Origin of the sequence: Shewanella sp. Isolate13 (genome assembly GCF_022398325.1) — a bacterium.
Classification (GTDB): domain Bacteria; phylum Pseudomonadota; class Gammaproteobacteria; order Enterobacterales; family Shewanellaceae; genus Shewanella.
On sequence record NZ_JAKEVD010000006.1, the window covers coordinates 115,344 to 168,165 of the forward strand.

The 52,822-nt window shown below is 45.2% G+C and carries 38 protein-coding genes and 1 tRNA gene (1 of these 39 running past the window's edge); 16 read left to right on the forward strand and 23 right to left on the reverse strand.

Annotated features, from left to right (window positions below; translation table 11 throughout):
• Together bioA and fusA are read left to right on the forward strand one after the other, a co-directional pair.
• A protein-coding gene (gene bioA, locus L1D44_RS06120; protein WP_239889323.1) for an adenosylmethionine--8-amino-7-oxononanoate transaminase crosses the window boundary here: on the forward strand, positions 1-424 show its 3' portion. It extends 917 nt beyond the left edge of the window; the window shows 424 of its 1,341 coding nt (coding positions 918-1,341); its start codon lies beyond the left edge, outside the window; the stop codon is at positions 422-424.
• 402 nt (positions 425-826) lie between these two features.
• Positions 827-2,911 carry an elongation factor G gene (fusA, locus tag L1D44_RS06125; RefSeq protein WP_239889324.1) on the forward strand — a complete coding sequence of 695 codons (2,085 nt, stop codon included), beginning with the start codon at positions 827-829 and terminating at the stop codon, positions 2,909-2,911.
• A gap of 124 nt (positions 2,912-3,035) precedes the next feature.
• On the opposite strand, the gene L1D44_RS06130 is transcribed toward fusA, so the two are convergent.
• Both L1D44_RS06130 and cobB read right to left on the reverse strand, forming a co-directional pair.
• Positions 3,036-3,455, reverse strand: coding sequence for an AAA family ATPase (locus tag L1D44_RS06130; protein WP_239889359.1), 420 nt, complete (start codon positions 3,453-3,455; stop codon positions 3,036-3,038).
• 61 nt (positions 3,456-3,516) lie between these two features.
• Positions 3,517-4,242 carry a Sir2 family NAD+-dependent deacetylase gene (cobB, locus tag L1D44_RS06135; RefSeq protein WP_239889325.1) on the reverse strand — a complete coding sequence of 242 codons (726 nt, stop codon included), beginning with the start codon at positions 4,240-4,242 and terminating at the stop codon, positions 3,517-3,519.
• Between the two features lie 268 nt (positions 4,243-4,510).
• On the opposite strand from cobB, the gene fur reads away from it, so the two are divergent.
• Positions 4,511-4,942 carry a ferric iron uptake transcriptional regulator gene (gene fur / locus L1D44_RS06140; RefSeq protein ID WP_239889326.1) on the forward strand — a complete coding sequence of 144 codons (432 nt, stop codon included), beginning with the start codon at positions 4,511-4,513 and terminating at the stop codon, positions 4,940-4,942.
• Positions 4,943-4,997: 55 nt separating this feature from the next.
• Here fur and L1D44_RS06145 read toward each other — a convergent pair whose 3' ends face one another.
• Positions 4,998-5,498, reverse strand: coding sequence for a GNAT family N-acetyltransferase (locus L1D44_RS06145; RefSeq protein ID WP_239889327.1), 501 nt, complete (start codon positions 5,496-5,498; stop codon positions 4,998-5,000).
• A gap of 153 nt (positions 5,499-5,651) precedes the next feature.
• Here L1D44_RS06145 and L1D44_RS06150 point away from each other — a divergent pair, with 153 nt between their 5' ends.
• The gene (locus L1D44_RS06150; protein ID WP_239889328.1) at positions 5,652-7,307 is read left to right on the forward strand and encodes an FMN-binding glutamate synthase family protein; all 1,656 of its coding nucleotides are present in this window, start codon (positions 5,652-5,654) and stop codon (positions 7,305-7,307) included.
• A gap of 3 nt (positions 7,308-7,310) precedes the next feature.
• Here L1D44_RS06150 and L1D44_RS06155 read toward each other — a convergent pair whose 3' ends face one another.
• From L1D44_RS06155 to sdhC, 10 genes are all read right to left on the reverse strand, one after another.
• A complete protein-coding gene (locus L1D44_RS06155; protein WP_239889329.1) occupies positions 7,311-8,237 on the reverse strand; it encodes an AEC family transporter in 927 nt (308 codons plus the stop codon).
• Between the two features lie 285 nt (positions 8,238-8,522).
• Positions 8,523-8,831 (reverse strand): hypothetical protein, encoded by a 309-nt coding sequence (locus L1D44_RS06160; protein WP_220767628.1) that lies wholly within the window; start codon positions 8,829-8,831, stop codon positions 8,523-8,525.
• 242 nt (positions 8,832-9,073) lie between these two features.
• Positions 9,074-9,946, reverse strand: coding sequence for a succinate--CoA ligase subunit alpha (gene sucD / locus L1D44_RS06165; protein WP_028766997.1), 873 nt, complete (start codon positions 9,944-9,946; stop codon positions 9,074-9,076).
• On the reverse strand, positions 9,946-11,112 hold the full coding sequence (sucC, locus tag L1D44_RS06170) for an ADP-forming succinate--CoA ligase subunit beta (RefSeq protein WP_202723403.1): 1,167 nt from the start codon (positions 11,110-11,112) through the stop codon (positions 9,946-9,948). Before sucC ends, sucD begins: the two co-directional genes overlap by 1 nt.
• 78 nt (positions 11,113-11,190) lie before the next feature.
• Entirely contained in the window at positions 11,191-12,387 is a 1,197-nt protein-coding gene (odhB, locus tag L1D44_RS06175) for a 2-oxoglutarate dehydrogenase complex dihydrolipoyllysine-residue succinyltransferase (protein WP_239889330.1), read from the reverse strand.
• Between the two features lie 32 nt (positions 12,388-12,419).
• Entirely contained in the window at positions 12,420-15,242 is a 2,823-nt protein-coding gene (gene sucA / locus L1D44_RS06180; protein ID WP_239889331.1) for a 2-oxoglutarate dehydrogenase E1 component, read from the reverse strand.
• A 207-nt stretch (positions 15,243-15,449) separates the two neighbouring features.
• A complete protein-coding gene (locus tag L1D44_RS06185) occupies positions 15,450-16,157 on the reverse strand; it encodes a succinate dehydrogenase iron-sulfur subunit (protein WP_239889332.1) in 708 nt (235 codons plus the stop codon).
• 12 nt (positions 16,158-16,169) lie between these two features.
• Positions 16,170-17,936 carry a succinate dehydrogenase flavoprotein subunit gene (gene sdhA, locus L1D44_RS06190; RefSeq protein ID WP_220767624.1) on the reverse strand — a complete coding sequence of 589 codons (1,767 nt, stop codon included), beginning with the start codon at positions 17,934-17,936 and terminating at the stop codon, positions 16,170-16,172.
• Complete coding sequence (sdhD, locus tag L1D44_RS06195; protein WP_239889333.1) at positions 17,937-18,284, reverse strand: succinate dehydrogenase, hydrophobic membrane anchor protein; 348 nt, start codon at positions 18,282-18,284, stop codon at positions 17,937-17,939.
• Positions 18,278-18,673: a succinate dehydrogenase cytochrome b556 subunit gene (gene sdhC, locus L1D44_RS06200; RefSeq protein WP_220767676.1), complete on the reverse strand. Its 396-nt coding sequence runs from the start codon at positions 18,671-18,673 to the stop codon at positions 18,278-18,280. Before sdhC ends, sdhD begins: the two co-directional genes overlap by 7 nt.
• A 410-nt stretch (positions 18,674-19,083) precedes the next feature.
• Here sdhC and L1D44_RS06205 point away from each other — a divergent pair, with 410 nt between their 5' ends.
• From L1D44_RS06205 to L1D44_RS06240, 8 genes are all read left to right on the forward strand, one after another.
• On the forward strand, positions 19,084-20,373 hold the full coding sequence (locus L1D44_RS06205; RefSeq protein WP_239889334.1) for a citrate synthase: 1,290 nt from the start codon (positions 19,084-19,086) through the stop codon (positions 20,371-20,373).
• 507 nt (positions 20,374-20,880) lie between these two features.
• Positions 20,881-21,942, forward strand: coding sequence for an efflux RND transporter periplasmic adaptor subunit (locus L1D44_RS06210; protein WP_239889335.1), 1,062 nt, complete (start codon positions 20,881-20,883; stop codon positions 21,940-21,942).
• A 15-nt stretch (positions 21,943-21,957) separates the two neighbouring features.
• On the forward strand, positions 21,958-25,233 hold the full coding sequence (locus L1D44_RS06215; protein WP_239889336.1) for an efflux RND transporter permease subunit: 3,276 nt from the start codon (positions 21,958-21,960) through the stop codon (positions 25,231-25,233).
• On the forward strand, positions 25,230-28,304 hold the full coding sequence (locus L1D44_RS06220) for an efflux RND transporter permease subunit (RefSeq protein WP_239889337.1): 3,075 nt from the start codon (positions 25,230-25,232) through the stop codon (positions 28,302-28,304). The genes L1D44_RS06215 and L1D44_RS06220 overlap by 4 nt, the downstream gene beginning before the upstream one ends.
• Before the next feature lie 473 nt (positions 28,305-28,777).
• Positions 28,778-31,018 (forward strand): hypothetical protein, encoded by a 2,241-nt coding sequence (locus tag L1D44_RS06225; protein WP_239889338.1) that lies wholly within the window; start codon positions 28,778-28,780, stop codon positions 31,016-31,018.
• Positions 31,019-31,245: 227 nt separating this feature from the next.
• Positions 31,246-32,616: a sigma-54 dependent transcriptional regulator gene (locus tag L1D44_RS06230; protein ID WP_239889339.1), complete on the forward strand. Its 1,371-nt coding sequence runs from the start codon at positions 31,246-31,248 to the stop codon at positions 32,614-32,616.
• Between the two features lie 43 nt (positions 32,617-32,659).
• A complete protein-coding gene (locus L1D44_RS06235; RefSeq protein WP_239889340.1) occupies positions 32,660-33,451 on the forward strand; it encodes a thioredoxin domain-containing protein in 792 nt (263 codons plus the stop codon).
• Between the two features lie 735 nt (positions 33,452-34,186).
• The gene (locus tag L1D44_RS06240; protein ID WP_239889341.1) at positions 34,187-36,529 is read left to right on the forward strand and encodes a hypothetical protein; all 2,343 of its coding nucleotides are present in this window, start codon (positions 34,187-34,189) and stop codon (positions 36,527-36,529) included.
• Positions 36,530-36,700: 171 nt separating this feature from the next.
• Here the strand turns inward: L1D44_RS06240 and L1D44_RS06245 are convergent, their stop codons facing one another.
• The 5 genes from L1D44_RS06245 to L1D44_RS06265 all read right to left on the reverse strand — a co-directional run bounded on the left by L1D44_RS06245 (position 36,701) and on the right by L1D44_RS06265 (position 45,670).
• Positions 36,701-39,802: an Ig-like domain-containing protein gene (locus L1D44_RS06245; RefSeq protein WP_239889342.1), complete on the reverse strand. Its 3,102-nt coding sequence runs from the start codon at positions 39,800-39,802 to the stop codon at positions 36,701-36,703.
• Positions 39,803-40,254: 452 nt separating this feature from the next.
• A complete protein-coding gene (locus L1D44_RS06250) occupies positions 40,255-40,428 on the reverse strand; it encodes a Trm112 family protein (protein ID WP_239889343.1) in 174 nt (57 codons plus the stop codon).
• 11 nt (positions 40,429-40,439) lie between these two features.
• On the reverse strand, positions 40,440-41,432 hold the full coding sequence (gene lpxK / locus L1D44_RS06255) for a tetraacyldisaccharide 4'-kinase (protein ID WP_239889344.1): 993 nt from the start codon (positions 41,430-41,432) through the stop codon (positions 40,440-40,442).
• The gene (msbA, locus tag L1D44_RS06260; RefSeq protein WP_239889345.1) at positions 41,433-43,256 is read right to left on the reverse strand and encodes a lipid A export permease/ATP-binding protein MsbA; all 1,824 of its coding nucleotides are present in this window, start codon (positions 43,254-43,256) and stop codon (positions 41,433-41,435) included.
• Positions 43,257-43,288: 32 nt separating this feature from the next.
• A complete protein-coding gene (locus L1D44_RS06265) occupies positions 43,289-45,670 on the reverse strand; it encodes a DNA internalization-related competence protein ComEC/Rec2 (protein ID WP_239889346.1) in 2,382 nt (793 codons plus the stop codon).
• A gap of 31 nt (positions 45,671-45,701) precedes the next feature.
• Here L1D44_RS06265 and L1D44_RS06270 point away from each other — a divergent pair, with 31 nt between their 5' ends.
• Positions 45,702-46,208, forward strand: coding sequence for a DUF2062 domain-containing protein (locus tag L1D44_RS06270; protein WP_239889347.1), 507 nt, complete (start codon positions 45,702-45,704; stop codon positions 46,206-46,208).
• An 88-nt stretch (positions 46,209-46,296) separates the two neighbouring features.
• Here L1D44_RS06270 and L1D44_RS06275 read toward each other — a convergent pair whose 3' ends face one another.
• From L1D44_RS06275 to yejK, 3 genes are all read right to left on the reverse strand, one after another.
• Positions 46,297-47,094: a M23 family metallopeptidase gene (locus L1D44_RS06275; protein ID WP_239889360.1), complete on the reverse strand. Its 798-nt coding sequence runs from the start codon at positions 47,092-47,094 to the stop codon at positions 46,297-46,299.
• Positions 47,095-47,157: 63 nt separating this feature from the next.
• Positions 47,158-48,051 (reverse strand): 6-carboxytetrahydropterin synthase, encoded by an 894-nt coding sequence (locus L1D44_RS06280; RefSeq protein WP_239889348.1) that lies wholly within the window; start codon positions 48,049-48,051, stop codon positions 47,158-47,160.
• A gap of 375 nt (positions 48,052-48,426) precedes the next feature.
• Positions 48,427-49,455, reverse strand: a complete 1,029-nt coding sequence (gene yejK / locus L1D44_RS06285) for a nucleoid-associated protein YejK (RefSeq protein WP_239889349.1) — start codon at positions 49,453-49,455, stop codon at positions 48,427-48,429.
• A 428-nt stretch (positions 49,456-49,883) separates the two neighbouring features.
• On the opposite strand from yejK, the gene L1D44_RS06290 reads away from it, so the two are divergent.
• From L1D44_RS06290 to L1D44_RS06300, 3 genes are all read left to right on the forward strand, one after another.
• A complete protein-coding gene (locus L1D44_RS06290; protein WP_202723423.1) occupies positions 49,884-50,102 on the forward strand; it encodes a YejL family protein in 219 nt (72 codons plus the stop codon).
• 82 nt (positions 50,103-50,184) lie between these two features.
• Positions 50,185-51,969 carry a DUF3413 domain-containing protein gene (locus L1D44_RS06295; protein WP_239889350.1) on the forward strand — a complete coding sequence of 595 codons (1,785 nt, stop codon included), beginning with the start codon at positions 50,185-50,187 and terminating at the stop codon, positions 51,967-51,969.
• Positions 51,970-52,097: 128 nt separating this feature from the next.
• Positions 52,098-52,174, forward strand: a tRNA-Pro gene (locus L1D44_RS06300).
• A gap of 120 nt (positions 52,175-52,294) precedes the next feature.
• Here L1D44_RS06300 and L1D44_RS06305 read toward each other — a convergent pair.
• Together L1D44_RS06305 and L1D44_RS06310 are read right to left on the reverse strand one after the other, a co-directional pair.
• Complete coding sequence (locus tag L1D44_RS06305; RefSeq protein ID WP_220767605.1) at positions 52,295-52,519, reverse strand: cytochrome c3 family protein; 225 nt, start codon at positions 52,517-52,519, stop codon at positions 52,295-52,297.
• Between the two features lie 72 nt (positions 52,520-52,591).
• Positions 52,592-52,822: hypothetical protein (locus tag L1D44_RS06310; protein WP_239889351.1), on the reverse strand; the 231-nt coding region annotated here is incomplete at its 5' end.

Consider the following 52,822-nt stretch of genomic DNA (forward strand, 5'->3'; position numbering starts at 1 on the left):
TGACTCACCTGCAGGGGTGTTTATGCATGGGCCTACCTTTATGGGTAATCCGCTTGCCTGCTCTGCGGCGATAGCAAGTTTGCAATTACTTCAAGAAAGTAACTGGCAGGAACAGATCTTAGCGATTGAGGCTCAGCTCAAGCATGAGTTAGCCGAAGCGGCAGACTACGCACATGTAAATGATGTACGTGTATTAGGTGGTGTCGGGGTGATAGAGATGAATACCACTCTCAACACCGCAGAACTACAGCAACAGTTTGTCGACTTAGGTGTTTGGATAAGGCCCTTCTCTAATCTCATCTATATTATGCCGCCCTACTGCATAACCTCATCACAGCTGAGCCAGTTGACCCATGCGATGAAAACAGTTGCGAAGCAGGTATCCTTACCTCGCGATGAAAGTGCCTTCATCAGTCACGGTTAGTGGCGTTCAGGACAGGTTAAATAAGTATAATACCGGCCGATACGAACTTGATTCGAATCGGTCGGACAATGACTCTCACGCTTTATCAGATTGAGTCCTTCCCCCCTTAAACCTACAAAGCGATACTTGAACTCGGCGCTCGCCCGCTTTTTGTCACAACAGAACTGTAAAAATAAATCGATAGTGACAACCATAAGGGTAAATTTAGACCAAATTAGCGACACCCCAGGAAACACCTCGCCCTAGCGCCTAATTAGCGACCTTAGATTTGGCTATAAAATGTGATTTTTTTATGATATTTCGTTTAATTTAGCCCTGAATGATAAAAATCGATAAAATAAATTGAAAAGTATTGCTATACTTGCGCGGAATTTTAGAACGTAACTCCAATAGAGTAGAAAAATGACTGATTTATCAAAGTACAGAAACATTGGTATCTTTGCTCACGTTGACGCGGGTAAGACTACTACAACTGAGCGTATCCTAAAGCTTACCGGTAAGATCCATAAGCTAGGTGAAGTGCATGACGGCGAATCAACAACTGACTTCATGGAACAGGAAGCTGAGCGTGGTATTACCATTCAGTCTGCTGCTGTTAGTTGTTTCTGGAAAGATCACCGTTTCAACGTTATCGACACCCCTGGTCACGTTGACTTTACAGTAGAAGTATATCGTTCTCTTAAAGTTCTTGATGGCGGTATCGGTGTATTCTGTGGTTCTGGTGGTGTTGAGCCACAATCAGAAACTAACTGGCGTTATGCGAACGAATCTGAAGTTGCTCGTATCATCTTCGTAAACAAGTTAGACCGTATGGGTGCTGACTTCTTACGCGTTGTTAAGCAAACTAAAGACGTTCTAGCTGCTAACCCACTAGTAATGGTACTTCCAATCGGTATCGAAGATGAGTTCAGTGGTGTTGTTGACCTACTAACTCGTAAAGCATACGTATGGGATGATACTGGCGAAGCTGAAAACTACACAGTAACAGACGTTCCAGCTGACATGGTTGACCAAGTTGAAGAATACCGTGAAATGCTAATCGAGTCTGCCGTTGAAATGGACGACGACCTAATGGAAGCTTACATGGAAGGCGAAGAGCCATCTATGGAAGACATTAAGCGTTGTATCCGTGCCGGTACTCGTGACATGACTTTCTTCCCAACATACTGTGGTTCTGCATTCAAGAACAAAGGTATGCAGCTTCTTCTTGACGCAGTTGTTGATTACCTACCAAACCCAGTTGAAGTTGATCCACAGCCTCTAACTGACGAAGAAGGTAACGAAACAGGTGAGCACGCTCTAGTTTCTATCGACGAGCCACTAAAAGCACTAGCATTCAAGATCATGGATGACCGTTTTGGTGCACTAACATTCGTACGTATCTACTCAGGTCAGCTACGTAAAGGCGACACGATTCTTAACAGTGCAACTGGTAAGACTGAGCGTATCGGCCGTATGTGTGAAATGCAAGCGGACGAGCGTAACGAACTAGACTACGCACAAGCTGGTGACATCATCGCGATCGTTGGTATGAAGAACGTACAAACTGGTCACACTCTATGTGATGTTAAGCACCCTTGTACTCTTGAAGCAATGGTATTCCCAGAGCCAGTAATCTCTATCGCTGTAGCACCAAAAGATAAAGGTGGTTCAGAGAAGATGGGTATCGCTATCGGTAAGATGATCGCAGAAGATCCATCATTCCGCGTAGAAACTGACGAAGACTCAGGCGAAACTATCCTTAAAGGTATGGGTGAACTTCACCTAGACATTAAGGTAGACATCCTTAAGCGTACTTATGGCGTTGAGCTAATCGTTGGTGAGCCACAAGTTGCATACCGTGAAACTATCACACGCGAAATCGCTGATAGCTACACACACAAGAAGCAATCTGGTGGTTCTGGTCAGTTCGGTAAGATCGACTACGTTATCCGTCCTGGCGAAGCAAACTCAGGCTTCACGTTCAAGTCTTCTGTTGTTGGTGGTAACGTTCCTAAGGAATTCTGGCCAGCAGTTGAGAAAGGCTTCGAAAGCATGATGAAGACTGGTACTGTTGCAGGCTTCCCAGTGCTAGACGTTGAGCTAGAACTAACTGACGGTGCTTTCCACGCAGTTGACTCATCAGCTATCGCGTTCGAAATCGCAGCTAAAGGCGCATTCCGTCAATCTATGCCAAAAGCTGGCGCACAACTTCTTGAGCCTATCATGAAAGTTGACGTATTCAGCCCAGAAGACAACGTTGGTGACGTTATTGGTGACCTTAACCGTCGTCGTGGTATGATCAAAGACCAAAACGCTGGTGTTACTGGTGTTCGTATTAAGGCTGACGTACCGCTTTCAGAAATGTTCGGTTACATCGGTTCACTACGTACTATGACTTCTGGTCGTGGCCAATTCTCTATGGAATTCGCACACTACAGCCAGTGTCCAAACAGTGTTTCTGAGAAAGTTATCGCTGAAGTTAAAGAAAGAAACGCTAAGAAGTAATTATTACTCCTAACCGTTAAATCTTTAATGAAAAGCCTATAGATGCAAATCTATAGGCTTTTTTTATTGCCTCATTCTAGACAAGGCATAATCTAAAAATACTAAGCCTTGCTAAAACGTGGCGTTATCCATGGGGTTCAAAAACATTAGCCATTCTGACGATACTCTTGAGTGGCACGCGATGCTTATTTCTATCCGCGCAAAGAAGTTGATGCTCCTTATCTTTTGGCTCGCCAATTTGCTGGATCTGCACACGATATCCTTGCGACTTAGCGGCGGCACAATAATCCTCAAACTCCCACTGAGCCATATTGGTATTGTCACAAATAACTAAGGGGATTTTATTTGCTATTGCATGAATAAATCGCGTTAGGTTTAACTGGTGATATTTAGATAACTCTTTCGCATCAAAACAATACTCACCATCTTGGTAGAAGAACTCATCGGTTGAGCAGACTTTATACTGAAGCGTATTTTTCTTAGGTAAACTATTTATAAATTCCTCTACCCAGTAGCTTTTTCCACTTCCGGGTAGACCGCGCATTATGATCGCAAGCCCCTTAAAACCGGTACCATTCACTAAATTATTCACTTAAAGAGTTCTCCTAAAGTAGATCACTTATCACCTTACCACTAAGAATATTATCGACTAACCTAGGCACGAGTTCGCTCGCCTTTCCCTCTAGGTGATATTGAAACTGACTGTGGCGCTCCACTGGCATAATATTGACTTCTACAGTCTGTGCGCCATGGTGGTTAGCAGTATCGACAAAACCTGCTGCGGGATAAACCGTACCCGATGTACCTATGGCAATAAATAAATCGCAAGTATCAAGAGCATGTTGAATTCTGTCTAGGCCAATTGGCATCTCGCCAAACCACACAACATGGGGCCTTAACCTTTGTGCAGGAATACAACACGTGCATGTATGCTCGGGCCCAAACGGCTCTCTCAGTACAAAGGTCTGCTTAGAGCGAGGGCAGCGCCCTTTCGATAATTCACCATGCATATGCAAAAGCCGTTTAGAGCCGCCCCTCTCATGCAGATCATCGATATTTTGTGTCACCACGAGCAGATCACCTTCAAACTCCTGTTCGAGTTTCGCTAAAGCTATGTGGCTGGCATTGGGCTCTATCGATCCATTATGAAACTGTTGCCAACGCTCATTATAAAAACGCTCGACCAACAACGGATTCTTGGCATAGCCTTCGGGTGTCGCGACCTCTTCAATATTATGTTGCTCCCATAGTCCATCTTGATCTCTAAAGGTACGTAAACCTGATTCTGCTGAGATCCCTGCTCCGGTCAATATTACAATCTGCTGGTACATCTAGGGTCCTTTTTGTTTGGCTTTATAATTATTCTGCCTATTTTTAGGCATAGATGACATTAGGCATTAGTATAAATGGACAATAACAATACAAAAGCCATGGTTAAATTGCTTGTTTTATATCTAGTTAATGGCTTTTATTTGTTAAAGGCGCTTTATTGCAAGATCAAAGGTTTAAGTTTTCAACTTGTACACATATAATGGCTTTAATACCCACAAATGAACGGATTAACTTATAGCTAATCGTTCTGCAATCAAGAGATCAATAATGACAGATGGAAATCAAGCGCTAAAAAAAGCGGGTTTGAAAGTGACCTTACCACGAGTCAAAATTTTAGAATTGATGCAAGAGCCCGAGAATCAACACATCAGTGCTGAGGACCTCTATAAGAAATTACTCGACATTGGGGAAGAGATTGGCCTTGCAACTGTCTACCGAGTACTAAACCAATTCGACGATGCAGGTATTGTGACTCGTCACCACTTCGAAAGCGGTAAAGCGGTTTTTGAGCTTTCAACCCAACAGCACCATGATCACTTAGTGTGCCTATCATGCGGTAAAGTTATCGAGTTCTCAGATGAAGTGATTGAGCGCCGTCAAGATGAGATTGCGATGAAGCACAACATCAAGCTGACCAACCATAGTTTATACCTCTATGGTATTTGCACGAACGACAAGTGCGATCATGCTGATAGCTAAAACAATATAAACCAAAAAAACCAGCGTTAGCTGGTTTTTTTATGGCGATTAAAAGCTATAAGACTTTATGAAACACATTCACCTTGTGACCCATAAACTTATCTCTATTGCGCTCAACCATTCCAAGCTTACGCGCTACACCTTCAGAGCCTTTGTTGCCCAATAAAATCAGTGCGATTGCTTCATGAATATCATAATCTTTAAACCGCGCCAAAGCCGCAGTCCCGGCCTCAAAACCGATCCCTTTTCCCCAATACTGAGGCAAGTAGCGGTAACCAAGCTCAACTTCATTAAATTCGGTGATAAGTTTTGGTCCACAAAAGCCGATCACTTTTCCATCGGCCTTATGCTCTACCGCCCATCGACCATAACCGAGCTCACGATAATTAGCTAAGATAACATTTTCCAATATATCACTGGCCTGCGATAAAGAGGTCATGGGAGCACCAGGAATATAAGTCAGAACCTCAGGTAGGCTGTTTAGCAAAAAGAGTGCCTGGGTATCTTTCTCGTCAAAATGACGTAAGATAAGCCTGTCAGTCTCAGCAATAATCACAATAAACTCCTTCTAAATCCGCTTCCTTACTAAACAACTAATATACCCATATTCTGTTTAGTTTAGAAACTATTAAAACATGTTTGCTTAACTCCCCTCAATAGCGTTCAATAAAGTGATACCGCACTGAAGTCTGCAACAAAGGAATGCTTTATGACTATTATGCAGAAGGTCTATTGGATTGTAGCGACCTTAGGTAACCTGCTCGCCATCAGTTTTGTGTTTAATAAAACCGGGATGCTCCCAAGCTTAGTACTGATACTAACCCTTTGCTACACCGCTATTGGGTATTTCGATATCTTCCATAGCCCTCACACACTTAATCGCCTCTACCCCGTAGTGGCCTATCTTCGCTACTTTTTAGAATCTTACCGTGTTGAAATCCAGCAATACTTTATCGCTAACGACACAGAAGAGACCCCCTTCAACCGCGAACAGCGCTCATTAGTCTATCAGCGAGCTAAAAATATAAGAGACACCATCGCCTTTGGCACCCAAAGAGACTTGTTAGAAGATAACTATTTAAGCCTTTGGCAGTCACTTCATCCTAAAGAGATCCATGAAACTGCCAAGCGAGTGCAAATAGGTGGACCGAACTGCTTAAAGCCCTATCAGGCATCCTATTTTAATATCTCGGCGATGAGCTTTGGAGCACTGAGTGCTAATGCGATTGAGTCGCTCAATCTAGGAGCCCTAAAAGCAGGTTGCTACCATAACACCGGAGAAGGCGGCGTGAGCCCCTATCATTTAAAGCATCGTGGTGACCTTGTGTGGCAAATCGGCTCTGGTCTATTTGGCTGCCGCGATGTAGAGGGGAACTTTAACCCCGATGCCTTTAAAGCGATGGCGACTAAACCCCAGGTAAAAATGATTGAAATAAAGTTATCTCAAGGAGCAAAACCCGGTCATGGCGGCGTACTACCGAAAGCTAAAATAACCGATGAGATAGCTGCTATTCGTCATATTCCTAAGGATAGAGATTGTGTCTCCCCAGCAATGAACCCAGAGTGTACAACACCGAAAAAACTACTCAACTTCGTTACGACACTAAGAGAATTGAGTGAAGGAAAACCCATTGGCTTTAAACTTTGCATCGGCAATCCCGTCGAATTTTTAGGCTTATGTAAAGCCATGATAGAAACAGGGATCACCCCCGACTTTATTACAGTAGACGGCGCCGAAGGTGGAACTGGCGCTGCTCCAGTGGAGTTTAGCAACCGCTTAGGCATGATGTGCCTCGAAGCGGTTTATTTCGTTCATAACGCCTTAACCGGTGCAGGCCTAAGGGATAAGATTAAAATCATCGCATCTGGCAAAACAGCCTCTAGTTTCGATCTATTGGCAAAAGTAGCCATGGGGGCCGATACGGTCAATGCCGCAAGAACTATGATGATGTCTCTAGGCTGTATTCAATCTAGACACTGTAATACCAATATGTGCCCCACAGGCATAGCCACTCAAGATCCCGCCAGAAGTAAAGCAATAGACGTCAATGCCAAGAGTGAACGAGTGAAGTATTATCATAAAAATACCCTCCACAGCTTTTTTGAATTAGTGGGAAGTATGGGGCTGGACAGCCCTGAAAAACTACAACCGCATATGTTAAAGCGCCGAACGCCTTATGGTTTATTAATGTCGGTCGGCAGTTTAATCGAACCTCTACAGGCTAACGACCTGATTAATGATAATAAAGTTGCAGGACCTTGGAACGAATGGTGGCGCATGGCACAGACTGAAGACTTCTACTCGGAAGATCTCTATATTCTTAGCCCAGCTGAGTTAACTCGTACATCTAGCAAACAAGCATAACCATCAAAGTAATAACGTCAGCCACAAACTCATAGTGAACACCGACAGTACCGTAGACATGACTACGGTACTAGCAATAACCGATTGCTGCGCTTTTACCTGCATTGCCACCAAATACGCGTTTACACCTAAAGGTGAAGCACTCAATAACACTAATAAGGCTATCGATTCTTGTTGCAGATTAAAGCCAAACTTAGCGACCCCATAAACAAATAACGGCAGTAATAACAGCTTTATGATTGAAGCTAGAAATGCTCGATGCCAGTCCCTCGCCACTTTATAAAACACGAGATTTGCGCCTAGTACAAATAGCGCACAGGCCAAAGCGGGCTCACTAAGCAATCGCAAACCATTGATTAAGTTTCCCTCCAAGGGTATGTGCAACAAGTTTAAAATCAGCCCCGCAGAAATACTGAGCACAATTGGGTTTAGTATTATCCCTTTACTAAATTGCCATGGGCCTGTGACTCCTTTACCTTGTTTAGCACTAAGCATGAAAGTTAGCGAAAACAATAGCGCACTATGAAAAGTAATAATGGCAAACACCTTTCCCATCATCTGCTCCCCGAGAGCGCCCGCGATGATAGGCAAGCCAACTAAAATGGTGTTGGAGTAACTGCAACCTAGAGCGAACACTGCGCTTTCACATCGCCGCTCACTCCCTTTAGGGGTCAAAGCATAGTACAGCGCAGCGCTCAGCCCATATACTGCAGCTACCGGCAGATAAAATGCACCTAAAGTTGCTAGCTCAAAGCTTCGACTTAGATCAGCCTGGTACATATTGATAAATAAAAATGCGGGGATGCAAATATAGAAGGTGAACAAGCTAATTCCGGCAATATGCGCCTTAGTAAAAGGCCCTTTTTCAGTCAACAAGTAGCCTAGGCTAGCCATAAACAGTAAAGGGAAGATAATCGAAAACGTCGACATGAACACAAGATCCTTGAACTCTGATATTTAACCTAGCCCCATTACGGCCTAGTCATGCTTTTTTAATTTGATTTCAGAGTGATATATAAGTGCCGGCATCATAACAGAATATGCAAATGAATTGTTAATATTGGCAGTTGCAAAACTGCTGCCATAACCCCTTTTATCTTAAGAGCCGAAACGGATAAATCAGCCATTAAGATATTGAGGTGTGAAGAGATAGACTAACAGCTAAATAGACCTGAGTTCGTCTAAGCAAACCGCAAGCATATGAGAAAGTAGCCCTTACTTACTGGAAATATTGAGTGGGATAATATTGCAGAAAATTTCTTTTTCAAATTGCTGCTCTAACTGTTCACGCCATGACTGCTTGTTGATCGGCACTAAGTAGAACTCCTCCCTAGAGGTATCAGTGACAAACGCTAAACCGTGGCGCATTAGCTCAAAGTGAATATCATTAACAAAGTCAGCAGAAAAATTTTGTCGGCCAGTTAACTGATTGATATCACTACGCGTAAGTGAAACCCCCTCTTTAAGGCCGCCGAATCTCAGCCTTAACCAATCGGAAAACTCTTTTGCGCTCACCATAGACATAAAAGTTACCTACAAGTTCCCTATAGATAAATTAGGTATAACAGATTGGCTTAAGTCCGCCATTTTTTTGACCAAATATCCCGTTTTTATCGCCAAACGTTCTAGAAAATGCGGTATAAGTAAAATTAAACTCTAAAAACAATCTGACAAAAACCAGAATTTAGACTCTGTTTCCAATCGCTTGAGCCAATTTACGCAATAAAAAAGGCGCCTTAGGCGCCTTTTTTATAACTAATTGGTGTTTACCAACCAGTCTTAGTGCGTAGTGCACTACCGATATCCGCAAGCGAACGCACAGTCGTAACACCTGCAGCTTCTAACGCTGCAAACTTGTCTTCTGCCGTACCCTTACCACCAGCGATAATTGCGCCAGCATGACCCATACGCTTGCCTTCAGGTGCAGTTACACCAGCAATGTATGAAACAACAGGCTTAGTCACGTTAGCTTTAATGTATTCAGCGGCTTCTTCTTCAGCTGTACCACCAATTTCACCAATCATAACGATAGCTTCTGTTAGCGGATCGTTTTGGAACATTTCCAATACGTCGATAAAGTTAGTACCAGGAATTGGGTCACCACCAATACCAACACAAGTTGATTGGCCGAAACCTTCATCAGTAGTTTGCTTAACCGCTTCGTAGGTTAATGTACCAGAGCGAGAAACAATACCGACTTTACCTGGCTTATGGATATGACCAGGCATGATACCAATCTTACATTCACCAGGAGTAATCACACCTGGGCAGTTTGGACCAATCATACGAACGCCAGTTTCTTCAAGCTTAACTTTAACTTGAAGCATATCTAACGTTGGGATCCCTTCAGTAATACAAACGATTAGCTCGATGCCACCGTCGATTGCTTCAAGGATTGCATCTTTACAGAAAGGTGCTGGTACGTAGATAACAGAAGCGGTTGCACCTGTTACTTCTACCGCGTCTTTAACAGTGTTAAAAACTGGAAGACCTAGATGAGTTTGACCGCCCTTTCCTGGAGATACACCACCAACCATCTGAGTACCGTAAGCGATAGCTTGTTCAGAGTGGAATGTACCTTGACCGCCAGTAAAACCCTGACAGATAACTTTGGTATCTTTGTTAATTAGTACAGACATTATTTGCCCTCCGCAGCAGCTACAACTTTAACTGCAGCGTCTGTTAGTGACTCTGCAGCAATAATGTCAAGACCTGAGCTTGCCAATACATCGCGACCTAGGTCAGCGTTAGTACCTTCAAGACGTACAACAACAGGCACTTCAACACCCACTTCTTTAACTGCGCCAATGATACCTTCAGCAATCATGTCACAACGTACGATACCACCAAAGATGTTCACAAGAACCGCTTTGACGTTATCGTCAGAAAGAATGATCTTAAATGCTTCAGCTACGCGCTCTTTAGTTGCTCCACCGCCTACGTCTAGGAAGTTAGCTGGCTTGCCGCCATGTAGGTTAACGATATCCATCGTACCCATTGCTAGACCAGCACCGTTAACCATGCAGCCAACATTACCATCTAGTGCAACATAGTTCAGCTCGAACTTAGCCGCGTGAGCTTCACGGGCATCATCTTGTGATGGATCGTGCATGTCACGGATCTTAGGTTGACGGAACAATGCGTTGCCATCGATACCAATCTTGCCATCAAGACAGTGAATGTTGCCTTCGTCTGTGATAACAAGTGGGTTGATTTCAAGTAGTGCGAAATCATGATCTTCGAACATTTTCGCCAAGCCCATAAAGACTTTAGTGAACTGCTTCATCTGAGTTGGGTTAAGACCTAACTTGAAGCCAAGATCACGGGCCTGATATGGCTGAGGACCCGTTAGCGGGTCGATGATAGCCTTGTGGATCAACTCTGGCGTTTCTTCAGCCACAGTTTCAATCTCAACACCACCTTCAGTCGATGCCATAAACACAACGCGACGAGTTGCGCGGTCAACAACCGCACCTAAATAAAGCTCGTTTGCGATATCAGTACAGCTTTCAACTAGGATTTTAGCAACAGGCTGACCTTTCTCATCAGTTTGATAAGTCACTAAGTTCTTACCTAACCAATGCTCAGCAAATGCTCTGATCTCTTCTTTATCGCCAGTGACTTTAACGCCACCTGCTTTCCCGCGGCCGCCAGCGTGCACTTGACACTTAACAACCCACATATCACCGCCAATATGGCCAGCTGCTTCTACTGCTTCTTGGGCAGTATCACATGCAAAACCTTCTGACACTGGTAAACCATATTCGGCAAATAAGGCTTTTGCCTGATATTCATGCAAATTCATGATGATCTATCCATTATACTTCTTATGTATTTCAGCAGGCCCAAACGGGCCCGCAGCGAGGGTATTGTCTGTCTTGACTTAAAGGTCAAGAAGCAGACGAGTTGGATCTTCAAGGAAGTCTTTAATAGCAACCAAGTAACCAACTGATTCACGTCCATCTACAATACGGTGATCGTAAGAAAGTGCGAGGTACATCATAGGCAGGATTTCAACCTGACCATTTACTGCCATAGGGCGATCTTTAATGGCATGCATGCCTAAGATTGCGCTTTGTGGCAAATTCAAGATTGGCGTTGACATCAATGAGCCAAACACACCACCGTTAGTCACGGTGAAGTTACCGCCAGTCATATCATCAACAGTTAACTTACCGTCACGACCTTTAATCGCGAGTTCACGAACGTTACGCTCGATATCGGCAAGGCTCATCTTGTCTGTGTCACGCAAAACTGGTGTCACAAGGCCACGAGGAGTCGATACTGCGATGCTTACATCAAAATAGTTGTGATAAACAATATCATCACCATCGATTGATGCGTTTACTTCTGGGAAGCGCTTAAGTGCTTCGGTTACAGCCTTCACGTAGAAAGACATGAAACCAAGGCGAATACCATGGCGCTTCTCGAAAATCTCTTGATATTGCTTACGAATATCCATGATTGGCTTCATGTTAACTTCGTTAAACGTAGTCAGCATTGCCGTTGAGTTTTTCGCTTCAAGCAAGCGATTAGCGATCGTCTTACGCAAACGTGTCATAGGTACACGCTTCTCGCTACGTTCAGCAAGTGGTGCAACAGCAGCTGGCGCAGGAGCACTCGCAGCCGCGGCTGCAGGCTTGTTCTTAACGAATGCTTCAACGTCTTCTTTAGTGATGCGACCACCCACTCCAGTACCTTTAACGGCACTTGGGTCAACATTATGCTCAGCGATAAGACGGCGAACAGATGGGCTCAGTGCGTCATTTGACTCATCAGATGACTCGCTTGTTGGTGTAACCGCTTCAGCTTCAGCTTTAGTCACTTCTTGACCCGCAACCGCGCCAGCAACAAAGTTTGCGATAACAGCTTCACCAAGAACGGTGTCACCTTCCTCGGCTAAAAACTCAGAAATTTGACCATCTTCAGGCGCTACAACTTCAAGTACAACTTTATCAGTTTCAATATCAACAAGGATTTGATCACGAGAAACTTGCTCGCCAGCTTGAACATGCCAAGTAGCAATGGTTGCATCTGCAACTGATTCTGGCAGTACGGGTACCTTAATTTCGATACTCATGGATTACGATCCTTTTTATAAATGTTCTATTACTACAGCTTTAACGCACTGTTGATTAATGATTCTTGTTGCTGAGCATGCAATGTAGGGTAACCACATGCTGGCGCAGCTGACGCTTCACGGCCCGCATAGCTCAACTGAGCTCCTGCTGGAATGACGCTCCAGAAATGGTGTTGACTACAATACCAAGCACCTTGGTTTTGCGGCTCTTCTTGACACCAAACGAAATCTTTAACATGGGCATAATCGGCAAGGGCTGCTTGCGCTTCCTCATGTGGGAACGGATACAACTGTTCAACACGGATTAGCGCGACATTCTCTAAGCCTTCTTTACGACGACGCTCTAGCAGCTCAAAGTAAACCTTTCCGCTACAAAATACGACTCTATCCACTTTACTTGCATTTAATTCATCAATTTCGCCAATAATGTTCTGGAATGAGCCTTCAGCAAGCTCTTCCATACTAGAAACGGCTAGTGGATGACGCAGTAATGACTTTGGTGACATAACCACTAAAGGACGACGCATTGGGCGTACGACCTGACGACGCAGCATGTGGTAAACCTGCGCTGGCGTAGATGGCACACACACTTGCATATTGTGGTTAGCACAAAGCTGTAGGAAACGTTCTAAACGGGCACTCGAGTGCTCAGGCCCCTGACCTTCATAACCATGAGGCAATAACATAGTCAGACCACATAGACGGCCCCACTTCTGCTCACCCGATGATAGGAATTGGTCAATAACCACTTGGGCACAGTTAGCAAAATCACCAAATTGTGCTTCCCAAAGCGTTAATCCGCCAGGCTCTGCTGTCGCATAGCCATATTCGAACGCTAATACTGAGGCTTCAGAAAGCACCGAGTCAGTAATATCGATTGGGCCCTGCTCATCGGCAATGTTGCGAAGTGGCATATAAGCGGTTGCATCATTTTGGTTATGCAGCACCGCATGACGGTGGAAGAAAGTACCGCGACCAGAGTCTTGACCCGTTATGCGTATGCGCTTCTTGTCTTCAAGAATCGATGCATAAGCTAATGTCTCTGCAAAGCCCCAATCAAGCAACTTCTCACCAGCAGCCATCGCAAGACGGTCTTTGTAGATCTTAGCAACGCGAGACTGTAGCTTATGGCTTTCTGGTACATAGCTGATCTTCTCTGCTAGCTGCTTGATTCGATCAATCGGCAGCTGTGCTTGATATGCATCGTTCCAATCTGCACCGATATATGGGCTCCAATCGACTGAATGCAATGTCATTGGACGCCATTCTTTAACTACACAGTCTCCGCCATCTAGCGCATCACGGTAGTCGTTCACCATAGCCGTCACTTCATCGCTCGCTAAAGTCGTTTCAGCAATCAGTCTATCGGCATAGATCTTTCTTGGTGTTGGGTGTTTCTTGATTTTGGCGTACATCAGAGGCTGAGTCGCACTAGGCTCATCGGCTTCGTTATGACCATGACGGCGATAACAAACCAGATCAATCACCACATCACGCTTAAATTCGTTGCGATAATCAACGGCAAGTTGAGAGACAAAAGCAACGGCTTCTGGGTCATCTGCATTGACGTGGAAAATAGGCGCCTGCACCATCTTAGCTATATCGGTACAGTACTCGGTCGAACGCACGTCTTCGGTTAAGTTAGTGGTGAAACCTACTTGGTTGTTAACGACGATTCGTATGCTGCCACCCACTCTAAACGCACGAGTTTGAGACATGTTAAATGTTTCTTGAACAATACCTTGTCCCGTAATTGCCGAGTCACCATGAATGGTAATCGGCATCACTTGGCGACCCGTATCGCAGCCTCGACGGTCTAGACGAGCACGGACCGACCCCATAACCACAGGGTTAACAATCTCAAGATGAGAGGGGTTAAACGCTAGTGCTAAGTGAACATTTCCGCCTGGCGTTTCAAAGTCTGATGAGAAACCTTGGTGATATTTCACGTCACCAGAACCATTGAGTGCATCGCTGTGTTTACCAGCAAATTCGTCGAACAGTTCAGAAGGTTTTTTACCTAGGATGTTTACCAGTACGTTTAAACGACCGCGGTGCGCCATACCGATAACCACTTCTTTGGTACCCGCATCGCCAGCGCGATAGATGATTTCACGCATCATAGGAACAAGTGCATCACCGCCTTCTAATGAGAAACGCTTAGCACCTGGGAACTTAGCGCCTAGGTATTTTTCCATACCTTCAGCAGCATTAAGTCCTTCAAGAATTCGAGTCTTATCTTCTTTTGAGTAGTTTGCAGCACCGAGAGAAGGTTCAAGACGTTGCTGGATCCAGCGTTTCTCATCGGTGTCGGTAATGTGCATGTACTCAGCACCGATAGAACCACAATAGGTTGCTTTCAATGCTTTTACTAAGTCCACCAGCTTCATGGTTTCGCCACCATGAGCAAATGAACCCGTATTAAACTGACGCTGCATATCATCGCTATCTAAGCCATGAAAAGCGGGATCCAATTCAGAAACCTTTTCACGCTTCCAAATTTCAAGCGGATCTAAGTTAGCATTCTGATGACCGCGGAAACGGTGAGCGTTAATTAACTGTAGGACTTTTACTTGTTTTGCATCGACCTCAGGATCGGTCACCTTAGGCGAACCTTTCTGACGTCCTTCTAATGCAAGACTACGAAAATAGTCACGTACTTTAGAGTGGGCAGCTTCTGGTACATCAGCCGATGTGCCATTAACTAGAGGGAGGTTATCAAACACGACACGCCAGTCTTCAGTTACCGACTGCGGATCTTCTTGATAGGCTTCATACATCTCTTCTACATAGGTCGAATTCGCACCATTGAGATGAGATGATTCGAGCCAGGCTTTCATGATGCCTTGGTGCATTTCTATTCCTTTCAAACTGTATACACGTGCTTAGCCAAAGTCATAAATACAGATCGTTTGAGCTAACCCAAATTATCTGTAATCTCTGTAGCCCCTAGAGTTCCAGATTATCGTTATATTCGTCTTCCATGACACAAAAAAGAGCCACTCTCCACAGGGAAAGTGACTCCTATAGAGCTATATCAATATCGGCTCTTGGTACTGCATTTAAACGGCTCTCTTCAGAAGCATAGACTTAATATGTCCAATTGCTTTTGTTGGATTAAGCCCTTTAGGACAAACGTCCACACAGTTCATGATGCCGTGGCAGCGGAAGACGCTATAAGCATCATCTAATCCAGATAAACGCTCCTCGGTTGCGGTATCACGGCTATCGATTAGGAAACGATAAGCATGTAGCAAACCACTAGGACCAATGAATTTATCTGGGTTCCACCAGAACGAAGGACAAGCCGTAGAACAACATGCACACATGATGCACTCATAAAGTCCATCTAAGTGCTCACGATCTTCAGGTGATTGTAGATGTTCACGCGCAGGCGTTTTTTCATCATTAATCAAGAAAGGCTTAATCTTTTCATACTGGGTATAAAACTGAGTGAGGTCGACAATCAAATCACGTACTACTGGCATGCCAGGTAGTGGACGGATTTCAATCTTTTTACCTTGGAAGGTCGAAACGGGGGTAATACACGCAAGCCCGTTTTTACCGTTCATGTTAATACCATCACTACCACACACGCCTTCACGGCAAGAGCGTCTAAAAGCCAGTGTTGGATCTAACTCTTTAAGCTTTAAAAGTGCATCCAGTACCATCATGTCAGTACCTTCTTGAACTTCTAAGCTGTAATCCTTCATATACGGCTTCGTATCTACATCAGGATTGTAGCGATAAACTGCAAATTCCAATTTCATCGTGGCTTCTCCTTAGTAAGTACGCTTGATAGGCGGGAATGCGTCACGAAGCTTAGGCTCCATGTTGACATCTCGCTTCGTCATCTGCTCTGTCACTGGGTCATAGATGCTATGACATAACCAGTTCTCATCATCTCGGTCTAAGAAATCTTCACGAGAGTGAGCACCGCGACTTTCGGTACGGAAGTTAGCCGCTGTCGCTGTCGCAATCGCAGTCGCCATCAAGTTATCTAACTCTAAGCACTCAATACGTTGAGTATTAAATTCAGTTGAGTTATCTGAAAGCTTGGCATTGGCTAGACGTTCGCGAATCGCTTTAAGCTCTTTAAGGCCCTCAGCCATCGCATCACCACTTCTAAATACAGAGAAGTTAAGTTGCATACAAAGCTGTAGGTCCTTACGGATAACTGCTGGGTCTTCGCCATCCTTGTTGCTTTCCCAACGGTTTAAACGCGTCAGAGAAGCATCAATCTCGGCTTGGCTCGCCTCTTTTGGTGTTGGCGTTTCATCTAACGCCTTACCTAAGTGCTGACCAGCTGCTCGACCAAATACTACAAGATCTAACAATGAGTTACCACCCAATCGGTTAGCTCCGTGTACCGAAACGCACGCAATTTCACCAACTGCAAATAAGCCGATTACATCTTCTTCGCTGCCATCACTATTCTGGCGAACAACCTGGCCGCTCACTTTTGCTGGTAGGCCGCCCATCATGTAGTGACACGTAGGAAGAACAGGAATAGGACCATCGGCAGGATCGATATGAGCGAACGTGCGCGACAATTCACAAACACCAGGCAGACGAGCTTCTAGGGTTTCTTTACCTAAATGGTCAAGCTTAAGCAAACAGTGCGGTCCAAGAGGGCCATCGAGACCACGACCTTCACGAATTTCAGTCATCATAGAGCGTGCTACCACGTCACGTGATGCCAAGTCCTTCGCATTTGGCGCGTAACGCTCCATGAAGCGCTCGCCGTCTTTGTTCAGCAGGTATCCACCTTCACCACGACAACCTTCGGTGACCAAAACACCCGCGCCAGCAATACCCGTTGGGTGGAACTGCCACATTTCCATGTCTTGCATCTGAACGCCAGCACGCATCGCCATACCAACGCCGTCACCAGTGTTAATATGCGCGTTAGTGGTTGATGCATAAATACGCCCTGCACCACCCGTTGCTAAGATGGTTGCTTTCGCTTTGAAATAAACGATTTCGCCAGTTTCAATTTCAATTGCAGTACAACCAACAATCACACCGTCTTCATTTTTAACTAAGTCGAGTGCATACCACTCTGAAAAGACTTCAGTTTTATGCTTAACGTTTTGCTGATAAAGGCAGTGAAGTAATGCATGACCTGTACGGTCTGCTGCCGCTGCAGTTCGTGCAGCCTGTTCACCACCAAAGTTTTTAGACTGGCCACCAAATGGACGTTGGTAAATTTTACCATTGTCGAAACGTGAGAACGGTAAACCCATATGCTCAAGCTCAATCACCGCTTCTGGGCCAGTTTTACACATAAACTCAATCGCTTCTTGGTCACCGATAAAATCGGAACCTTTCACGGTATCGTACATATGCTGTTCCCAGTGATCTTCATGGGCGTTACCTAGTGCAACGGTAATACCACCCTGTGCAGATACAGTATGAGAACGAGTTGGGAATACTTTAGATAAAAGCGCACAGCTCTTACCTTCTTTAGAGATCTGTAAAGCGGCACGCATACCGGCGCCACCAGCACCGATTACAACCGCGTCAAATTCGCGAACTGGAATACCCACTTAAACACCCCACACAATCAAAATGCCAGCGGCCAAATAACAGAAGGCGGCGATGACAAAAACAAACTGAAGTACACCACGTAGAGAAACACACTTAACGTAATCCGTTAGCACCTGCCAGATACCGATCCAGGCGTGAACTAATACCGCTACGAGTGCGAGTAGTGTGAAAACTTTCATTGGCAATGTGCTAAACAAACCATGCCATGCGTCATAAGTTAGTGGAGAGCTACATGCGATAAACCCAACCAAAAAAATGGTGTAACAGGCTAGGACTACTGCACTTGCACGTATAAGAATAAAGTCATGGACACCGCTGCGACCAAGACTTGCTGCGTTAGTTACCATACCCAAATCCCCGCAATGATTGAAAACACTACTGCCAATGCAATAGCGACTTTAGCCGAAGTTACACCAGAAGAGAGTTCTTCCCAGTAGCCAGCATCCATCACTAAGTGGCGAATACCCACTATCAAGTGATAACCCAGCGCGGTGAGAATTCCCCAGACGATGAACTTAACGATAAAGTTATCAAAGAGAGATTGGACGCCAGCAAAACTTTCTGGAGAAGCTAATGATTCATTAAGCAACCAGATAAGGATACCGACGGCAAACAGCATGATGACACCCGATACACGATGAAGAATGGACGCGATCGCTGTTGCAGGGAAGCGTATGGTCTGCAGATCTAAATGGACAGGTCTTTGCTTTTTCACGTTCTGCTCACTCTGCTCAATTGAGCTAATTTTTGTTATATGAACCGCTTTCGCTTAAATTCCAATCAGTGATTTAGATCACGGTTTGAAACTTTCACAAAAGAAAACTTGAAACAAACATTTAACAATTTAGCTAGCACTAATTAAGTATGTAAAAAAGTGATAACTAACTGGCAATGTATGCAGCTCTTCTGAGCTGCGGCAAGTATACGTGGGTGAAATGTCAAATACAAACATCACATTATGCAAATTTAGTTTTTTTGGTAAAAAATTCTACCAAGCCTCTGATGCGACAAGTGGTTAAGGCCATTTAAGACCATGGTCTAACAAATTTAAACGCTTATTTAAATTGAAATGTGATCTAGATTCACTGTAAAGTAATCATGTTTGATAAGCCGCACTCAATAAGAATGAAGTAAGGAGAATGGGGTATGGCTGATAATATAGCCACATTAGAACTACCAGGGAATGATTCAATCGAACTGCCTATTAAAGAAGGTACGGCAGGATTTGATGTAATCGACATCAGTAAACTAGGTAGCAAAGGTTACTTTACTTTCGATCCAGGATTTCTAGCGACCGGATCGTGTGAATCTGCAATTACTTACATCGATGGAGAGAAAGGCGTACTGCTGCACCGCGGTTACCCAATCGATCAGCTAGCAGAAGAGTCTGACTATTTAGATTTATGTTATTTATTGCTTTATGGTGAGCTTCCAAATAAAGCAGAATACGAAAAATTCGTATACACAGTTAAGACACACACCATGGTAAATGAGCAACTTGCTAGCTTCTTTAGAGGCTTTAGACGTGATGCTCACCCAATGGCGATGCTATGTGGCGTAACCGGTGCCCTTTCTGCTTTCTACCAAGACTCTTTGGATGTGAATGATGAGCGTCATCGTGAAATTGCTGCATACCGCTTAGTCTCAAAAATGCCAACAATCGCCGCTATGTGTTACAAGTATTCAATCGGTCAACCGTTTGTCTACCCGCGTAACGATTTAAGCTATGCCGGTAACTTCCTAAGCATGATGTTTGGTGTGCCATGTGAAGAGTACAAGGTTAACCCAATCGTAGAACGCGCGATGGATCGTATCTTTATCCTACACGCTGACCACGAGCAAAATGCCTCTACTTCTACGGTACGCCTTGCAGGCTCTTCAGGTGCGAATCCATTTGCATGTATTGCTGCAGGTATTGCGTCACTATGGGGCCCCGCTCACGGCGGTGCTAACGAAGCATGCTTGAATATGCTTGAAGAGATTGGCACAGTCGATCGTATTCCAGAGTTTATCGAGCGCGCTAAAGATAAAGAAGATCCGTTCCGTCTAATGGGCTTCGGTCATCGTGTTTACAAAAACTTCGACCCTCGCGCAAAAGTGATGCGTGAAACCTGTCATGAAGTACTTGCTGAACTTAAAGTGAATGATCCCCTACTCGATGTGGCGATGGAGCTTGAGCGTATCGCACTAGAAGATGAGTATTTCGTCTCTAAGAAGCTTTATCCAAATGTTGATTTCTACTCAGGGATCATCATGAAGGCCATCGGTATTCCTACAAGCATGTTCACCGTTCTGTTCGCCCTTGCGCGTACTGTCGGCTGGATTGCCCACTGGAAAGAGATGTTGGATCAGCCTGGTCACAAGATCAGTCGTCCTCGCCAGCTTTATACTGGTGTTCCTAAGCGTGATTTTATCGATAAAGATAAACGCGATTAATAGGATAACTAAAACGTAGTTAATCTAACCTCGTCACTTAGGCTAAGCTCACGTTCATTATTAAAAAGCACTCATTGAGTGCTTTTTTTATGCTCACAAAAAGCCAATACACCTCAAATAAAATTCATCATGAAATTCGCTAAAATAGAGATCAATAATCGATTTCTGCGCAAAACTCCCCCTCACGAATCCAATAAAGTGGGCTAATAGGTACACAAAAGTACCAATAGTAGCAGTTACAACGACATCAGCATTGGCTTTCGTCTGATAACCGTTTCGCTAAACAAGCCTAAACATCCCGCTTCAAGATAACGGTGAAGATCATAATAGTGCCCCCGCCACACTTGTTAAAAAAACTAACATCTGTAACTTTTCGCTACATTATTCGTAATAAATACCACTCCACTATCAAGCGCAACAGTAAGTCATTGAATTTAAAAGATATAAATATTGGCACACATAATGCTTTATCAAGCCTATCGGAAAATCGAATAAAGGTCGGCCTACATGGAAGCGTTAACTAAAAAAACAATCATTCTACCTCTGCTGCTAGCAACACTATTAACCGCCTGTGGCGAACAAGAACAAGCTAAAGAGGAGGAAAAGTACGCAGTGCCTGTGGAAACAGCCACTGTGATCCAAGGCGATGTTTCCTCTTTCTATAGCACCACAGCAACACTGGAAGCACCTCAAGAAGCAAAAGTTGTCACCCGAGTTGCAGGACTTATTCAAGCACTTGAAGTCGAAGAAGGTGACAGAGTTAAGAAGGGGCAGCTGTTGGCGGTTATCGACTCTAAAAGGCAGAAGTTTGAGTTAGACCGCTCTCAAGCCGAAGTTGAGATCATCGAGCAGGAATTAAATCGTCTTAAGAAAATAAGCAATAAAGAATTCTTCAGCGCCGATTCGATGGCGAAATTGGAATATAACCTACAGGCCGCCATGGCTAAACGCGATCTAGCCGCACTTTATGTCCAAGAGAGCATGATCCGCTCGCCTATCGATGGTGTTATCGCGACCCGCTTCGTCAAGTCTGGCAATATGGCGAAAGAGTTTGACGAGCTATTTTACGTAATCAATCAAGACGAACTCTACGGCATAGTGCATTTACCGGAGCAACAACTTCAGCACCTTCGCCTAGGTCAAGACGCCGAAATTTTTGCTAACAAGCATACGCAACAAACGACCCACGCGACTGTATTGCGGATAAGTCCGATTGTTGATGCGCAAAGCGGTACCTTTAAAGTAACGCTTTCTGTACCGAACCAAGATGCGACTCTAAAAGCGGGCATGTTTACCCGAGTCGAGCTCAAGTACGACACTCATAACAACGTAATTACCGTGCCTTACAACGCAATAATAAACCAAGATAATGAGTTTGCGCTCTATGTTATCGATGGTGAGAACGCCAACCGCCGCGCTGTCTCCCTCGGTTATCGAGAAGCCGATACTGTAGAAGTCGTTGCGGGGATCGAACCTGGCGAACAAATTGTGATCCGCGGTCAACAAAACCTCAAAGATAAATCCTTAGTTGAAGTCATCAACTCCGTAGACCTAGCGTCAGCTAAATAAGCAAAGGAATACGTTATGTCTATTATAAAAACGGCGGTTAATCGACCGGTAACGGTATGGATGTTTATGTTTGCGGTGATCCTTTTCGGCATGGTGGGTTTCTCCCGCCTTGCAGTCAAACTACTACCCGACCTGAGTTACCCCACCATCACCATTCGTACTCAATATGTGGGTGCAGCGCCAGTAGAAGTCGAGCAGTTGGTCTCGAAGCCAATCGAAGAAGCGGCGGGTATTGTAAAGGGGCTTAGGAAAATCAGCTCAATTTCTCGCTCTGGCATGTCTGATGTAGTGCTGGAATTTGAATGGGGCACCGACATGGATATGGCGAGCTTAGATGTGCGAGAAAAGCTCGATACCATAGAGTTGCCGCTCGATGTTAAAAAACCATTATTACTAAGGTTTAATCCTAATCTCGATCCTATCGTTCGTTTAGCGCTATCGGTCCCTGAAACCACGGAAGGTGCAAGCGATGGTATGAGCGAGACAGAGCTAAAACAGATGCGAACCTATGCCGAGGAGGAGCTTAAGCGTCAACTTGAGTCTCTTACAGGCGTTGCCGCAGTCAGACTTTCTGGTGGTCTACAACAAGAGGTGCATATTCAGCTTAACCAACAAAAGCTAACTCAGCTTAATTTAAGCGCCGATCTTATTCGTAACCGCATTGCCGAAGAAAATATCAATCTGTCGGCGGGTAAAGTGATCCAAGGCGACAAAGAGTACTTAGTCCGCACCCTTAATCAGTTCAACTCTTTGGACGAGCTTGGCCAGATAGTGATCTACCGTGATGAGCAGACCTTAGTACGCCTATTTGAAGTGGCGCAAATTGTCGATGCCTATAAGGAACGCAATGACATCACCCGTATTGGAGATAAAGAGTCCATTGAGCTGGCGATCTACAAAGAAGGTGATGCCAATACCGTTGCCGTGGCTCAAAAAGTCACAGCAGAGCTTAATAAGCTCAATGAGCATAACGCCAAGGCAGAGCTGAAAGTCATCTATGATCAGTCAGAGTTTATCGAAAGTGCCGTCAACGAAGTCACCACCGCAGCCCTGATCGGTAGCCTGCTATCTATGCTCGTCATCTACCTGTTCCTTAGGGATATTGTACCAACCCTGATTATCTCAATCTCTATTCCGTTCTCGGTCATTGCCACCTTTAACATGATGTATTTTGCCGATATCAGCCTTAACATCATGTCGCTAGGAGGAATTGCCTTAGCAGTAGGTCTCTTGGTCGATAACGCCATCGTAGTGCTTGAAAATATTGACCGCTGTAAATCCCTTGGCATGAACAGGCTCGAAGCCGCCGTGACCGGCACAAAAGAGGTCGCTGGCGCTATCTTCGCCTCCACCCTCACCACGCTTGCCGTATTTGTGCCTCTCGTGTTTGTCGATGGCGTTGCAGGTGCATTGTTTTCAGACCAAGCATTAACGGTGACCTTCGCCCTGCTCGCTTCATTGCTAGTGGCGTTAACCACCATCCCTATGCTTGCCTCTCGTGAAGGCTTTAAGGCACTGCCCCCTTTATTGGAAAAGACGGCAAAACCGAAACCTGAAACCAAGATGGCTAAACTCAAGCATTACAGTGCCACCGTATTCTCTTTCCCCTTTGTGCTGCTGTTTAACTATCTACCAAGCGCACTATTGACCTTAGTGCTGCTCATTAGCCGTAGCCTGTCTTGGTTGATGGGGCTTATCATGCGCCCGATTAGCGGCGCCTTTAATTGGGCTTATCACAAGTTAGAGCGCTTCTATCACAAACTGTTGGCTGCGGCGCTTAAGTTTAAGGTACTGACATTATCAATTGCGATTATGGTGACCGCAGGAGCGGCCCTGTTAATTCCACGCCTTGGCATGGAGCTTATTCCGCCAATGAATCAAGGAGAGTTCTATGTTGAGGTACTATTGCCGCCAGGAACCGAAGTCACCCAAACCGATAGAGTCCTGCGCACCCTCGCACTGTCGATTAAAGATAGAGATGATGTCAAACACGCCTATAGTCAGGCGGGTAGCGGCGGTTTAATGACCTCTGATACTTCACGAGGGGGTGAGAACTGGGGGCGCTTACAAGTGGTGCTTCGCGATCACAGCGCTTTTGATGCCGTAGCCGATAAGCTACGTACCACAGCAATGCGCATTCCAGAACTTGAAGCCAAGGTGCAGCACCCTGAGTTATTTAGCTTTAAAACGCCGCTGGAGATTGAGCTAGTCGGTTATGATTTAGGTCAGCTTAAACAAACTGCCGACAACTTAGTCGATGCCCTGTCTGACTCAGACCGCTTTGCCGATATCAATACCAGCCTACGTGACGGTCAGCCAGAACTGAGTATTCGCTTTGATCATGAACGATTAGCAGCACTGGGTATGGACGCACCAACGGTTGCGAACCGCATTGCTCAGCGTATTGGCGGCACGATTGCCAGTCAGTATACGGTGCGAGATCGTAAAATTGATATCTTGGTACGCAGTGAGCTCGATGAGCGTAACCAAATTAGTGATATCGACTCGATGATCATCAATCCCAATAGTAGTCATCCGATCTCACTGAGCGCCGTTGCAGATGTGAGTTTAAAGCTAGGTCCATCGGCAATTAACCGTATTAGCCAGCAACGTGTGGCCATAGTGTCTGCAAACTTAGCCTACGGTGATTTAAATGACGCCGTACTCACCGCTCGTGAGATCTTGGCTAATCAAACACTGCCAACCTCAATTCAAGCTCGCTTCGGTGGTCAAAATGAGGAGATGGAGCACTCATTTAAGTCATTGCAAATCGCACTGGTACTAGCGGTATTTCTCGTATACCTAGTCATGGCGAGCCAGTTTGAGTCCTTACTGCATCCGCTACTGATCTTAATCGCCGTCCCTATGGCGGTCGGCGGCAGTATTTTAGGCCTTTATATTACCCAGACCCACTTAAGTGTAGTGGTATTTATTGGCCTTATTATGCTGGCGGGAATTGTGGTCAACAACGCCATCGTACTGGTCGATAGAATTAACCAACTGCGTCAAAATGGCGAAGATAAGCTTACTGCAATCTCTAACGCGGCTAAATCGCGTCTGCGCCCGATCATCATGACCACCATGACTACCGCACTTGGCCTATCTCCTATGGCACTAGGCCTTGGTGATGGTAGCGAAGTGAGAGCGCCGATGGCGATTACGGTGATTTTCGGTCTATCATTATCAACGCTGCTGACTTTAGTTGTGATCCCTGTGCTTTATGCCCTCTTTGATAGAAAGGAGTTTGATAGAAAAGACTCAGACATGGGTCTTGAAGGAGGCCAAGCATGAATATCACCCGCTTCGCCATTGCAAGGCCTGTAACGACCACGATGTTTTTTGTGGCAATACTGCTGTTTGGGCTCGCTTCTAGTCGATTATTGCCGCTAGAGATGTTCCCTGGCATCGATATTCCACAAGTGATTGTTGAGGTGCCCTATAAAGGCTCCACCCCTTCAGAGGTGGAGCGTGACATCACCAATGTACTGGAGGAGTCGTTAGCCACCATGGGCGGCATTGAGGAGCTACGCTCAAGCTCCTCACAAAATGGCGCTGAAATTGAACTAAGAATGAAGTGGGGAGAGAACGTCGCCACTAAGAGCTTAGAGGCCAGAGAGAAAGTCGATGCGGTGCGTCACTTATTGCCTAAAGATGTGGAGCGAGTGTTTATCAGGCAGTTCAGTACCGCCGATATGCCGGTGCTTAATTTACGAATTTCAAGCGACCGCGAGCTATCCAGTGCATTCGATCTACTCGATAAGCAGCTTAAAAAACCACTGGAACGTGTAGAAGGGGTATCGCAAGTCACCCTTTATGGTGTCGAACAAAAGCAGATTGAAATTCGTATTAATGCCGACAAACTGGCATCGAGCAATATTTCGGTTCAAGCCCTTAACCGCCGCTTACAGCAAGAAAACTTTGTCATTAACGCTGGCGTGCTAAAAACCGACTCTCGCGTCTATCAAGTATCGCCCAAGGGGGAGTTTAGAAATTTAGATGACATCGCTGCGTTGGTGTTAGCGCCAGGGATCACCTTAGGCGATATCGCCAATATCACCTTCTCTTTGCCAGAGCGCTTAGATGGTCGTCACTTAGATCAAAATTACGCCGTTGGTTTAGATGTGTTTAAAGAGTCGGGTGCTAATCTGGTCGATGTATCCGAACGGGTGATGAAGGTTATCGAAGAAGCTAAGCAGGACTCACAGTTTGAAGGTATTAAGCTGTTTGTCATGGAAGATCAGGCCTATGGGGTGACCTCTTCCTTGCGCGATCTACTTGCCGCGGGTCTGATAGGTGCTTTGCTTTCTTTCATTGTTCTATATCTGTTCCTTCGCGACCTTAAGATGACCTTAGTAATCGTGTCATCGGTGCCGATTGCTATCTGTATGACATTAGCGGCAATGTACTTTTTAGGTTATAGCCTCAATATTTTGTCAATGATGGGATTATTACTTGCTGTGGGCATGCTGATCGACAACGCGGTGGTGGTCACCGAAAGCGTACTTCAAGAGAAGCAAGCTAAAGTCGATGGCCTAAACAATCTTGAGCATGTAAGCCAAAGTGACAACACGGCTATACTGCGAGGGGTCGATAAGGTCTCATTGGCAGTACTGGCCGGTACCATGACAACGGCAATTGTATTTTTACCTAACATATTTGGCGTAAAAGTTGAGTTAACGATTTTCTTGGAGCATGTGGCGATTGCTATCTGTATCTCCCTCGGCGCTTCATTGTTAGTCGCAAAAACATTGCTACCCTTGATGCTAAGTAAGATGACATTCTCGTTAAGTAAGCGAACGAAAGAAAGCTCACTACAAACTCGCTACCAAACGAGCCTAAATTGGATCTTGGCTCATCCGCGAATTTCAGGTGTATTAGCTATCGTCCTCTTAGCTTCCACCGCCCTACCATTAAGCATGGTCAAACAGGACCAGTCTGATGGTGAAGGCAATAATCGTCTATACATCAACTATCAGGTGGAAGGCCGTCACAGCTTAGATGTCACAGAAGCGATGATCACTAAGATGGAAACTTATCTCTATGCCAATAAAGATAAGTTCCAGATAGACTCGGTATACAGTTACTTCTCGGCCGACAGAGGTCAATCGACTCTGATCTTAAAAGAGGACACCGAAGTCGATATGAAGGCGCTGAAGAAAACCATACGGGAAGGTTTTCCAAAATTTGCTATCGCCAAGCCGCAATTTGGCTGGGGCGGAGAAAACAACGGCGTTCGCGTCTCCCTCACAGGTCGCTCGACCACAGAGTTAATTCACCTTAGCGAACAAGTCATCCCGCTGCTCAGTAATATCGATGGCCTCACCGATGTGCGCTCAGAGTTAAATGGCGCCCAGCAAGAGGTGGTGATCCGTATCGACCGCCAAATGGCAGCAAGACTGGATTTAAAACTCAGTGAAGTGGCCTCTAGTATCTCTATGGCGCTAAGAGGCACACCGCTACGCTCATTTCGTCATGATCCTAGTGGTGAACTGCGGATCGAGATGGCGTTTGAGCAGCAATGGCGCTTATCACTGGAAAAACTAAAACAGCTGCCAGTGATCCGAATCGACAATCGAGTCTATACCTTAGACAGTTTAGCCAAAGTCGAAATTTTACCTAGGTTTGACACCATTCGCCATTACGACAGACAGACAGCTCTATCGATTGGAGCCAACTTAGATGAGCTAACCACAGAGGAAGCACAGGAGAAGATCACTCAAGTGATGGATAACGTTAACTTCCCGGCAGGTTACGGTTACTCGCTAAGAGGCGGCTTTCAAAAGCAAGATGAAGATGAAGCGGTCATGGCCACCAATATGATATTGGCTATTGCGATGATCTACATCGTCATGGCCGCCCTGTTTGAATCACTGCTGCTGCCCACGGCGATTATCACCTCGATTCTATTCTCTATTACCGGCGTATTTTGGGCACTACTATTTACTGGTACCCCCATGTCAATAATGGCGATGATAGGCATTTTGATCTTGATGGGGATAGTCGTGAATAACGGTATCGTATTAGTGGATCAAATCAATCAGCTTTCACCTGAGCTAGATAAGCTATCTGAAACCATTAGTGCCGTGTGTTTCACTCGATTGCGCCCAGTGCTTATGACAGTAGGAACCACAGTACTAGGCTTAGTCCCCTTAGCTATGGGGGATACGCAGCTCGGCGGTGGCGGTCCATCATACTCGCCGATGGCGATTGCGATTATCGGCGGCCTCACCTTCTCAACCGTCACTAGCCTGTATTTGGTGCCCTTGTGTTATCAAGCCCTTTATAGAATACGCCACAACAGCGCGATTCGCCTTGGACAAGCCGACAGGTTTTCAAGGAGGCTATTACCTTGGATGAGCTAGTGGTGATTGCTGCAAGTGAGCTCCTGCCCGTTAGCTCGGGCTAGCTCTTGACTATTATTAGGACGCAGCTCATGGCTATTACTAGGGAGCAGCTCATGGCTGTTATGAATACGCTGTGATCTATGGGAGCCAGCTTAAGACTTTTAAACTTGAGCTGGCGATTCTCTAACACATTACCATTTATAGCCAAGGTCTACTCGATCCTTGGCTCTTTTCATTTATTTTCCGCTCTTTATCCGCAAAACAGCACAGCTACGCCTGCCCTTCCTTGCAAGTATTTTACTCTCTAAAAAGTGTATCACTTTTGAAACAATATAAGCCTCTGAAAACACTCAATATAAATCCAGACAGCCGATACCTGTTACACCTTTCGCGACCAAATGAATATAACCAATTGAATTATAAGGAATAAATTGTTGGCACTATATATGTATTAAATCAGTACAAACAATGCGATGAATGAGGTATCTATTATGAAAACTCGCAATAAACCTCGATTCTCACTCTTACCTATGTTCGCTGCTTTACTCGCGGTGGGGCTTCCGATGGCAGCTAATGCATTATCGGGCGCCATTTTCACCACCACAGAAGATGGCGGCATAGTCAATGAGAATGTGAGGTATGGCAGTAAACTCGAAGTCTATCTTGATGGTGGACCTCGGATGAATGCGCCCGCCTCTGCCGCAGCACTTCCTGACGGCAATTACTATTTCCAAGTCACCGACCCTAGCGGTAAAAAACTCCTCTCTCTAGACCCTGTTATCTGCCGTGAGGTAAAAATCACCAATGGTGTCATCACCGAATACCTAGGCGATGGGCGAAGCTACCAGAATAAGGGAAAAGAGGTCTCTTGTACTGAGTTCCCGACCAATGGTAACAAAACCACAACAGTTCACGCATTTAATCCCGACATGGATCACGGTGGTGCCCCTCTCTACGCCATGGTCATTCAGCTCTACCCCTATGCAGACACTCCCAACAAAGGCGGCGTCTATAAGGCATGGATGACCCCCGTCGATAACTATGGCGCAGTAAATGAAGGCTTTCATGGCTTTATCCCGCGCTACTCCAAAACCGACAACTTTAAGGTCAAAGAGAAAAAGCCTCAGTACGGTATTATCGCACTGCGTAACTACCACGATGCTAACTTAAACTGTCGTTTAGACCTAGGCGAGAAGTTTATCTGGCAATGGCAATACGGTATTGAAGATGGCCTAAATGTTCGTAATGACGATAACACCAATGATGAGTCAACGGGCGACCCAACCACTATCTTACTTAAAGAAGCCTTAGGACAGCTCAATGATCTTTGGTCTTTAGACCACTTCAGGTGGACCGAACATCAAGATAAGAACCTTAATAGTCAATACTTCACTACCTCCGGTTATGTCCATGACTACCAAGCATTTAGCTCATTAAATACCGGACCTGAGGATCCTAGCCTTTGGGATGGCGATGACCCGAACGATTTTATTCAGCGCTTCGTGATGGAGATGCCTTGTCCCGATCTGTTTGATGACGGCCTAGCGCCACATACCAGTAATGAGTTCTCAGACTTTATTCCTACTGCCTTAGGTGTCGAGTCTCTAGTGGATAGCGACCCGCAAATCACTATCACCTTAAGCCAAGTTGGTTTTGCCAATATCAAGGTGAAGAAAATCTTTGATACTAACAATAACGGTATCCAAGATGGCAATGAAGTTGGGCTAGCCAACTGGCCAGTTCGACTAAAATATGCCCCAAGCTTACTGGAATCTAATGGTGGCCCTATCCCGGATACAATCAGCAGTACGGTTAATGCCGATGTGTATGCCGAAGTGGTTGCACGTTTTGGACTCACTGCAGATCCGATCCTAGAGAACGGCTATGCAAACCGAATGACAGATGCCAACGGTGAAATGACCTTTAGCGTATTACTACCTAATGGTTATGGGGATGCACCGCTAACTCAGTACCCTTCTGACTTCTATCAGGTAGAAGAAGCCACGGCGCAAGGTTGGATGGCGACATCAAGTATCACCATAGAGTTTGACGTGCGATCTGAAGCCAGCGGTCCAGACGGTCGATTACCACCTATTATGGGTAACGCTTATCTAGACAATAGCAACAACCCACTCGATGATGTGGTATTTACCAATATCTGTTTTAATGAGGCGAGTTTCGGTACTAAGGGTTATTGGCATAACAAGAATGGCCTAGGCGAAATGGAGACAGCCTTTGTCACAAGTTATATCAATACGTTAGATCCTTATGACAGTGAAACCAGCTACTTTGGTAAGGGCGATGAGCCATTTGACGGTGAATTTTCCGACGGAACAGATGTCGATCCCGCCTACAAAAATGACTCCATCACAGACGGGATCTCAGCAGGTGCGGGTACGGTCAAAGCCGAGGTGTCACATTTCTTAATTGATAGCAATGGCGGCGGCGATCCAAGAGAGCAGCTCGCACAGCAACTACTGGCATTCTTATTCAATATTGAGTATCGCCTAGGTGGGGATGCCGTGTTGATGATGCCAGGTGGTGGCACTATGTCTACCGCAGATATCGTTTCAGCTGCAATTAGCGCATGGCAAGGTACAGATGCCGCGGCGCAAAATCACTACAAGACCTTGCTAGATACCTTTAACAACATGAAAGTTGCCGATGGTAACGGTGTTAAGTACGTACCAAGCGATCCTAGTCAGTGCCCAGCACTTCCTAGTCCATACTAGTACCACCTATAGCTCAAGGATGAGCTTTACTTCATGCTCGGTCCGAGTCAGATAAGCTAGGCTCCCATTCTGACCAGACACCAAAAATGACAAAATATTGCCACGTGTCAACAACGTGGCACTTTTAGCTCCCTATCGGCTTGCGTTCCGCCAAATCCTACCTAAAATTTATACAACAATAGTTCGCCATTGAGGGCACTGACACTGAGTTTCTCTAAGGGAGAACCGTGAACAAATTCCAACATAAAAAGCCTATTGCTTGTAGAGAGCTCCTCGTACTTGACCTCACTGGTGAGTTTTTGGGCTATGAACAAGAGCTCAAAGCGTATCATTGGCACAGCATCCTCGCCACAACCCTTCCGAGCGCAAATAAAGCTGTGCGAGATTATAATTTTCATGTTGCCATTGCAGTGTTATCTAAAAAAAACCAGCAACGGGTGCTCAGCAGCATTAATGAGATAAACCAGCGTCAGCAAAACATTATCTGGGTAGCCGTGTTAATAGATATCGATGCGGTGGACACAAACCTCACTTCTAGTCTCCCCTACTATTTTACCGACTATCATCATCTTCCCATCGACTGGAACCACCTTACCCAAACATTGGGTCATGCGTACGGTATGGCACTATTGAAACAGAAGGATCAAAGTAGTTGCTGTCATATAAGTCAGAAAATGCCGCTGTTGGGTGACTCTCATTTGATCAATAAACTAAGAGATAACATTACTAAGGTTGCAGCATCAGACGAAGCGGTATTGATCAGCGGTGAAACGGGGACAGGCAAAGGCCTATGCGCTCATCTTATTCATAGCCTATCTGATCGAAAAAGAGGCCCTTTTATCACCATCAACTGTGGAGCCTTACCTCAAAGCTTGATCCATTCAGAGTTATTTGGTCACGAGAAAGGCGCCTTTACCGGTGCAGACAAACAATACATAGGGCATATAGAGAGAGCCAATAAGGGCACGCTATTTTTAGATGAGATAGGCGATCTGACATTAGAGTCTCAAGTGAACCTGTTACAGTTTCTCGAAGAGCATATCATCGAGCGTCTCGGTGGCAACAGGAACATTGCCATTGATTGCCGAATCATCTTTGCTTCCCATGTTAATCTTGAAACCGCTGTCGAAGAGGGAAGATTTCGAGAAGATCTCTATTATCGTATCAATATACTACGCCTACACGCGCCGAGCCTTAGAGAGCATAAAGAGGACATTCCACTGCTAGCGAATGAGTACCTTGAGCTGTTCGCTCCAGAACATCACAAATTCACCTTGGGCTCAAAGGCGCTGGATACCATGCTCAGTTATGAATGGCCCGGTAACGTGAGAGAGCTTAAGAACCGTATACATAGAGCCATTATCATGGCAAACAGTAATCAATTAAGCGCAGCAGATTTAGGAATTAAAATCACCAATTTAAAGCCCGATGAAAACGATGTGGTTGATTTGGCTCAGCATAGAGTGGTGATCGATACCGAGCTGCTACTCGATGCTATCAAGCGTAATAACCACAATATCTCTGCGGCGGCACGTGAGCTTAAGATATCAAGAACCACCTTTTACCGTTTAATTAAGAAATGCAAAATTAAACTCTAGAGATGGCTTCTCGAGACCATTTGATTAGCCGAGGAACCCCACGATGTTAAGATATAAACGATTACCGATCGCGTTATTACTGACTCCCTTGTTACTTACAGGCTGTCAGCCTCAGGATAACGCAGAATTGCAAAAGGAAATGGCATCACTCAAGCAGGAAATAACCCAGCTGAAAAAAGAGGTGAGTACGGTAGGGAACCAAGTTAAAGACATTCATACCATTGCGATGCGATCGCAAAAACCGCAATACAAAACCTTACCAACACAGCCAAACTTTAATGAAGATGGTAAACTGCCTTCACTTGGGGATGCCACAGCTCAGTTGGCAATTATCGAGTTTTCTGACTACCAATGCCCTTACTGTAAACGTTTTATCGATCAAACATTCACTAAGCTAAAATCCAATTATATCGATACTGGCAAGGTCCAATATCTAACTCGCGACTTTCCTCTGAACTTTCACCCTAAGGCAAAGGGCGCCGCTATTGCTGCAAACTGCAGTCTACAACAGAATGCCTACTGGCCAATGCGCGACTCTCTGTTCAAGAACATGAAGCAACTCGATGATGAACTCTACCAACAAACCGCCAGCAATCTCTCATTAGATATGACTAAGTTTGCTGACTGCCTGCTCGATGAGACCATCTCTAGCAAAGTGCAGCAAGATGTCGCTTACGGCTCCTCTTTAGGGATCCGGGGGACACCAAGCTTCGTAATTGGTAGAGTCGAGAACGGTCAATTGCTCTCACCCAAGCTGGTTGTCGGTGCCCAGAATTATCAAACTTTCGCGATATTGCTCGACGAACTACTCGCCAATTCTCAAAAAAATAACTAGCAAACCTTAAATTCATAAATCTATCGCAACACTCAACAAATCCAGCTTAAAACATATAATACCAATATTGGGCCACAGCCCATTATTGGTATTAGCTCCTCACTGGTAACAGTTCCTTACGAGTCATAGCGCCTATAACTAAGCAAGATCTTTATACACTCAGCTTTAACTGTTTGCCTTACTAGGCTCCATCCTCCTACCTACGTGATTCCCTAATTAAATTAATGACTTAGACGGAGTGAAAGGCTAAGCGCTATTTAGCTCTGCTTTTTCATTGCTAAACACTCTGATTCTCAGACACTAAGCCTAAGGTTCAAAAGAAAACTGCACCAAGTGTAACAAGCGTTACAGCAGCAACTTGAACACTATCTAAAAATAACCCCCTAGCAAACAAGCAGTTAGAGAAACACTCAAAATCTTTCTGTTTCACCTCTGAAACATCTCATTCCAGACTAGGTGCTAAAAAATAAAGATTACTCTTAATATTCAGCCACATACATCTATGGCTTGGGGTTTGCTTACTCTCTTAGCATAAGTTTGAATTCGCCCTCACTGAAGTTAATTGCTAGCGCTCTTTTCAGTCAGGTAATCAGCCTTATCGGCAAACTGCCGACAGTGGCGTGACCATGGGGCCACGTCAAATTTTGATACACAACAAGTAAAGATTTTATTGGTAAAAATTGACAAAAACTAAGCACGTTTTATCCATATTCACTTATTAAGATGGTAAATATTATGAAACGATTTAAATGCAAACGACTTATCGGCGCGCTAGGTATTGCGCTTATAAGCTCTACCACCCTCTATAGTGTGACGAGCCTGTCAACCGCAGATGCCGCAGCCTATGACTGGCTTGGCATGAGCGAAGACCCGACTAAATTCTGTATGGCCGATGCCTATCTGATGAAAGACGGTAATAAACTGGCACAAGACTCATTAAACTGTACTGCGAATGATGTGGAAATCACTCGAGTCACTCCAACCGACCCTAACGCCGAATGTAACTTAGGTGAAGTGTTCACCTTCAACGCCGATGTAACGGTACGGACTAATGCGAACGAACGTTGGGATACGACTTTCTATCTACCTTTGACCGAGCAAAGCCCACAAGTTGTACAAGGTGCAGGCCTTCGTAACTGTAGCATGATCTTGCCAATCCCAGGTGACAGCGGTCAGGCAGCCGATGTTCAGCTAGACGGCGACCAATGTGGCGATATCACCAAGGCGTTAGGCCCAGATGAATATGTGCTAACCAACGAGCCAATCACCATGTTATGTGCCGACGCAGATGGTAATAATCAGGCAGACTTCACCTATTGTGCGGCTTGGGACAACATAGATAGAGATAATTGTACCTATGAAGAAGACCCTTACGCCGGTCAGATCCCTAACAACAAATCAAAATGTAACTGTGACACCTTTAATATTGATGTCTTTATTAAACCTACCCCACCGGTCATCACTAAAACACTCACAAGTGTCTCAACCCGTAGTGAGCCAGGTGGCACCTTTAGCTATACCGTTAGCTTTACTAACCCTAATGCCCAAACTTCGCTATTTATCAAATCGTTAAGTGATGAAATTGATATCGGCGCAGAAGGTGGTTTTGATACATCAATTGATCTTTGGGGTTCACCTGTCAGTGTCAATCCAAACGTTGATGGACTGTATCTAACGGCGACTAACTGTTCAATGCCAGCTAACGGCGGTGAAATTCTGCCTAGTGCCACATACAGTTGTGCCTTCACGGTACATATTGTCGACCGGGACTTACCTAATGACCAAAGTCCTGAACTCTATGATGACTTAGTCATGCTATCACTTGAGGATAAGAATGGTGATGCCGTTGTTAATGGCGATAGCTGTTCTGCTATTTCAAGCAGTGTTGCAGGCGATCATTGTAGTAACGAGGTCAGAGTGCAGATCACCAACCTACCTCCAGCAATTACCGTGACCAAGACGGCTAATCCAACTGAGGTTTTAGAGCCTGGAGCTAATGTTGAGTTTACCATTGAAGTCCAAAATGATGCCGCATTCTGGGATTCTCCACTCACCCTAACCGTGTTAGATGACACCGACTTTGGCGATCTTCTTGCCGATGAGTGTTCTGCAGTCTCCAAAACTATTGCCTTAGGTGGTACTTATACCTGTAAGTTCACCAAATTTATTGGCGGTGATGCTGGCGATAAGCACTCTAATACCGTGTCCGCAAAAGCGATTGATGATGAGCATGATGAGGCGATGGGTAATGATTCTGCCATGGTCGATATCCGTGACGTACCATCGTCAATCACTCTTGTTAAGACAGCAAACCCAACAGAGGTATTAGAAACCGGTGACGATCCAAATAACTACAGCAACGTTAGCTATAACTTTGAATTTAGTGTCAATGCTGCGGGTGTGGATGACGTGACCTTCACGAGTCTAACAGATATTCCATTCGGTACCCTAACCGGTGACTGTATGGTTGATAGCAAAAATGGTAGCCCTATCACTCCAACAGCACTTAATGGCTTTATATTACAGCCTGGCGAGTATGCAAGCTGTGATATCATCAAAGGTCTACAGGGTAATGCGGGTGATACTCACGAAAATACGGCTACCATCAGAGGTGTCGATGAAGACGGTCAAGATGTCGATGCATCTGATAATGCACTTGTGACCTTTACACCTCAGGCTCCAGATACAGATATGGCATTCGCAACTAGCATGCTAGTCGTGTTAGAACTGACTAATGCCGGTGTCGAGGATGTGACCTTAACAGAACTCACAGTGAAGGGTGTAACAGTTGCCCATAATAATATCCACTCAGAGTTTATCATCCTCAATGCTGCCAACGGTGAACATGCAGGTGTCTCTTACTCACCTTGTGCTATCGGTACGGTACTTGGCTATAACGGTTCAGGTAGTGAACACTATACCTGTGCCTTTACCATAGAACTTAAACCGGGTGTGGAAAACACTGACCCAATCACATTCCTATCTGCAGGGGTCGATGGTATCGTCGCTGTGGTAGAAGATGATGAAGGTTCGCAGATTGTCAATGGCGTGACTGTTGAAGTTAATACCGTTGAGTAAAAAACTGAACTCAGCCATTAACAGTACTTATATTTACAGTACTTGTATTTACTGCACTATGATTAACAGTACATAAGCTTGAAATGACAAGAGGGCAACGGTAAACACCGCCGCCCTCTTTATTTATCATTCTCTAGGAGGATAAACTTGATAGTAAAACCCTATCACAGGTTATTTTTTACCGTTACCATGGCCGTTGCCATTACCGCCACCGCCAGAGCCTGAGCTAGTTAGACTTAAGCTAACAGACGCCGTTGCCGTCTTATCACCGTCGCTGATGGTATAGCTGAAACTATCACCACTCTTGAAGCTCTTTGCCGGTGAATAAATCACTTGACCACTGCCACTAATCTGCACACTTCCCTTTGACCCCTGACTCACTGAAACAATCGTCAGTTCATCATTCTCAGCATCCCAGTCATTGGCTAGCACATCGATAGCCACTGATGTTTTAGATGACATAGTCACACTATCGCTAACCGCCACCGGCGCAGTATTCACAGCAGACTTAACCGTATAACTTACACTGGTTTTTCCTAAATACTCGGCTTCACTCACATTCTGAGCATTAAGGCCAATATTAACTGCTCCAGCTTCTGCCTCGGTATCCGATGTCACGCTAATATTGACTTTAGTACTCGCTCCAGGCGCTAACGTCACTCGTGTAGAACTAGCACTCCAGCCACTTGGCACATCGGCAAACAGAGTAAATACAGCCTCAGGACACGCTTCACTGTCTTGGCTCGTTACTGTAGCGCTATAACTCACCTGAGTCCCTGCTGTAACCTCGCCCCCTTGAGGGTTTGATACCACAATCGATGGCGCGGCCAGTGTACAAGTAGGCAGTGGCTTTGCAACCGTATAGCTTGCGATATCATTGCCAATATAGCGATTATCGAGACGGTTTGTCGCGCTCATATCGAAATCATACGTGCCATCTTGCGCAACTGTCGATGACTCAACGTTCAAACTAATATTGCGGCTCTCACCAGGCGCGAGACTCACCCCAAGGCTATCTGCACGCCAACCAGCTGGCACATTGGCTGTCACATCAAAGTCACTGCTTGCACAACTGCTGCTATCTTGACTGGTAATAGTTCCTCGATAAGTTGCAGCCTCACCGGGAGCCAGCTCACCACTATTATCAACCGACAAGACAAATCTTGGGCTTGCCATGACGCAGGCCTCGATAGGCGAGTCAACAACATAGCTTACGATACCAGTCTGAGTGTACTCACTGTTACTACTGTCAACCGCAGTGATGGCGATATCATAAAAGCCATCGGTAGCAGCCGCTGCCGAACTCACATTCAAGCTCACAGTACTGCTCTTCCCTGGCGCCAAGCTGAGACTATTTTGTGTCGCCGCCCAGCCACTCGGCACTACAGCTGACACCATATAATCAGATATCGCACAATCAGCACTGTCATTATTGGTTACCGTTGCGCTGTAGGTCACAAGCGCTCCTGCTTCAACCCATGCACTTTCATTAGGCTGTAATGACAAGCTCGGACTCGCCTTAACACAGCTTAAACCCGAATAGCTAACACTGACGCTGGCACCTGAAGCATCGGCCCACTCAGTAGTAATCGTTACGCCGGCATCTGGATCGGTATAACTTGTTCCCGCCAACAAGGCTGCATCATCAAAATCATAAATACCACTATTTGGTGTCATATCGATGAGCAGGTTACTCTGCATATCATTTTCAGTCGCTAGGTGTAATACCACACCATCAGTAATACCACTTTTGCCCGCAAGAAAATCGTCGAAACCTATCGCCTGACGATACTCAATGTAATACCACAGAGGTAAGCCAGTATCGGCATCGGTACCGCGTCGTACCTTAAGTCCCTTAGCGATGCCTGCTGGCAAAGTTTCATAAGGCTCAAGCTGATAACTACCGTCACCTTCGGCAGTAACTATCCCTCCAGTAGCAGGCGTTATCCAACCAAGCTGCTGTTTGCTAAACGCATTGAAATGTCCCGTTACTCCAGATTTACCCATGATATCCATGGTGTCGCCATACTCAAATGACATACAACGGCCCGTTAATACGCCTTCAGAGCAGTCATAATCCTTAGCATGATATAACCCAAAGTTGTGTCCCAACTCATGGCCAACGGTACGCAGCGTCATTGAGCCGTTGATAAAGGCACGAGAAGGTTTTCCACCGATCGTCCCCTGACCTGTCCAGCCACAATCTGAATTCTCCGGATAGATATACACTAGACGATCATAGTCAGAAATGTTGACGCCACTATCGATTATCGCTTGACGGCCATAGTTATCGATATCGTTGGTTCGACATGTCGCATCGATTGGCAGTGTAAAGTAACCTTGCACGTCACCGCTTAACCAAGTCTGACCGTAAGATGCTTCTAGGTAGTAGTCGTTGACAGTCCCAAATACCAGTTCCTGCGCTTCTGCTGTCGTCCAAGGCTGACTAGTGTTGTTCTGAAAGTTAACCAGTGCAACTAGTGTACGCTGCTCACCAATAGTATTAGGCAAGCTAGATGTCGAAACGCTCATTACATCCGTGCCAGCGACAAGCTGCAAACTATCGCTTTCATCGTTGAGCACTAACGCGCTAGTTTCTGTTTGATCAGTATTGCTCCCTTTAAACATCCAACCTTTAACTTTAATGTGAGCGCCTGTTTTCAGCTGCTCAAACTTAGCTCCTTTAGGAAGATGTAAGTCTACCGAGCCATTCTCAGTTATTAACGAGTGACGCAGCTGGCTATGGCTACCATCCTCATAATCTACATATGACTGCTGCAACTCACCTCTAAGCTCACGCTTTTGAGTCAGCATAGCCAATACATCTTTTGGCATGCCAGCTCTGGCGGACTCTGGCAATACAGCACGAACTGCCGCTTGAGGATCGGTTTTAACCAAATCGTTGAGCAATCCCTGACGGGTTTTGGCCTGTTCAACTAATTGCTGTTTAAGCTGCTGCTTGTTTGGCTTACTCGCATGACGAAACTCAGCCATACTACTGGCAAGCAGCAAGGTCTGATCTTCAACCCGTTGTTTATGGGGATTTGCTTTCCAGCCCTGAGCATGACCTTGCTTTTGAGCATATCCATGAACATGGCTATGACTGGCCGAGCTATTATTGTTTGGGGTGCTAGAATATCTGGCATCGGCAGCCGATGCGGCAGTAGAAGCGACTGAAAAAGTGAAGGCAGAGAAGGCCAATAATGTTGTGACCGATAGCTTCAAAATTGTGGCAGCCGAATGCGATGCCAATTTGACATTTTTGTTATTCAAATATCATTACCCCTAAGAGTCGAACGTACTTATTTAAACCTGCCTAACGACAGATTTCTCATTTTGGTATTATCGGTATGAAAATTAATAAATAATCATAATGCAAAGGACGAAAACCCTTGCTGGCTCTGGGTTTGACCGGAGCAACCTGGCGGCATACTAGCAAAGAGGCAGATTGGATTACAAACATGAATTGATCATTTTTTGATCGATCGAACACTTTTTAACCGCTTATTCCACTAAGTAATTGATAAGCGACATTCGATCAAAAAAGTAATTTTCTGGTGATAATTTATACAGAACTATAATTGGGCTTTTATAAGACTTGAGTTTTGACAATCGCAGCGCTAATAGCAGCACTCTGCAAACCTATGATATGAAATCCGATAAACGGCATTAGCTATCCAATGTAAAAAAAGCGCCATTTAGGCGCTTTTCGATGATAGTAAAACTTACTCGACTAACGGCTCTGCTTTGTTTTCTAATAGCACTGGAATACCATCATTAATTGGGTAAACAAGCTTATCTGCTTTACAGATCAGCTGTTGGGCGTCTTTGTTGTATTCAAGCTTGCCTTTACATACTGGGCACGCAACGATTTCGAGTAGTTTTTTATCAAATGCCATTTCGAATACCTTTACTTATCTGCTACTAACCGATCTATTTTAGCGAGTAGTTGTTGATCAAATGAGGCGGATAGCTTCGCATCTACGGCGAGATACCACCAGTTATCTTTTGCAAAATCGCGACATTTCACCGCATCTTTTTCTGTCATGGCCAAGATACGACCACGCGCGAGTTCATTTAGCACTGATTCACTGTAAGTACTATGGTCGTCAAAGACTTGGGTTTGCTCCAATTGGTAACCTTGGGCAGTTAACGTATCGAAAAAACGCTGTGGATTACCAATCCCTGCCATCGCGACCAGTGGCGAGTCTGTAGTCGGACTCCCTCCAGCATCATACTGACTCGAAACAGGTAACCATGCTGATGGATGCAGTGTCATCTGCACCTCTCCTTGCAAAGCCCTGCCGCCATTAACGATGATGTGGTCCACACTTTGTAAGCGCCAAGCCCCTTCTCTAAGTGGGCCTGCTGGCAGTAACATGCCATTACCGAAGCGGCGTTCACCATCGAGAATAACCAGCTCAATATCTCGAGCCAATTGATAGTGTTGTAGGCCATCGTCACTGATGATGATATCAACATCAAATTCAGCTAATAGCTTATTTGCCGCATCGACTCGTTTAGCCCCAACCACCATAGGCACCTGCGTACGCTTAACTATCATCGATGGCTCATCGCCTACCGTATCAGCGGAATCTTCAGGCAGAACCGCTCTGACACCATCAATCTCGACCCCATAGCCACGGCTGATCACCCCAGGCTTTAAGCCGTGCTTTCTGAGTAACTCGATAAGATAGATAACAGTTGGCGTTTTACCGCTGCCGCCAACGGTAATATTTCCGACGATAATCACTGGCACGGGGAGTTTTATCGCCTTCTTGAGTCCTAAGCGGAACAGTAGGCGTCGAAACCCTGTGATAGCGGAAAATAGTAAGGCAAGAGGCCACAACACAAACCTAAGCGGGTGGCCCTGATACCATAACTTATTAACCCAAGACTGCATCTAGCTACCAAACTGCATCTGATACAGATTAGCGTAAACGCCGCCTTTAGCCAGCAAGGCTTCGTGGTTACCACGTTCAACAATCTGTCCTTGATCAACCACCAGAATTTGATCGGCACTTTCAATAGTTGATAAACGGTGAGCGATCACGATAGAGGTACGGTTTTGACGCAGATTATCTAAGCCCTGTTGAATCGCCTTCTCTGACTCGGTATCGAGTGCAGAGGTCGCCTCATCAAGAATTAATACCGGCGCATTACGCAAAATCGCGCGTGCAATCGCAATACGTTGTCTCTGACCGCCAGAGAGCATCACGCCATTTTCACCAATTTGGGTGTCTAAACCCTGCTCCATCGGCTCAATAAACTCCATCGCATGGGCAAGCGTGGCCGCCTCGATGATCTGCTCTCTTGTCGCGACACCTGGATAGGCGTAAGCAATATTGTTGGCAATCGTGTCGTTAAACAAGGTCACTTGCTGGGAAACCAGTGCTACCTGACTGCGTAACGTCTTAAGCTTATAATCATCGATATTTTGGCCGTCGAGCGTAATCTCCCCCGCCTTAAGACCGGTGTAGAAGCGGGTCACTAGACTGGCAATAGTCGACTTGCCCGAACCTGAGCGGCCAACCAATGCAAGAGTCTGCCCCTGCTCAACTTTAAAGTCGATATTGTTAAGTGCTAACTTTTCCTGTCCAGGATAACTAAAGTCCACATGGTTAAAGGCAAGCTCGCCTTTAACGCGCTCAACTTCCACTGTACCTGTATCACTTTCAGGCTCGGTATCGAGTAACTCAAATACCGTGGTACAGGCGGCAATACCGCGCTGAAATTCAGCGTTAACACGGGTGAGGTTTTTAATCGGCTGCAGCATAGCAAGCATGGCACCTAAAATGGTGGCAAAGGTACCAGCAGTAAGCTCGGCTTTCATGCTGTCGATGCTGGCAGCATATAGCACAAATGCCAACGCAAAAGAGCCGATAATCATCACTAGCGGCTGACTAATGGCCTGCGCCGTTGCCAGCTTCATGGTTTGATAACGGTTTTGACCATTTACTTTAGCGAAACGCTTGGCTTCCGTTTCTTGACCGCCGAAAGAAAGCACATTCTTATGGCCTTTGATCATCTGCTCGGTAGCTGCTGTCACACCGCCCATGGCTGTTTGAATCTGTTTAGAGACCTTTCTGAAACGACGGCTGACGACGGTGATCACTACGCCGATAATGGGGCCAACAACCAAGATCACCAAAGATAATTTCCAAGAGAAATAGAACATGATTGCAATCATGCCGATGACTGTGATGCTATCACGAACGATAGTGATAAGCGCGCTGCCCGACGCGCGAGCAATTTGTTCGGTGTCATAGGTGACGCGAGAGATCAGGTTACCCGTGTTTTCTGAGTCCATATAACTCACAGGTAGAGTCAGATAGTGCTCAAACACCTCTTGACGCATATCCATGATCACCCGTGCACTCATGTAGGAGATGCAATAGGTCGATAGAAAGTTGGCAAGACCACGAAGCGAGAATAATCCGATAACCACGAACGGCGCCATCATTAGGACATCACTCGATGAGTTGAAACCACCGCTCGTGCCTAAGTCTATACTACTGATCCCACCAGCAGCTTGAGCCGCCTGTCCAGCTTGGCCGCCAAAGCCTTCATCGATGAAAGGCTTAATCACCGCAATAAAAGTGGCATCGACAAGGGCGTACATTGCAAGGCCAATGATGGCAAAAGCTAATACTGCTTTAAGAGGCTTTAAATACCCTAGTAGGCGCTTAAAAACAGTCCAGACTTCATTTTTAGAAGATGTTGTCATTGAGGAATTAACATATTGGCAAAAGAAGCATTCTACTCTGGATTTTTAATCAGGCCAAACCTAAACACTTGGTTATACCAAAATGGTGCAAAATCTGACCGACAAGTACGAATTTTCATAGTTTTTCGATTAAATAAAATACTTATCTGTCCTGAATCTCCACTAGTTAAAGTCGAAATATTTCGTTTTTGGTAACGCTCAACGACCTCTTTTCTAGGAAATCCCCAACGGTTTCGAAACCCTGCAGGAAAAACAACCAAATCTGGTGATACCGCATCGATAAACACTTCGGTGGATGAGGTCTTACTACCATGGTGCGGCGCAATTAACACTTGGCTTTGTAAGTTAACACCGCGATTATGCATGTTAGCGATTAACTTCAGTTCAGCGCTTCTTTCTATATCGCCACTGAGTAACACACTGTTGCTCATATCACTCACCCTAATCACACATGAACCGTTGTTACCCGGTGTTGCCTCACTCGGCGCTAACACCTCTAATGCGAGACTTTGCCATTGAAGCGTCTTAGGTCTACAGCTAACTTGCTGAGCCCGTGTCAGTTCAACCCCAAGCTCAGTAGGCAGATCAGAGATCACCTTGACCTTAGGATAATGCCTGATAATCACCTCTGCCCCACCCGCATGATCATTATCCCCATGACTCACGATTAAATAGTCCAGTTGCTGGATCCCATGACTCTTTAGAAATGGCTGCAGCACGCGCTCTGCATAACTAAAATTGTTGCCATAACGCGCACCGGTATCATAGATAATGGCTCGCCTATTCTGCTCTATGACGAGCGATAATCCCTGACCCACATCAAGCAGATGAACTTGCCAGCGCTTATCGTCAATGGGCAGCAACTTAAACATGATCGTGAGTAACAAGGGAATGAACATCACCGACAGTATGGCTCGCCATCGCCCTTGTTTAAAATTGACCATAAGGTAAAGGCCTATTAATGCCATCATTAAAGCGGCAATCACGTCGCTGGCAAGATCGATCCACATAAAGCCAACAGAACTGCTGTAGTCCAATATACTGACCACTGGCGACATAATATAAGCCGCAAGGCTAAATACGCCCGCAGCCGATAAACCTAAGTGGGTCAGCAGAATAAAAAGCAATAATGACAACAGGCTTATAGGAATGAGCAACAAGGTAAACCAAGGGACTAGTAGCAGGTTCACAACCAAGCTGGCGAGTGATGCACCAGAAAAAAAGATCGCTTGAACCACACACAGCCCAAGGGTTAAGCGCCACTGCACCGCCCAAAAAGAGAGACCTGCCGTACGAAGCTTATTCCACAAAGCCAAATGCCGACTTGGGGCAAGGCTCACATCGGTGGAAAAGCCCATATTGGCGCTGTAAGCCTCATCGCTAAACCGATACTGAGTCACCGTGAGTAAGATGATCGCCAAAGCACTAAAAGATAGCCAAAAACCTGCACTAAGCATACTCAAGGGGTCAAGCACGAGAACGATAAAGAGTGCATAAAGTAGCCTCTCCCAACTTGAGGAGTGTGTTTTCAATACACTCGAACAGATAAATGCCAGCAGCATGATCAGCGCTCTTTGTGTCGAAACGGAAAAGCCTGCAAGGTATGCGTACCCTATCGCTCCTAGAGCTGATACCGCCAAACACAGCAGCCAATTTCTGCGACTATTGACAGCCGAGTATCGATACAGAAAAAAACGAGCCAAGATCAACAACCAAAGCGATACCACCGAAAGGTGTAAACCTGAGATAGCAAACAGATGGCCCGTCCCCGTATTTCGAAGCTGCTGCCAACGTGTAGAAGAGATAAGACTCCTATCTCCTGCCACCAGCGCAAGTAATAAGTCGCCACTTTCCTCTTCGACCAACGCGGATTTCAATGCCGTAATTAACCTTGTACGGTAGCTTGGCGCGCTAGTTAGCATCTGACCACTAACAACCCAGCCTTTTCCTATAATATGTTTGGCTAGCAAATTCTTTTGTTGGTTAAAGCTGCCTTGATTTAACGTGCTGGTGATGGGCTTTGGCTTTATGGTTAACAACCAGCGCTGGCCCGGTGCCACGGGAGGCGCATCACGCCAAGTTAACCTAAGCTTTCTATTAAGAATATGGGGGGAAATCGGATCGATAAGCGTAATATCCATGCTGATCCGGTCGCCGTTTGTATGAACAAATGATATGATCTCTGACTCGACGTTCAATGTATCGACTCGTTCACCTGTATTCCAGCCCATTAATAATGCATAAAACAGGCTAATCCAACTAATCGCAATCAGGCTTCCAGCGATAAATGGCACACGCTTACAGGCGGTAATAGCCACAACGATAAGTACTGGCAGAATGTAGAGTGTAGGTAGAGCAGGCCAAAGCAATGCTGAAACTATAGTGATGCAGTAGCCGCACATAAATCGATTCATAGTAAGTAAGTTAAGACAGCAAATTGAAGTTATGCCAAAAAAAATAATTGAAAAGTTTATGCCTAAGCCGGAAACACTGCGCGAACACAAACACCTGCGCATGTTTGGCGATCTACTGCTAAAGCCCAATTTATGGACCTTAAATCGCCGTTCAGCCCCCGGCGCCTTTGCCGTTGGCCTGTTTGCGGCGTGGATCCCGATGCCCTTTCAAATGGTGTTGGCTGCCGCATTGGCAATCTTGTTTAACGTCAACCTTCCCCTAGCCGTTGCGCTGGTCTGGGTAACGAACCCGATCACCATGCCATTTATGTTCTATATCGCCTACCTTTTAGGCGCGACACTTTTAGGACATGAACCGCAGGCGTTTAATTTCGAAGCGAGCTGGCAGTGGGTCCAAGCCTCTGTTGAAACGATTGGCCCACCCTTTTTGTTAGGTTGCCTAGTGTTGGCTGGTATTTTTTCAGCTGGGGGCTATTTTGTAATTAAAAACCTCTGGAAATACTCGGTACTATTCAAATGGAAGAAGCGTTATAAATAATACCCATTTGAATTTCCCAATAAAAAAAGCAGCCATTTAGGCTGCTTTTTTATTGCTTAGCATCAGCCCTTGCAGGCAGCGACTAGCTCTAATTAGCGTCTTGCTTAGCTAAAACACTTTTCATCGAAGGCACAATTGTGGTTGGATCCAATCGCATCTGATACCAGTTAACTCGCCAATCGAGGTGCGGGCCAGTAGAGCGACCAGTGGAGCCCACCTCAGCGACTTTATCGCCCTGTTTCACCACATCGCCCTGTTTGACATACAGCTTACTCAAGTGCAGAAAAGTCGAGTTAACGCCATAGCCATGATCAATAATCATGGTGCCACCGGAATAGAACATATCTGGCACAGAAAGTGATATCACGCCATCGGCCGGAGCCACGACAACGGTTCCGGTCTTCGCCGCTACATCTACACCGTAGTGTGGCGTACCAGGCTTACCGTTATAAATACGCTGACTACCATAAACACCGGAGATCCTGCCTGTTAAGGGCCAAATAAACTGCTGATTGAAAGCATCACTTGCCGTAAATTGCGCCCTTGCGGCCTTAACCTGCTTAGAATCCTTTGCTGCACGCGCTTGCGCCTTAGGATCCGGCTTCATGATTTTTTTGCTGATCCCATTCACTTCCTGAATTCGGTATTGACGCTTTGTCAATTTTAGCGGCTTCAGTTCGGTTAAACCATCGGGGTAGATCAGTTTGAGCATCTGCTCAAGCTCAGCTTCTCTAGCAAAACCAAAGGCGAGCTGACCTTGAGCATTCACCTTTACCGGCTCATCATTTAAGAACACTTGTGTCCCAGGTTGCACCTTAGCTCGAATAAGCGCCCCCTGGGATAGCTCACCGTTTAACTCAATCGCAGCGCTGGCTTGAAAAGCCATGCTGGTCAACACACAGGTCAAAACTGTCCGAGTAAAAGCTCTCAAAGCCACTCCTTATATGCTTTATTTACTTACAGCAACATTCGCTGCTTTACTAACAATCGCGCCTTTACCAACGCCTTCATAGGCAATCACTTTAAAGTCACTGCTCGGTACCTTTTCAACCAAGGTTTGCGCCATATAATCAGCCAACAGCTCCACCGTCGTATCATGTGGAAGAATGTCACAACACCCTTTAGGCATAGCTAACTGAAAGTCACCCTGTGGTGCCTGATAATGAAATCCATAATGAGTGTCATCATTGACGACGGCTTGAGGAGACAAGGCTAGTGAACTGACTAACACCTGATCTTCTACCGTGGCTAAGTAGATATCCTGCCAACGCTTAGCCCAATACTCATCCCACTTGGGTGCCGCAACGCCATTTTCAAATACGGTAACCGGGCTACGATGACCGTGAGCGATTCGCTGGCAGTTACCATCATGTTTTTTCAAACCATGGCTGTAATGATAATAAGGCGCCTCGTGAATTTCATTTCTGAGAGTCAGCGAGATCCCTTCAACATTAGCGGGTAATGCCTCTTTTAATGCTTGCTGCAAAAATTTATTCACACTCTCAAAGTCGATTAGCTCGCTTGGAATAAGTGCAAAAGCCTCTGACGGACAAGCAAGATGTATATCGCCTTGTTGACTCGTAAAATCCATCCACACTCTGTCACCCTGCTGTTGCCAGCGAACTTCACTACAGGCTGTAGGGATCAGAAGACGATGGTCAGCCACGTTATCGATGGTGCTCTTAATGGTTCGTTTCACTTTCGCGAAATCGAGTACCATGTTCTGCTCATCTAAACCACCATCGAGTAGCACATCGACGATCCAGCTTTCTCCCACCATGCCTCTAATAGGACAAAGGTAAGAAAAATCGATAACGGTTAAATCTTTAACAAAGAGTTGCATTTGTGCTCCTAGGTAGAAAAACAGTCTACCTGCCTTAGTCCACGCAGCAATGGCCGCAGGATAAATGTACATAAATTGAGTCAAACAGGTATGACTCTTTTAATCATAGCCGTAGCTTACATTGAACAGAGATAACATTCGACTTTTTTAGCCTGAGTGCCTATCTATTCCCCTGTGAAACGATTCAATGCAGAAATAGGCTGCCAGAAACCTAAAATATAGCGACCAATCCTATATATTGATAAATATGACGCTACACAAGCTTCGCTCTTAACCATCAGGTAAGACTTAGTATGATGCTATACAAAAACAAAAAAACCGAGCACTTAAGGCTCGGTTTTTGTTACAACCATTGTCATGCTAACGCTTGAAGGGTTACTCCCCTTTTAGACGACGATCTAACTGATCTTTAAGGTTTGCTGGTACACCTTTAATGATAATGGTATCTGAGACAGGATCGTAAATAACTCTCTCGCCTAGGTGCTGGCCATCGAAACTTAATGTTACCCCGCCACCTGTACCAGAGAACTTTTTCAGCTGTCTTAGCGTTGGCTTATCCCCTGGGAACTCCTCTTCTAATCCATAATCACCGCCTTGGGCGAAATCATAGAAAGAGTCCATACCTTGATCTGCAAGCTCATCGGCTAAATCTTTAATTTGAATAGACTCACCTTCATCACAACGCTCTGTACAGTATTCAAATACGCGTTCACGGGCTTGTTGACGCTCATCTTTAGTCAGCTCGCTATTACCCACAAAATCTTCAACAGCATTCATCAACGACTTGTTCTGTGCCTTGGTATTCACACCTTCGACACAGCCCATGAAATCGAGGAAGAAATCGGCTACTTTACGCCCCGCACGACCGCGAATAAACGAGATATACTTTTTCGAATCAGGATCGGCTTGCCACTCAGTCAAATCGATTCGCGCAGCAAGTTGCACATTATTAAGATCTAAATGGGTATTTTGTGACAGCTCCATATCATCGAGTACTGTCATCGATGATTTTGCATTCAGTAATGAAACAAATAGGTAGTCACTCGTCATATAGGTATAGCAAGACAACAATAGGAAGCCGCCAGTACTAAAGTCATATTTAGCCAGCTCTTCTTGCAGTAACTTACCGGCGATGCCGGAAAACTCAACGAAGCCCAGCTCGCCACTACGGTATGTCGTTAGCGCTTCTTCAAATTTAGTGTTGGCTTCGCCGTCCTCTCCATTAATACCAAAATGACCAAACCCTTTACCCGCTTTGGTGGTATAGGTTTGATGCAACTCTTCTAGCATCGCCTCAACCGCTTGGCTGTTTAGCAGAGGTTGTGGACGTAATCGACAACTAAGTTGACCTTCACCATCTTGAGAAATGGAGTGGATAATTGCTTGTTCGACGTTAATACTCATTGAGCCTCGATAAATTTGGCAAGGAGCGTTAGCTTTTGCTCACGCTCTTATTGTAAGTAATTGATATTCAGTCATTGATACAGGTAGATATATCCGCCCTAAATCAACCACATTCTAATGCTCGCTATCATACCAGAGAGGCGTTAAAAATCTATATATCTTCAATCACGACTCTCACCTAAAAATCCATTTTCAACCACGATGCCCACTATCTAGCCTCGCCAAAAGCAGCAACTAGATGAGTTCCAATGCAGGCTGGAGTCTTCATAGAAACGCCAGTAAATATGCCACACAAACTCGGCTTTATGAGTAGCCGTGTGGCTCGATCAAACTGTTACGTTAAAAAGGGGAACAAAAAGTGCGGAGCTTCTGCAAAAAATCCGTTATTATATGCCGTTAATTAAGATTTTAAGTGAACCTTTATCATTATGGCTATTCAATCCAAATATTCTAACGCTCAAGTAGAGTCAATTATTGCAGAGTTACTTGCTGTTTTAGAGAAGCACCAATCTCCAACAGACCTAAGCCTAATGGCGTTAGGTAACTGCGTCACTCACCTTTTGCAAAACAAAGTTCCAGCAGAAGCTCGTGAAGTGGTTGCAGAGCAATTCGCTAAAGCATTATCACAGTCAGTAAAAGCTAACTAAGATAGAGACAGTTAAGCTGAACAAGTTAAGGCTAATCAACAAAGGTTAGCCTTCATAAAGCCTAAACAATAAATGGAACAACATGGTCGAGCGACAAAAACAGATTGGACGTGATCGCGTTTCACGCTTAGTAAGCTGGGGACATTGGTTTGCCTTTATTAATGGCCTACTCGCCATTATCGTTGGCTATCGCTACCTCGACACCATTGGACTTCCTGAATCTTTTATTGGCTGGGGCTACTTATTGATCAGCACCATAGGCCATTTCAGCTTCTTGGCTTTTATGGTCTATTTGGTTTTTGTGTTCCCAATAACCTTAATACTGCCTTATTCCAAGATCCTCAGGGGATATGCCGCAGTAGTAGCGACATTGAGCCTATGTCTATTGCTCTATGATACGGTTATCTATGATGACTATGGTCTTCACTTAAGCCCCTTTGTTTTTGATCTCGCATGGGCTGATTTAAATGCTCTGCTTCGAGGTACCTCATACATTATTACCCCTATTGCCATCTTGGTGATAGAGCTAACGCTGGCCAATTTCCTGTGGAAGCGAATCGAAAAAATCCGTAAGCGCAACGTCGGCAACAAGGTGGTTGCGATTGTTGGGATCTGCTTTGTCTCCAGCCACCTCATTCATATCTGGGGCGATGCTGCCGATGTCACCGAAATTACCCATTTTGATGACGCCTACCCGCTATCTTACCCAGCAACGGCAAAGAGCTTAATGGAAAGCTACGGCATCGAAGGTATTCAGGAACACCAAAGCCTGACTCCTCCTAAGTCTAGCCTGCAGTATCCGTTGGAGCCGATGCAGTGCAATGCCGATAGCCAACCCAATATATTAGTCATTGCGGTAGACAGCCTACGCGCCGATCTTGTTGATGAATCAACGATGCCGTTCCTGTCATCTTACGCAAAGAAAAATGTAAACTTTACTCAGCACCTCAGTGGCGGCAATCAGTTCAATAGTGGTATGTTTAGCTTGCTTTATGGTTTGCAAGGCAGTTACTCCAACGCCGTAGATTTACACTATCAAAGCCCGGTGTTAACTCAAGAGCTCGCCTCTAAGGGCTACAAGCTAGGGCTATTTAGCACTCAAGATACGCTAGCCGCGCCTCTAGCAATATACAAAGATTTTGAACGTGTCGATGCCGAGCATCTAAATAGCTATGCTAAGTCGGATCTACAGTCTATTGCCAACTGGCAACAATGGACCCGCTCCACTCACCAACCTTGGTTTAGCCTACTCAACTTAAAGTCCCCCGATAGCTACGATACGCCTATCGGCTTCCTCGGCATTAAGACAGTACAATCGGCGACCAAACTAAAACCGGCGCAAAAAGTGTTATTTAACCAATACCGTCAATCACTTAACTTTATTGATAAGCAAATTGAACAAGTCGTAACTAGCCTACCCGAAGGCACTATGGTGGTTATTACAGGTGTGAACGGCAAGATGTTTACCAGTAATTCAGATGAAGCAAGGGTTAACCTGTCTCCAGACAGTGTGCGTGTACCTATGATCATCCACTGGCCAAATGAAACCTTGCCCAAACAGATCAATTATCGTACAACGCACAACGGCTTAGTCCCAGCTATTTTGACCCAAATCCTAGGCTGTACTAATCCAGCATCAGACTATAGCTCAGATCAAAGCCTGATGCAGCCAAGCGACAAAACTTGGGTCTATGTTGGCGACCACCGCATATTTGCAATTTATCAGCCATCTGAAATCACAGTTATCGACCGCCACGGTAAATACCGGATCTACGACAGTGAGTATCGTAAACGCTTAAAGAAGAAAATGAGCGCCCCAGAGTTGATTGAGGTTATGCGTGAAGGACGTAGGCTTCATATCCACTAAAGATTATAAACTAAGCAAATGAACCGTTTAAAGCCATGAAGGGCTTGCACTAACAAAAATGACTTGATAAAGTGCTGGCTCTTCAGAACGCTCCCCCTTTTTGTTATAACAGGTTCTGTAGAATATCTCGGGATATGGCCTAGTCCGGTAAGGCGCTTGTCTGGGGGACAAGAGATCACAGGTTCAAATCCTGTTATCCCGACCAAATATAAACAAAAAAGCCAGCTAATCAGCTGGCTTTTTTGTGTCTGCGCTTTGTCGATTGCTAAATTTCAAACATAAAAAAAGCGCTGATATTACAGCGCTTTTAATCTTGCCTGAGCATTTACTCGTGACAGTCAGCACACTCTTTCATTGTTAGTTCAGGAGTGTGGATTTCTTTATCTAACTCGTGAGCACTTGCCATATCGTGGCAATCGTTACAGGTAGCAATGGTCGCTTCCATTTCAGTATGCTCTTCAACATTAATTGTCTCATGGCAATCTGTACAGTTTACAGCCATAGCTGAAGCAGAAAACGCTAACGCAGCAACCAAAGTTAAATATTTCATATGCATTCCTTAATATCGGAGTTATCGCACTTAATGTTTGTGTTATTACAAAACTGTTAAGGCTTATTTTTGTTAGTTCTGCCTAATAAATGAAAGACTTAATTTCTCAGCAGACTTGCCTACCATGATATGACTTAACCTTAATTGAAACTTAAATTTGGCGGTAGAGTTGAACAAAAGCTGAATAGCAGGGCGATGACTTTTAAAGGATGTGAGCAAGGTCTGACATATAGCCAAATTTGCCATTTTATTTTTCAAAATATCTAAAACTAAACCATCCCCAAATTTTATGAAGTAATAAGA

Coding starts and splice junctions, on each gene's coding strand:
- sdhD (WP_239889333.1), bottom strand. CDS start 18,284: ATGGTAACTAACGCAGCAAGTCTTGGTCGCAGCGGTGTCCATGACTTT.
- L1D44_RS06185 (WP_239889332.1), bottom strand. CDS start 16,157: ATGAAATTGGAATTTGCAGTTTATCGCTACAATCCTGATGTAGATACG.
- L1D44_RS06250 (WP_239889343.1), bottom strand. CDS start 40,428: ATGGCATTTGATAAAAAACTACTCGAAATCGTTGCGTGCCCAGTATGT.
- L1D44_RS06150 (WP_239889328.1), top strand. CDS start 5,652: ATGACTATTATGCAGAAGGTCTATTGGATTGTAGCGACCTTAGGTAAC.
- L1D44_RS06280 (WP_239889348.1), bottom strand. CDS start 48,051: ATGCAACTCTTTGTTAAAGATTTAACCGTTATCGATTTTTCTTACCTT.
- L1D44_RS06295 (WP_239889350.1), top strand. CDS start 50,185: ATGGTCGAGCGACAAAAACAGATTGGACGTGATCGCGTTTCACGCTTA.
- fusA (WP_239889324.1), top strand. CDS start 827: ATGACTGATTTATCAAAGTACAGAAACATTGGTATCTTTGCTCACGTT.
- L1D44_RS06270 (WP_239889347.1), top strand. CDS start 45,702: ATGCCAAAAAAAATAATTGAAAAGTTTATGCCTAAGCCGGAAACACTG.
- L1D44_RS06205 (WP_239889334.1), top strand. CDS start 19,084: ATGGCTGATAATATAGCCACATTAGAACTACCAGGGAATGATTCAATC.
- odhB (WP_239889330.1), bottom strand. CDS start 12,387: ATGAGTATCGAAATTAAGGTACCCGTACTGCCAGAATCAGTTGCAGAT.
- L1D44_RS06265 (WP_239889346.1), bottom strand. CDS start 45,670: ATGAATCGATTTATGTGCGGCTACTGCATCACTATAGTTTCAGCATTG.
- cobB (WP_239889325.1), bottom strand. CDS start 4,242: ATGTACCAGCAGATTGTAATATTGACCGGAGCAGGGATCTCAGCAGAA.
- L1D44_RS06220 (WP_239889337.1), top strand. CDS start 25,230: ATGAATATCACCCGCTTCGCCATTGCAAGGCCTGTAACGACCACGATG.
- msbA (WP_239889345.1), bottom strand. CDS start 43,256: ATGACAACATCTTCTAAAAATGAAGTCTGGACTGTTTTTAAGCGCCTA.
- L1D44_RS06240 (WP_239889341.1), top strand. CDS start 34,187: ATGAAACGATTTAAATGCAAACGACTTATCGGCGCGCTAGGTATTGCG.
- L1D44_RS06305 (WP_220767605.1), bottom strand. CDS start 52,519: ATGAAATATTTAACTTTGGTTGCTGCGTTAGCGTTTTCTGCTTCAGCT.
- sucA (WP_239889331.1), bottom strand. CDS start 15,242: ATGCACCAAGGCATCATGAAAGCCTGGCTCGAATCATCTCATCTCAAT.
- L1D44_RS06225 (WP_239889338.1), top strand. CDS start 28,778: ATGAAAACTCGCAATAAACCTCGATTCTCACTCTTACCTATGTTCGCT.
- L1D44_RS06160 (WP_220767628.1), bottom strand. CDS start 8,831: ATGTCTATGGTGAGCGCAAAAGAGTTTTCCGATTGGTTAAGGCTGAGA.
- L1D44_RS06210 (WP_239889335.1), top strand. CDS start 20,881: ATGGAAGCGTTAACTAAAAAAACAATCATTCTACCTCTGCTGCTAGCA.
- lpxK (WP_239889344.1), bottom strand. CDS start 41,432: ATGCAGTCTTGGGTTAATAAGTTATGGTATCAGGGCCACCCGCTTAGG.
- sucD (WP_028766997.1), bottom strand. CDS start 9,946: ATGTCTGTACTAATTAACAAAGATACCAAAGTTATCTGTCAGGGTTTT.
- L1D44_RS06155 (WP_239889329.1), bottom strand. CDS start 8,237: ATGTCGACGTTTTCGATTATCTTCCCTTTACTGTTTATGGCTAGCCTA.
- L1D44_RS06290 (WP_202723423.1), top strand. CDS start 49,884: ATGGCTATTCAATCCAAATATTCTAACGCTCAAGTAGAGTCAATTATT.
- L1D44_RS06235 (WP_239889340.1), top strand. CDS start 32,660: ATGTTAAGATATAAACGATTACCGATCGCGTTATTACTGACTCCCTTG.
- L1D44_RS06215 (WP_239889336.1), top strand. CDS start 21,958: ATGTCTATTATAAAAACGGCGGTTAATCGACCGGTAACGGTATGGATG.
- yejK (WP_239889349.1), bottom strand. CDS start 49,455: ATGAGTATTAACGTCGAACAAGCAATTATCCACTCCATTTCTCAAGAT.
- L1D44_RS06275 (WP_239889360.1), bottom strand. CDS start 47,094: ATGGCTTTTCAAGCCAGCGCTGCGATTGAGTTAAACGGTGAGCTATCC.
- sucC (WP_202723403.1), bottom strand. CDS start 11,112: ATGAATTTGCATGAATATCAGGCAAAAGCCTTATTTGCCGAATATGGT.
- L1D44_RS06130 (WP_239889359.1), bottom strand. CDS start 3,455: ATGCGCGGTCTACCCGGAAGTGGAAAAAGCTACTGGGTAGAGGAATTT.
- fur (WP_239889326.1), top strand. CDS start 4,511: ATGACAGATGGAAATCAAGCGCTAAAAAAAGCGGGTTTGAAAGTGACC.